This is a genomic window from Pseudomonas lalkuanensis (genome assembly GCF_008807375.1).
Lineage (GTDB): Bacteria > Pseudomonadota > Gammaproteobacteria > Pseudomonadales > Pseudomonadaceae > Metapseudomonas > Metapseudomonas lalkuanensis.
The window spans coordinates 1,048,724-1,105,186 of the sequence record NZ_CP043311.1 but is presented as its reverse complement, the minus strand read 5'-3'; the positions used below and the strand labels follow the sequence as shown (position 1 = coordinate 1,105,186).

Here is a 56,463-nt window from a genome sequence, read left to right as displayed (position 1 = left end):
CGGCATCCTGCCATTGCTTCCACAGCGGCGTTGATCCTGCCGCTGAGCGACCTCCTGGACCTCGCGACGGTTGACCAGATCGGCCAGACTGATGCCGCTGAGGAATTCGTGGATCTGCAGGCTCAGATCGCACCAGAGGTGGTGAGTGAGGCAGGTATCGCCGGAATGGCAATCGCCGAGGCCCTGGCAACGGGTGGCATCCACCGACTCGTTGACCGCATCGATAACCTGGGCGACGTGAATGCCATGCATGTCACGGGAAAGCTGGTAGCCACCGCCCGGGCCGCGCACGCTGCTGACCAGATTGCCACGGCGGAGCTTGGCGAAAAGCTGCTCGAGGTAAGACAGGGAAATGCCCTGCCGCTCGGAAATATCTGCCAGAGACACCGGCCCGTGCTGCGCATGTAGCGCCAAGTCGAGCATGGCGGTGACGGCGTATCGGCCTTTGGTGGTCAGTCGCATGGTGGGTACCACGGGATCGCTGGAATGCAGCGAGTATGCAATTCCCGACTATTTAAGTCAACTATAAGCCTGATTAAAACAGTCGGGATTACATCTTGCAGGGGCGAGCATGATAGCAGAGGCACATCCCGTTAGCATCCTAATAATCCGCCCCCACCCTCCGGACCAGGGTCGGATCGACGGGCCTCAGGCAACCGGCTTGCGCTCGTCATCCTTGACCCCGGCGAAGTCCTCGTCGCGCAGCTCCGGGAGGGCCTTGGCGCAGTAATCGCTGCCGAGCGCAGTGAGCGCTTTGCACATGCCGTCCAGGCGCTCGTCCACCGCCTGCACATGATCCAGCAACTGACCGATCGCACGCGCCACCGGGTCCGGCATGTCCTGCCCCAGACCGTAGGCATCGAAGCCGAAACGCTCGGCGATGGCCTGGCGCTTGGCCTCCTGCTCGGGATCGGCCTTGACGATGATCCGCCCCGGAATACCCACTGCGGTAGCGCCTGCCGGCACCTCCTTGGTCACCACGGCATTGGAGCCGATCTTGGCGCCGGCGCCGACGATGAAGGGACCGAGCACCTTGGCGCCCGCCCCCACCACCACACCGTCCTCCAGCGTCGGATGGCGCTTGCCCTGGTTCCAGCTGGTGCCGCCCAGGGTCACGCCCTGGTAGAGGGTGACGTCATTGCCGATCTCGGCCGTTTCGCCAATGACGATGCCCATGCCGTGGTCGATGAAGAAGCGGCGACCGATCTTCGCACCCGGATGGATCTCGATGCCGGTCAACCAGCGACTGAAGTTGGAAACCAGCCGTGCGAGCCACTTCCAGCCCGCGATCCAGAGAGCATGGGCCACGCGATGCAACCAGATGGCATGCAGGCCCGGGTAACAAGTGAGCACCTCGAAGGCATTGCGCGCAGCCGGATCACGGTGGAATACGCTCTGAATGTCTTCTCGAATGCTGTCGAACATCACGTGTCACTCCGCTTGCTTGTTTCGCCCCGCACGGCCTTCTGCGTCTCGGTGAGGATGCCGCGCAGGATGTTCATTTCCAGCTTGCTGATGCTGGCTCGCCCATAGAGACGACGCAGCCGGGACATCAGGTGCCGGGGCTTCTCCGGGTCGAGGAAGCCAATCTCCACCAGAGTGCTCTCCAGGTGCTCGTAGTAACGCTCCAGCTCATCGACGGTCACCGGCTGGGCGTTGAGCATGGCGGTGGTTTCCACCTTCTCCACCTTGCTCGGCAGCCCCTCCACTTCCAGCCAGGCCATGCGCGCCTCATACACCAGCACCTGGACCGCAGCAGCCAGGTTCAGCGAGGAGAATTCCGGATTGGAGGGGATATGCACGTGGTACTGGCAGCGCTGCAGTTCTTCATTGGTCAGGCCTGCATATTCGCGGCCGAACACCAGGGCGACTTCCCCCGCACGAGCCTGCTCCACCGCAGTCCTGCCGCACTCGCGCGGATCGAGGAGTGGCCAGGGAATGCGGCGATCACGCGCACTGGTGCCAACCACCAGGCTGCAACCCACCAGCGCCTCTTCCAGGGTGGCGACCACCTGGGCAGCGTCAAGAATATCGTCGGCGCCGGAAGCACGGGCGCGCGCTTCAGGACTGGGGAAGTCCACCGGATCCACCAGCACCAGCTTCGACAGGCCCATGTTCTTCATGGCGCGGGCGGCACCACCGATATTGCCGGGATGGCTGGTATTGACCAGCACCACGCGAATGTTCTGCAGCAACGCTCTAGTCTCTCAGCGGAAGCTCTAAGGGAGCGGAATATTACCGGACGCCCCGACGCAACGCCACGAATCACGCAGCCTCCCCTGCCTGCCTCGAGCTTTTTCTGATACCATGTGCGGCTTTCTTCTTTAACGACCCAGGTGAACTCCCCATGCAGCCTATGCTGAATATCGCCCTGCGCGCCGCTCGCAGCGCCGGTGAACTGATTTTCCGCTCTATCGAGCGCCTGGACGTTATCTCCGTCAACGAGAAGGACGCCAAGGACTACGTCACCGAGGTCGATCGCGCCGCTGAGCTGTCCATCGTGCAGGCCCTGCGCAAGGCGTACCCGAACCACGGCATCCTCGGCGAGGAAGGCGGCCTGCTGGAAGGCAAGGGAGAAGGCGCCGACTACCTGTGGATCATCGATCCACTGGATGGCACCACCAACTTCATCCGTGGCGTTCCGCACTTCGCCGTCAGCATCGCCTGCAAATACAAGGGTCGCCTGGAACACGCCGTAGTTCTGGATCCGGTTCGCCAGGAAGAGTTCACCGCCAGCCGCGGCCGTGGCGCCGCCCTCAACGGCCGCCGCCTGCGCGTCAGCCCGCGCAAGAGCCTGGAAGGCGCACTGCTCGGCACCGGCTTCCCCTTCCGCGACAATCAGCTCGACAACCTCGACAGCTATCTGGGCATGTTCCGCAGCCTGGTCGGCCAGACCGCCGGCATCCGCCGCGCCGGCTCCGCCAGCCTGGACCTGGCCTATGTCGCGGCCGGCCGTTTCGACGCCTTCTGGGAATTCGGCCTGTCCGAGTGGGACATGGCGGCCGGCGCGCTGCTGGTACAGGAAGCAGGCGGCCTGGTGAGCGACTTCACCGGTGGTCATGACTTCCTCGAGAAGGGCCACGTGGTAGCGGGCAACACCAAGTGCTTCAAGGCCGTGCTGACTGCCATCCAGCCGCACCTGCCGCCGTCGCTGAAGCGCTGATCGCGCTTCACGCGACCACAAAAAACCCGGCCTTGGCCGGGTTTTTCGTTTTCTGGACGCTGCTTATTCCTGCACGCCTGCAACGCCACCTTGAGGCTGGACAGCGCCTTGCTGACCAAGAATCAGCTGACCATCCTTGCCGACCGGGATCTGCCGGCCCGGATCATGATCCATGCGCACCTGGCCGACCTTGCCGTCGAACTGGTACTTCACGTCATAGCCCACCAGCTTCTCGCTGGTATCGGTTACCGTCTTGCAGCGGGTTTCAGTGGTGGTGTAGGTGTCGCTCTCCTGCATGTGCTCCTGCACCTTGTTGCCGGCATATCCACCGCCTACGGCACCTGCGACGGTGGCAATCTTCTTGCCGGAACCACCACCAACCTGGTTACCCAGCAGACCACCCGCCACCGCACCCAGCACGGTGCCGGCGATCTGATGTTGATCCTTGACCGGACGCTGGCGGGTCACCGCCACGTCATTGCAGACCTCGCGCGGGGTCTTCACGGTTTCATTGATCGGCTGGACAGCGAGCACTTCCGCATACTCCGGGCCGTTATTACCTACCAGACTGTAGGTAGCCACGGCGCCGCCGGCAGTTACACCAACCGCACCCAGAACAGCACCGACGAGCATCGACTTGTTCACTTGAACCTCCTGACTCTTCCATCGCGGGCTTGCATGCCCTACTCCCTGCCTTGGATAGACGAAAAAATCCCGAGTTCCCAAACCTATGGGAATATTCCGACAAATGGGACGTCAGTCTCATGCACCAGAAACGACGAGGCCCGGCATTGCCGGGCCTCGTACATGGCGCTCGAACACCTCAGGGACGATCGTCGACCTCGGCGGTATTCGCCGGCGGAATCAGGTCCTCGGAGGTCAGCTTCAGCCAGATCAGCACCGGGGCGCTGATGTAGATGGAGGAGTAGGTACCCACCACCACACCGACCAGAAGCGACAGGGCGAAGCCATGCAGGCTGTCGCCACCGAACACCAGCAGGGCGAACAGCGCCAGAGCGGTCGACATCGAAGTCGCAATGGTCCGCAGCAGGGTCTGGGTGCAGGACACGTCGATGTTCTCGATCAGGTCCGCACGACGCAGCACGCGGAAGTTCTCGCGGATACGGTCGAAGATGATGATGGTGTCGTTCAGCGAGTAGCCGATCATCGCCAGGACCGCTGCCAGGACGGTGAGGTCGAAGGGAATCTGGAAGAACGCCAGGATACCCAGAGTCACAACCACGTCGTGGACCAGCGAGGCCACGGCACCGACACCGAACTTCCACTGGAAGCGGAAGGCCAGGTACAGCAGGATGCCGCCCAGGGCCAGCAGCATGGCCAGGCCACCCTGGTCACGCAGCTCCTCGCCCACCTGCGGGCCGACGAACTCAACGCGCTTGAGCTCGAACTTGCTCTCTGCGTCGACCTTGCGCAGGGCGTCGGCAACCTTGTTGCCCAGTTGCGGGTCTTCGCCAGCCAGACGCACCAGCACATCGGTGGAGGCGCCGAAGCTCTGCACCACGGCGTCCGGATAGCCCGCCTGACCCAGCTCCTGCTTGATCAGTTCGAGGTTCGCCGGCTTCTCGTAGGACAGCTCGATCAGGGTACCGCCGGTAAAGTCCAGGCCGAAGTTCAGACCCTTGGCGAACAGGCTGCCGATACCGATCAGGCTGATGATCACGGTAATGGCGAACGCAACGTTGCGTATCGCCATGAAACGGATGGTTGACTTGATCATGACAGGCCTCAAATCCACAGTTTCTTGAAGTTGCGGCCACCGAAGATCAGGTTGACCATGCCGCGGGTGAACATGATGGCGGTGAACATCGAGGTGATGATCCCGAGCGACATGGTCACGGCAAAGCCCTTGATCGGACCGGTACCGAGGGCGAACAGGATGCCGCCCACCAGCAGGGTGGTGAGGTTACTGTCGACGATCGCGGTGTAGGCGCGGTCGAAGCCTTCGTGAATCGCACGCTGAACCGACAGGCCATTGGCCAGCTCCTCGCGAATCCGCGAGTAGATGAGCACGTTGGCGTCCACCGCCATGCCCAGGGTCAGCACGATACCGGCGATCCCCGGCAGGGTCAGGGTGGCACCGATCACCGACATCAGCCCCACCAGCAGCACCAGGTTGAACGCCAGGGCGATGGTGGCAAGGAAGCCGAAGAAGCGGTAAATGGCCATGATGAACAGCGAAACGAAGACCATCGCCCACTCGGTGGATTCGATGCCCTTGATGATGTTCTCGGCGCCAAGGCTCGGGCCGATGGTGCGTTCTTCGGCGAAGTACATCGGCGCAGCCAGACCACCGGCACGCAGCAGCAGGGCCAGTTCCGAAGATTCACCCTGGCCGTTCAGGCCGGTGATGCGGAATTGGCTACCCAGCGGCGACTGGATGGTCGCCAGACTGATGATCTTCTTTTCCTCCTTGAAGCTCTGCACCGCCACTTCCTTCTGGACGCCGTCGACATCCTGGGTCACGTAGCGGGTAACCGGGCGCTGCTCGATGAAGATCACCGCCATGCTGCGACCCACGTTGTTGCGGGTGGCACGGCTCATCAGCTCGCCGCCGTGGCCGTCGAGGCGGATATTCACCTGCGGACGACCGTTTTCGTCGTAGCTCGCCTGGGCGTCGGTCACCTGGTCACCCGTGATGATCAGGCTGCGCTCCAGCGGCACGGCGGGACGGCCCGGCTCACGGAATTCGAAGGATTCGGTCGACGCCTTGCTGGCGGTCGGTTCAGCGGCCAGGCGGAACTCCAGGTTGGCGGTCTTGCCGAGGATACGCTTGGCTTCAGCGGTGTCCTGCACGCCCGGCAGCTCGACCACGATGCGGTTGGCGCCCTGGCGCTGCACCAGCGGCTCGGCGACACCCAGTTCGTTGACGCGGTTGCGGACGGTAGTCAGGTTCTGCTTGATCGAGTATTCGCGAATCTCGGCCAGCTTGGCCTGGGTGAGGGCCAGCTGCAGGACCTGCTGATCACCACGCGCGGAGGTGGTGATATCGAAATCATTGAAGCTCTTGCGGATCAGCGACTGGGCCTTGTCCAGGGACTCCTGGTCGGTGAAGCCGAGCTGGAAGCCATTCTCCTGGGCCGGCAGGCTGCGGTAGCGGACACGTTCCTTGCGCAGCAGGGTGCGGACTTCGCCTTCATAGATCTTCAGGCGCGCATCGACAGCCTTCTCCATGTCCACTTCCAGCAGGAAGTGCACACCACCGGAGAGGTCGAGACCCAGCTTCATCGGCGAGGCGCCGAGCTTGCGCAGCCAGTCCGGAGTGGTCGGAGCCAGGTTCAGCGCGACGACGTAGTCATCGCCCAGGGCCTTGCGCACCACGTCCTTGGCCGGGAGCTGGTCGGCCAGCTTGGTCAGACGTAGCAGGCCGCCGGTCTGGCCGATGCTGGAGGATTTCAGTTCGATGCCGGCCTGCTTCAGGGCTTCGTTCGCCTTGTCGAGGTCGGCTTGCTGGATCTTCAGCGCGGTGCTGGCGCCGCTGATCTGGATCGCCGGATCGTCCGGATAGAGATTGGGTGCGGAATAGACCAGGCCGATCGCCAGCACCGCCAGGATCAGCAGATATTTCCACAGTGGGTACTTGTTGAGCATGACTCCGCCCGTTATGACGCGGGGCGCCTGTTGGCGCCCCGTCGGTGTTGATCCATGGATCCTTAGATGGCTTTCAGGGTGCCCTTCGGCAGGGTCGCCGCGATAGCCGCCTTCTGGAACTTCAGCTCTACGTTGTCGGACACTTCGACGACCACGAAGTCATCGGCGACCTTGGTGACCTTGCCAGCGATGCCGCCGGAGGTGACCACTTCGTCGCCCTTCTGCAGGCTGCCGAGGAGGTTCTTGTGCTCCTTGGCACGTTTGGCCTGGGGACGCCAGATCATCAGGTAGAAGATGACCAGGAAACCGATCAGAAAAACCCACTCGAAGCCGGTACCGGCGGGGCCGGCAGCAGCCGGCGCTGCAGCGTCGGCATAGGCGGCGGGAATCAGAAAGCTCATTTAGCACTCCTGTTGCGGAAATATGAAAAATCGACTCTGGAAAAATGCGGCTTTATCAGTCCAGGGGCGGAGTCGGTAGTCCGCGCTTGGCATAGAAGGCATCGACAAAGGCGGCCAATTTACCCTGTTGAATTGCCTCGCGCAAACCAGCCATCAGGCGCTGGTAATGCCGCAAGTTGTGGATTGTATTCAACATGCTGCCGAGCATTTCGCCGCATTTGTCCAGATGATGCAGATAGGCGCGTGAGAAGTGTTTGCAGGTGTAACAATCGCAAGTGGGGTCCAGCGGGGACTCGTCATGCTTGTGCACCGAATTGCGGATTTTCAGCACGCCGGTGTCGATGAACAGGTGGCCATTTCGCGCGTTACGGGTCGGCATCACGCAGTCGAACATATCCACACCGCGACGTACGCCTTCCACCAGGTCTTCCGGCTTGCCGACGCCCATCAGGTAGCGCGGCTTGTCCGCCGGCATCTGGCCGGGCAGGTAGTCCAGCACGCGAATCATCTCTTCCTTCGGCTCGCCCACGGAGAGGCCGCCGATCGCCAGACCGTCGAAGCCGATCTCGCCGAGACCTTCCAGGGAGCGCGTGCGCAGCTCCTCGTGCATGCCGCCCTGGACGATGCCAAAGAGCGCGGCGGTGCTTTCACCGTGGGCCACCTTGGATCGCTTGGCCCAACGCAGCGACAGCTCCATGGAGCGCTTGGCGGTATCGAAGTCCGCCGGATAGGGCGTGCACTCGTCGAAGATCATCACGATGTCGGAGCCCAGGTCACGCTGGACCTGCATGGACTCTTCAGGACCCATGAACACCTTGGCGCCGTCTACCGGAGAGGCGAAGGTCACGCCCTCCTCCTTGATCTTGCGCATGGCGCCCAGACTGAACACCTGGAAGCCGCCGGAGTCGGTGAGGATCGGACCTTGCCACTGCATGAAGTCATGCAGGTCACCGTGCCGCTTGATCACCTCCATGCCCGGCCGCAGCCAGAGATGGAAGGTGTTGCCGAGAATGATCTGCGCGCCGATGCCTTCGATATCGCGCGGCAGCATTCCCTTCACGGTGCCGTAGGTTCCCACTGGCATGAAGGCGGGCGTCTCGACCACACCCCGGGGGAAGGTCAGGCGGCCGCGACGGGCCTTGCCGTCGGTGGCCAGCAACTCGAAGTTCATCCGGCAGGTGCGCGTCATGCTTGGTCCTCGGGTCCGCGCGGGGCGGGATTGCGGGTGATGAACATGGCATCACCGTAACTGAAGAATCGGTAGCCCTGCTCCACTGCGGCGGCGTATGCAGCCATGGTCTCCGGATAACCGGCGAAGGCCGACACCAGCATCAGCAACGTGGATTCGGGCAGGTGGAAATTGGTGACCAGGGCATCGACCACATGGAAGGGCCGGCCCGGGTACAGGAAGATGTCGGTGTCGCCGCTGAAGGCCTTGAGCCGGCCATCCCGTGCGGCGCTTTCCAGGGAGCGCACGCTGGTGGTGCCGACGGCGATGACCCGACCGCCGCGAGCACGGCAGGCGGCCACGGCATCCACCACGTCCTGGCCCACTTCGAGCCATTCGCAGTGCATGTGGTGGTCCTCGATGCGCTCTACCCGCACCGGCTGAAACGTGCCGGCGCCGACATGCAGGGTAACGAAAGCACTCTCCACACCCTTGGCAGAGACGGCGTCCAGCAGGGCCTGGTCGAAGTGCAGCCCGGCGGTCGGCGCTGCAACAGCGCCCGCGTGGCGGGCATAGACGGTCTGGTAACGCTCGCGGTCGGCGTCCTCATCAGGCCTGTCTATATAAGGGGGCAACGGCATGTGGCCGACGCGCTCCAGCAGCGGCAGTACTTCCTCGGCGAACTTCAGCTCGAACAGAGCGTCATGCCGGGCAATCATCTCGGCTTCGCCGCCGCCGTCGATCAACAGGGTCGAGCCCGGCTTGGGCGACTTGCTGGAACGCACGTGGGCCAACACGCGATGGCTGTCCAGCACCCGCTCGACGAGTATCTCCAGCTTGCCGCCCGAGGCCTTCTGACCAAACAGGCGCGCGGGAATCACCCGGGTGTTGTTGAACACCATCAGGTCGCCCGGGCGCAGGTACTCCAGCAGGTCGGCGAAATGGCGATGGCTCAGTGCGCCGGTTTGGCCATCCAGCACGAGGAGACGGCTGGCGCGGCGCTCGGCCAGGGGATGACGGGCGATAAGAGCTTCAGGAAGCTCGAAGTGGAAGTCGGCTACGCGCATGGTGGGTGGGGGGTCGTATCGCAGGGGCGCAGATAGTACAGGAAATGCCCATTCCTGACCACGAAGACGGATTGACCGGCCCAGAGCGCCTCCCTATACTGCGCCGCCATCGTGCCTCGGTGGCGGAATGGTAGACGCGGCGGATTCAAAATCCGTTTCTGGCGACAGAGTGAGAGTTCGAGTCTCTCCCGGGGCACCACGATATCTCCAAGCCTGCAAAGGCTTCCTCCCGCGCTTCCCCGCTCGTTTGCAAGGCAATCTACCGCCGGTAAAGATTGGCCTAACGGGGATTGGCAATTCCTCAAAAACTACGTAGAGTTGGGCAACTGTGTTTGCATGGGTCGCTGTTGAATCGTGACCTGATGCGGTAGATCACCAGATCCGCTACATCCCGCTCGACTTCTCTTACCTCTTTGCAACCAGTTTCCAGCCCTTCTGCCGCGTCAGTGAACAGCAGGCTGTCATCAACTTCAGTTTCAAGGAAAAAGATATGTCGAATCGTCAAACCGGCACCGTCAAGTGGTTCAACGACGAGAAAGGTTTTGGTTTCATCACCCCGGAAAGCGGCCCGGATCTGTTCGTTCACTTCCGCGCTATCGAAGGCTCCGGCTTCCGTAGCCTGAAAGAAGGCCAGAAGGTCACCTTCGAAGCCGTACAAGGCCAGAAAGGCATGCAGGCTGACAAGGTTCAGGTAGTTAACTAATTACCTGAGCGTCGCCGAAAGCCCCTGATGGAAACATCAGGGGTTTTTTTATGCCCGCAGATCGACGAAAGCCCCGGCACCGAGGCAAGCACTGGATTCACACGTGATACTTCGTTGAAGCTCGCCTGTGCGTGATGGGCCCCGTGGGGCGAACAAATCGAGCAATGCTCATTAACAGCTCCCCACCCGTTCGGCTGTTAGAATGGCGTGCCGTCCACATGCCAAGAGCCCGCAATGCCGAAATATCAGCTGCGCCCCCAGGGCGATTTCCCTGCCGCCGGGCTGGTTCGCCGCTTCGCCGCGATCTTCTACGACTTCCTTCTCTGCGTTGCCCTGCTGATGGTGGTTACCCTGATCTACCAACAGGTAGTGCTGCGCCTGATCTACGGCGGCGAGCGCCTGCGCCAGCTGGCCGACCAGGGCGCCCTCTCGGGCGATCCGCTGCTCTCCACACTGCTGGTCTTCGCGCTGTTCGGCTTCTTCGCCAAGTTCTGGACCCACAACGGGCAGACCCTCGGCATGCAAGTCTGGGGCATCCGCGTACAGAACAAGGACGGCTCGGCCATCAGCCTGTGGCAGGCGCTGCTGCGTTTCGTGATCGCCATCGGTTCCTGGCTGGTGCTGGGCCTTGGCTTCTTCTGGAGCCTCTGGGACAAACAGAAGCGCACCTGGCACGACATCTATTCCGAAACCCAGGTGGTCCGCATACCCAAGGACGCACACAAGAAATGACCCACGAAAAAGCCGGCGAAAGCCGGCTTTTTCTTGCGTCGATTACGACTCAGCCCGCGCGCCTCAGCAACCAGATGCCAGCCAGGGCACAGACGCCCGCCGGCACCAGCACCGCGAACAGCGGCGAGAAGCCGAACACCAGGCTCGAGGGTCCGAGCAGGTCCTGGCTGATGCGCACCACGAAGCCGATCACCACGCCGGTGAATACCCGCTGACCAAGGGTCACCGAGCGCAGCGGGCCGAAGATGAACGAGATCGCCATCAGCACCAGGGCTGCGGTGACCAGGGGCTGCAGAACCTTGGTCCAGAACGCCAGCCAGTAACGACCGTTGTTCAGCCCCTGTTCCGCCAGATAGTGGGTGTAGCGCCAGAGGCCGGTGATCGACAGCGCCTCGGGCTCCATGACCACGGTGCCGAGCAATTCCGGCTTGAGCTCGACATCCCAGCGCTCGGTAACGCTGTTGACCACCTCGGTGTGATCGCCACGGAAATGGGTCGTGGTCACATCCTCCAGTTGCCAGAAGTCGCCCTGATACAGCGCGCGCCTGGCGAAGCTGGCCGACTGCATGTGACGCTCACCGTCGAAGTGGTAGCGGGTCACGCCATAGAGCACGCCATTGGGCTGCACGGCGTTGATGTGGACGAACTCCTCGCCCTGGCGATGCCAGAGACCGCGCTTGGAGCTCTGCGCGTCCCCGCCACCTTGGGCGAGAGAGCGATTGGCCTGAGCCAGGTTCTCACTCCAGGGGGCGACATACTCGCCAATCAGCACACCCACCAGCATCAGCACCAGCATGGGTTTCATCACCGCCCAGACGATGCGACCGATGGAGACGCCGGCGGCACGCATCACCGTCAGCTCGCTGCTGCTGGCGAGGGTACCGAGGCCGATCAGGCTGCCGATCAGTGCCGCCATGGGCAGCATGTCGTAGATACGGCGCGGCAGGGTGAGGAAGACGTACCAGGCAGCGGCCAGCACGTCGTAGTCGCCGCCCACATCGCCCAGTTCGTCGATGAAGGCGAACAACGCGGCGAGGCTGACGATGATCCCCAGCACCGCGAGGATGCCGAAGAACACGCTGGTGCCGATGTAACGATCCAACCTAACCATGGGCCACCTCACGGGCATCACGACGAGCCGCCCACTTCAGGCGCAGAGGCTCCCAGTACAACAACAACAGGCCGACGGAGAAGAACAGGCCGTGCACCCACCACAGGCCGACCGACATGGGGATACGCCCCTTGTCCAGCTGGCCACGCGCGGCGATCAGCAGGGCCAGGTAGGCCATATAAAGCAGGATCGCCGGCAGCAACTTGAGGAAGCGGCCCTGGCGCGGATTGACCTTGGACAGCGGCACCGCCAGCAGGGTGACCACGAACACCAGCAACGGAATGGACAAACGCCACTGCAGCTCGGCCTGGTAGCGCGGGTCGTTGCTGCCGATCAGCTCGGACGTGGGCACCGCCTCGCGCTCGCCGATCTCGGAACTGATCTCCGGCTTGGGCAGCAGCACGCCGTAGGTTTCGTACTGGATGATGCGGTAGTCCGCCTTGCCGGGATTGCCGTCGTAGCGGTAACCGTTCTTGAGGATCAGGTAGCGGCTGCCATCCGGCTGGATCTCCTGGTGGCCTTTCTCCGCCACCAGCACGCCAATCCCACGGTCCTTGCCGTCCTGCCGCGAAATGCGTTTTTCCGAGATGAACACGCCACCCAGCTCGCCACGATCACCGGACAGGGTTTCGGTGTAGGTCACCCGGCCACCGCCCTTGAGGGCCTGGAAGCGTCCGGGAACCAGGGTATCCAGCTCGGTCAGGGCGTCCTGCTCATTGAGGATGCGCGCCACCTGGGATACGCCCTGGGGCGCCAGGCCCAGGCTCAGCCAGGCCACGAGCAGCGCGACCAGCAGGGCCGGTGCCAGGCTGTAGGCCATCAGGCGCTGCTGGCTCATGCCCGTGGCGCTCAGGACGGTCATTTCGCTTTCGAGGTAGAGCCGGCCATAGGCCAGCAGGAAACCGAGGAACAACCCGAGGGGAAGGATCAGTTGGAGGAAGCCGGGAATCCGGAACCCCATGATCAGGAACAGCACGCCGGGGTCCAGGGCTCCCTGTGCGGCCTGCGCCAGATACTTGATGAAACGGCCGCTCATGATGATCACCAGCAGCACGGCACTGACCGCGCTCAGGGTGACCAGAACCTCGCGGGAGAGATAACGGAAGACAATCAAACCAGACACTCCAGGGTTGTCAGGCTCAGGCGGCTACGCTCAAACTAGCCGCTTTATGGCCAGCCCGCCGTTCTGACGGGCCACTGAAAAAATAGCCGGCATTATCCGTCAATCCCGGCTCTTTGTCTTGGGGACACATGTCATGGAATTCCTTGTCAAAAGCGCCCGTCTGGAAACTCTGAAAACCGCCACGCTGGTCGTCGCCGTCGGAGAAGGACGCAAGCTCGGCGCAGCCGCCCAGGCCGTGGACGCTGCGGCTGGCGGTGCCATCAGCACCCTGCTCAAGCGCGGCGACCTGGCCGGCAAGGTAGGCCAGACCCTGCTCCTGCACAGCCTCCCCAACCTCAAAGCCGAGCGCGTGCTGCTGGTGGGCAGCGGCAAGGAGCGCGAGCTCTCTGACCGCCAGTTCCGCAAAATGATCGCCGCCGCGAACGGCGTGCTGAAGGGCCTTGGCGGCAGCGACGCCACCCTGGCCCTGTCCGAGCTTGCGGTGAAGGGCCGCGACGCCTATGGCAAGGCCCGCCTGATGGTGGAAACCCTGGCCGACGGCGCCTACGTCTTTGACCGTTTCAAGAGCCAGAAGGCCGAGCCCAAGGCCCTCAAGAAAGTCACCCTGCTGGTGGAGAAGGCCGACCAGGCCGACGTCGAGCGTGGCAGCCTGCACGCCCAGGCCATCGCCAACGGCATGGCCTTCACCCGCGACCTGGGCAACCTGCCGCCGAACCTCTGCCATCCCAGTTTCATCGCCGAAGAAGCCAAGGCCCTGGCCAAGGCGCACAAGAACCTCAAGGTCGAAGTGCTGGACGAGAAGAAACTCAAGGAACTGGGTGCCGGCGCCTTCCTCGCCGTGGCCCAGGGCAGCGAGCAGCCGCCGCGAATGATCGTGCTCAACTACCAGGGCGGCAAGAAGGACGAGAAACCTTTCGCCCTGGTCGGCAAGGGCATCACCTTCGACACCGGCGGCATCAGCATCAAGCCGGCTGCCGGCATGGACGAGATGAAGTACGACATGTGCGGCGCCGCCAGCGTGCTCGGTACCTTCCGCGCCGTGCTCGAACTGCAGCTGCCGATCAACCTGGTGGGCCTGCTGGCCTGCGCCGAGAACATGCCCAGCGGCGGCGCCACCCGTCCGGGCGACATCGTCACCACCATGAGCGGCCAGACCGTCGAGATCCTCAACACCGACGCCGAAGGCCGCCTGGTGCTGTGCGACACCCTGACCTATGCCGAGCGCTTCAAGCCCCAGGCAGTGATCGACATTGCCACCCTCACCGGCGCCTGCATCGTCGCCCTGGGCAGCAACACCTCGGGCCTGATGGGCAACAACGACGCACTGGTGAAGCAGATCCTCAAGGCCGGCGAATACGCCGACGACCGCGCCTGGCAGCTGCCGCTGTTCGACGAGTATCAGGAGCAGCTGGACAGCCCCTTCGCCGACATCGCCAACATCGGCGGTCCGAAGGCCGGCACCATCACCGCCGGATGCTTCCTGTCGCGCTTCGCCAAGAAGTTCCACTGGGCGCACCTGGACATCGCCGGCACCGCCTGGGTCAGCGGTGGCAAGGATAAAGGCGCCACTGGCCGTCCGGTGCCGCTGCTCACCCAGTACCTGCTGGACCGCATCAAGTGAGGATAGAGTTCTATGTACTCTCGTCGGCCAACCCGGTGGACCGCCTGCGCGCGGCCTGCCAGTTGGCCGCCAAGGGCTGGAGGCATGGGCTGCCGGTCCTGCTGCGCTGTACCGATGCCGCCCAGCGCGATGAGCTGGACGCGCTGCTCTGGCGCTTTCGCGCCGAAAGTTTCATCCCCCACAGCCTCATCGACGACGACGCCGACGCCCCGGTGGTGCTGGCCCTGGACGAAGCGCCGGCCACCCGGCAAGGCCTGCTGATCAACCTCGCCTCGACCATTTCCCCCCACGTCGACCGTTTCAGCCGGGTCATCGAGATCGTCAACCAGGAACCCGCCCTGCTTGCCGCCTGCCGGGAGAATTTCCGCAGCTACCGGCAGCGGGGCTATGATCCGAAACGAGTCGAACTCTAGCCGTAGCCGTACCATGGATACCCCCAAGCTCCCCCCCAAGCCGGCACACTTGCTGGACGACCTCGAATCCATTCGAGCCTTGCTCGGTGACGAGCCCAATGGCGCAGAACCTCCCCTGCTCACCGAGACCCTGGATGCCGATGGCATTCCACTCCTGTCCGAGATAGTCGAGCCCGTGCCCGTGCCTCCGGCCGCCGAGACGCCGCCAGCCCCGCCGCGGCCCCTGTTCCAGGCAGCCCCGGTCGCTCCGGCCCCGGCCCCGACTCCGACTCCGCCGGTCGAGGGTGCTCCCGCACCTGCGCTGGCGCCCACCCAACCCATTGCGGATGCCATCCGCCAGCGCATGACGCCTGCCGCCAACCCCGAGCTGGTACGACTGGACAACGAGTTGCGCGCCGCCGCACAGCTGATCCTGCAGGATGTGATCGACGATTTCGTCCCGCAGATCGAAGCCGAGCTCAAGCGTCGCCTCGAAGCCCGGCTGACCCGCCTGCTGCCACCCCGCCGGCAGTAATCCACCGCGCCCGGTGCCACCGGGCGCGCCCGCAACGCGCGCCAATTCTTTCGACGCCTCGTTGCCGCTATACTCTCCCGTTTTCCCGTTCAGACGCCTCTAGGGTCCCCGCCGAACCATGGACAAGACCTACCAGCCCCACGCCATCGAAACTTCCTGGTACCAGACCTGGGAGAAGAACAACTACTTCGCCCCGCAAGGTTCCGGCGAGCCCTACACCATCATGATCCCGCCGCCGAACGTGACCGGCAGCCTGCACATGGGTCATGGCTTCAACAACGCCATCATGGATGCCCTGATCCGCTTCCGCCGCATGCAGGGTCGCAACACCCTGTGGCAGCCGGGCACCGACCATGCCGGCATCGCCACCCAGATGGTGGTGGAGCGCCAGCTGGCCGCCCAGGGCGTCAGCCGCCATGACCTCGGCCGCGAGAAGTTCCTCGAGAAGGTCTGGGAGTGGAAGGAACAGTCCGGCGGCACCATCACCCGTCAGATCCGCCGCCTCGGCTCCTCCGTGGACTGGACGCGCGAGCGCTTCACCATGGACGACGGCCTGTCAGACGCGGTGAAGGAAGCCTTCGTGCGCCTGCATGAAGATGGCCTGATCTACCGTGGCAAGCGCCTGGTCAACTGGGACACCAAGTTCCACACCGCCATCTCCGACCTCGAAGTGGAAAACCACGACGAGAAAGGCAGCCTGTGGAACCTGCGCTATCCGCTGGCCGACGGCCAAAAGACCGCCGACGGCAAGAACTACCTGATCGTCGCCACCACTCGTCCGGAAACCATGCTGGGTGACAGCGCCGTTGCCGTGCACCCGGAAGACGAGCGCTACAAGAACCTAATCGGCACCTTCGTCGAGCTGCCCCTGGTGGGCCGCCGCATCCCGATCGTCGCAGACGAGTACTGCGACCCCGAATTCGGCACCGGTTGCGTGAAGATCACCCCGGCCCACGACTTCAACGACTATGAAGTCGGCAAGCGCCACAACCTGCCGCTGATCAACATCTTCGACAAGAACGCCGCCGTGCTGGCCCATGCCCAGGTGTTCAACCTCGACGGCAACGTCAATCACGACGTGGACGGCAGCCTGCCGGCCCAGTTCGCCGGCCTCGACCGTTTCGAGGCGCGCAAGCAGATCGTCGCCGCCTTCGAGCAGCTCGGCCTGCTGGAAAAGATCGAGGACCACGCGCTGAAAGTGCCCAAGGGCGATCGCTCCGGCACCGTCATCGAGCCCTGGCTGACCGACCAGTGGTACGTCTCCACCAAGCCGCTGGCCGAACCTGCCATCGCCGCCGTGGAAGACGGCCGCATCCAGTTCGTGCCCAAGCAGTACGAAAACATGTACTTCTCCTGGATGCGCGACATCCAGGACTGGTGCATCAGCCGCCAGCTGTGGTGGGGCCACCGCATCCCGGCCTGGTACGACGAGGAAGGCAATGTCTACGTCGGCCGCAATGAAGCCGAGGTCCGTGCCAAGCACAACCTGGGCGACCTCCCACTGACCCAGGACGAAGACGTGCTCGACACCTGGTTCAGCTCGGGCCTGTGGACCTTCTCCACCCTGGGCTGGCCGGAACAGACCGAGTTCCTCAAGACCTTCCACCCCACCGATGTGCTGGTCACCGGCTTCGACATCATCTTCTTCTGGGTCGCCCGCATGATCATGCTGACCATGCACCTGGTGAAGAACGAGGACGGCAGCGCACAGGTTCCGTTCAAGACCGTCTACGTCCATGGCCTGGTGCGCGACTCCCAGGGCCACAAGATGTCCAAGTCCAAGGGCAACGTCCTGGACCCGCTGGATATCGTCGACGGCATCGACCTGGACACCCTGCTGGAAAAACGCACCAGCGGCATGATGCAGCCCAAGCTCGCCGAGAAGATCGCCAAGCAGACCAAGGCCGAGTTCCCCGAAGGCATCAACAGCTACGGCACCGACGCCCTGCGCTTCACCTTCCTCTCGCTGGCCTCCACCGGCCGTGACGTGAAGTTCGACATGGGCCGCGTCGAGGGCTACCGCAACTTCTGCAACAAGCTGTGGAACGCCGCCAACTTCGTCATCGAGAACACTGATGGCCAGGACACTGGCGTCAACGACGAGCCGGTCGAACTGTCCTCCGTGGACCGCTGGATCATCTCCGCCCTGCAGCGCACCGAAGCCGAAGTCACCCGTCATCTGGACGGCTTCCGCTTCGACCTGGCCGCCCAGACCCTCTACGAGTTCGTCTGGGACCAGTACTGCGCCTGGTACCTGGAACTGGTCAAGCCGGTGCTGTGGGACGAGAACGCCCCCATCGAGCGCCAGCGCGGCACCCGCCGTACCCTGATCCGCGTGCTGGAAGTGGCCCTGCGCCTTGCGCATCCGTTCATGCCCTTCATCACCGAAGAAATCTGGCAGCGCATCAAGGGCCAGGCCGGCAAGAACGGCGCCACCCTGATGCTGCAACCCTGGCCGGTTGCCGTGGAAGAGCGCATCGATGCCGCTGCCGAAGGCGACATCGAATGGGTCAAGGCGTTCATGCTCGGCGTGCGGCAGATCCGTGGCGAGATGAACATCTCCATGGCCAAGCGCATCGACATCATCCTCGCCAATGCCAACGACGAAGACCGTCGCCGGCTGGCCGACAACGAACCGCTGCTGAAGAAGCTGGCCAAGCTGGAGACCATTCGCGTCCTTGCTGCTGGCGAAGAAGCACCGATGTCCGCCACCGCCCTGGTGGGTGACATGCAGGTGCTGGTGCCCATGGCCGGCCTGATCGACAAGGACGCCGAACTGGCCCGCCTGGACAAGGAAATCCAGCGCCTGGACGGTGAAGTGAAACGTGTCGGCGGCAAACTGGGCAACGAAGGCTTCGTCGCCAAGGCGCCCGCCGAGGTGATCGAGAAGGAACGCGCCAAGCTGGCCGAGGCCGAACAGGCCCTGGCCAACCTGACCGAACAGCGCTCGCGAATCGCCAGCCTGTAACCCCCGACGAGGCCCGCTATTGCGGGCCTTGTTCTTTCTGCCGAAGGACAGTCCATGGAAACCAGCAAGACCAAGACCAGCTTCTACCGCCGCCTCTACGTGGCCTGGCTGATCGACAGCGGCGCCGCTACCAGCGTCCCGGCCATCATGGAGGCCACCGGCATGCCTCGCCGTACGGCGCAGGACACGCTGCTGGCCCTGGGCGAGCTGGATATCGACTGCCATTTCGAGCAGCAGTCCGGCGAGCGCAACAACGCCGGGCACTACGTGATCCGCGACTGGGGTGCCATCGACAAGCACTGGATCGCCGCTAACCTGCATCAGATCAAGGCGGTCCTGAACTACCCCTGACAGACTGCCGCCCCCGCAAGGAACCTGGGAGTCGCGTTTGAACCTCGATCTGCTGATGGTGCTTGGCCTGCTCGTGGTCGCCATCACCCTGTTCATCCTCAACAAGCCACGCATGGACGTGGTCGCCCTGCTGGTCATAGTCGCCCTGCCGCTGACCGGCATCCTCGATATCCAGCACACCCTGGCCGGCTTCAGCGATCCCAGCGTGGTATTGATCGCCGCCCTCTTCGTCATCGGCGACGGCCTGGTCCGCACCGGCATCGCCTATCGCCTCGGTGACTGGCTGGTGGCACGCGCCGGCAGCAGCGAAACGCGCCTGCTGGTACTGCTGATGCTGGCCGCCGCCGGCCTCGGCTCGGTGATGAGTTCCACCGGCGTGGTGGCCATCTTCATTCCCGTCGCCCTCGGCGTCGCCGCGCGCCTGAAGATCGCCCCTGCGCGACTGATGATGCCGCTGGCCTTTGCCGGCCTGATCAGCGGCATGCTCACCCTGGTCGCCACCGCCCCCAACCTGGTGGTGCACAGCGAGCTGCGCCGCGCCGGCCTGGACGGCTTCGGCTTCTTCAGCCTGACCCCGGTGGGCCTGGCAGTGCTGGCCCTGGGCATCGTCTACATGCTGCTGACCCGGCACTGGCTCACACCCCGGGGCAGCGACGAAGCTGCCGCCGTGCCGCGCCTGACCCTGTCCGACCTGGCCACGGCCTACGCGCTCAACGAACGGGAACGGCGCCTCAAGGTGCGCGCAGACTCGCCGCTGGCGCGCCAGGCCCTCAACGAACTGGAGCTGCGCAAGCAGTACGGCATCAACGTGATTGCCGTCGAGCGCCAGCGTCGTTTCCGCACGCTCCTGCTGATGGCTACCGGCGACACCCTGCTGGAACCCGGCGACGTACTGCTGGTGGACCTCGCCAGCCCCACCATCGGCCTGCTCGGCGCCTACCAGGAGCTGGGCCTGGAACCCCTGCCGCTGCCCTCCTCCTACTACAGCCTGCACGCCCACCAGCTGGGGTTGGCCGAAGTGGCGCTGCCACCGGAATCGAAGCTGCCGGGCAAGACCATCCAGGAGCTGGGCTTCCGCTCCCGCCACAAGCTCAATGTGGTTGGCCTGCGCCGCCACGGAGACGCGCTGGACGGCGTACTGGTGGACGAAAAACTGAAGGCCTCCGACATGCTGCTGGTAGCCGGCGAATGGAAGGCCATCCACCAGTTGCAGGGCCAGAGCCGCGACTTCCTCGTGCTGAGCCTGCCCGCCGAGGTGGACGAAGTGGCTCCCACCGCGCGCAAGGCGCCCTACGCGCTGCTCAGCCTGGCGGTGATGATCTTCCTGATGGTCAGCGGCCTGGTGCCCAACGTGATGGCCGCGCTGATCGGTTGCCTGCTGATGGGTGCCTTCCGCTGCATCGACCTGGACAGCGCCTACCGCGCCATTCACTGGCCGACCCTGATCCTCATCGTCGGCATGCTGCCCTTCGCCCAGGCCCTGCAACAGACCGGAGGCATCGACCTGGCGGTGAAGGGGCTGGTGGCGGTGCTGGGCAACGCCGGCCCCTACGCCATGCTCGCCTGCCTGTTCATCGTCACGGCGTTGATCGGCCTGTTCATCTCCAATACCGCCACCGCCGTGCTCATGGCCCCGGTGGCCATCGCCACAGCCCAGCAACTGGGAATGTCGCCCTATCCCTTCGCCATGATCGTAGCCCTGGCAGCCTCGGCAGCCTTCATGACGCCCATTTCGTCCCCCGTGAACACCCTGGTGCTGGGCCCCGGCCAGTACCGCTTCGGGGACTTCGTGAAGGTAGGTGTTCCATTTACCGTCCTGGTGATGATCGTCAGTGTGTTCCTGGTACCGCTGGTGTTCCCGCTCTGAGCTTCAATGAAAGGGACGACGCCGGAGCCTGCTCATGCACAAGTACCACCGCCTGCTGCTGGTAGCCCTGTGCCTTGGCCTGCTGCTGGCGGCTTTCCAGTTCAGCGGGCTGCGAGAGCACCTGAGCCTCCAGTATCTCCGTGACATCCTGCTGGCCCACAAGGGCTGGGGCCTTGTGCTTTTCGCGCTGCTATTCGCCCTCGGCAACCTGATCCAGATCCCCGGCTGGATCTTCCTCGCCGCCGCCGTGCTGGCACTGGGGCGCTTCTGGGGCGGTCTTGCCACCTACCTGGCGGCGACCTTCTCCTGTTGTTCAACTTTCGTGCTGATGCGGCTGCTGGGTGGCAGTGTCCTGCGCGAACTGGACAGCCGGCTGGCACAGCGCATCCTCGCGCACCTCGACGAGCGCCCGGTGGCGGTCATCACACTGTTGCGAGTGCTGTTCCAGACGCTGCCCGCGCTCAATTACGCCCTCAGCCTCAGTGGCGTGCGCTTTCGTCATTACCTGACGGGAACCCTGCTCGGCCTCCCACTGCCCATTGCGGTCTACTGCCTGTTCTTCGATTACCTGGGCCAAGCCCTTCACCTTTCCTGACGCGAGCTCCCCGCCTGTGGGAAAATTCCGCGTTTCCCCCTGCCGACACCGCCACCATGCCGCAACCACCGAAGCGCCCCCATCCCGCCACCGCCAAGCCGCCCGCCGCCAAGGGCCAGTTGCACCCGCGCAACCGCCACCAGGGCCGCTATGACTTCCCCAAGCTGATCCAGGGCAGCCCGGAGCTGGCGCGCTTCGTCATCACCAACCCCTACGGCAAGGAGAGCATCGACTTCGCCGACCCGGAGGCCGTCAAGGTATTCAACCGGGCGCTGCTGCGGCAGTTCTACGGCATCCGCCACTGGGATATCCCCGCCGGCTACCTCTGCCCCCCCATTCCCGGTCGCGCCGACTATCTGCACGGCCTGGCCGACCTGCTGGCCGACGGCAATGGCGGGCAGGTTCCCCGTGGCAAAGGCATCCAGGCGCTGGATATCGGCGTCGGCGCCAACTGCATCTACCCGCTGATCGGCCACAGTGAATACGGCTGGCACTTCACCGGCGCCGACATCGACGGCACCGCCCTGGGCTCGGCCCGCGCCATCGTCCAGTCCAACCAGCTGGACAGCGCCATCGACCTGCGCCAGCAGGCCCAGCCGAAGAACATCTTCAAGGGCCTGATCGCACCGGGTGAGCGCTTCGACCTGACCCTGTGCAACCCGCCCTTCCACAGCTCGCTGGAGGAAGCCACCCGTGGCAGCCAGCGCAAGTGGAAGAACCTCGGCAAACTCGACCCCAAGCGCAAGCTGCCGGTGCTCAACTTCGGCGGCCAGGGCGCTGAGCTCTGGTGCGAGGGCGGCGAAGCCGGCTTCCTGCAACGGATGGTCGACGAGAGCGTGCAGTTCAAGGAACAGGTGCTGTGGTTCAGCAGTCTGGTATCCAAAGGCGGCAACCTGCCCGGTATGGAAGCCCGCCTGCGGCGCAGCGACGCCGTGGAAATCCGCACACGGGAGATGGCCCAGGGCCAGAAGCAGAGCCGCTTCGTCGCCTGGACCTTCCTCGATGCCGCACGGCGCGAAGCCTGGCGCAAGGAACGCTGGGGCTGATCACCCTCACCCCTGCCCTCTCCCGCAAGCCGGAGAGGGGGCTGTCCGTGTCACCTGTCCTGTGGGAGCGATTTCAATCGCGAATGCATTCGCTCCCACAGCGATCGCCCGATCTACGCCCCGACCGCGAAGCAGGCATCCAGCCGGCTGTACCCCATGCCCACGCCCTTGTGCACCTTGAGCTGCACCGGGATGCGCTCTTTCAGGGCTTCCACGTGGCTGATCACGCCGATCATCTTGCCGCTGGCGTTCAGTGCATCCAGGGCGTCGAGCGCGACTTCCAGGGTCTCGCCATCCAGGGTGCCGAAGCCCTCATCGAGGAACAGCGAATCGATGCTAGTCTTGTGGCTGACCAGGTCGGATAGCGCCAGTGCCAGCGCCAGGCTGACCAGGAAGCTCTCGCCGCCGGACAGGGTCTTGCAGTCCCGGACGACGTCGGCCTGCCAGGTATCCACCACCTCCAGCTCCAGATCGCCGCCGTGGCGCCGAGCCAGTTGATAACGGCCATGAAGACGTTGCAACTGCAGGTTGGCCAGGTGAACCAGATGGTCCAGGGTCAGGCCCTGGGCAAACTTGCGGTACTTGGCGCCGTCGGCCGAGCCCACCAGGCCATTGAAGCGTTGCCAGAGGTCGTACTCGGTTTCCTGCCGGGCAATCTCGGCGAACAGTGCCTGCTGGCCCTGCCGGCGCTGCTCATCGCCGGAAAGCTGGGCACGAATTTCACCCTGGCGCTGGCTCAGCCCGCGCATCCTTTCGGTCAGGGCCTGCCATTCAGCTTCCAGCCGCTCGCGGTCCAGTGCACGCTGAGGCGAAGCCTGCAGGCTCTCTGCCAGGGCCCGGGCATCAGCCAGCAAGGCGTCGGCATCCCCCAGCTCGCGGTTCAGACGCTGATGCAACGCCAGCAGGGCGTCGCGCTCGGTATCGTCCAGCAATGCGGCCAGGAAGGCCGCCTCGTCGGCAAAGGGGCTGTTTGCCAGGCCCTGACGCCAGGCATCCAGTTGCAGGTGCAGCTGATGCCGGGTTTCCCGGACCCGCTGGTCCTGGCTGCGCTCGGTGCCCTTGAGCTGGTTGAGCCGTTGTTGCGCCGCCTCCAGTTCCGCGTTCACGGTCGCAAGCGCCGCCTGGGGATCGCTCACGGGCGCCAGGGGCGCCTGTTCGGTGTGGCCGGACGCCTGCCAGCGCCCCAGCCACAGGCGGGCCTGTTCGCGGGCGATTTCCAGTGCGTGCTGCTGGTCACGCAGCTGACCGTCCAGTTGCTGGCTCGCCGCCTGGTCCTTCTGCCATTGCAGCCATTCGGCCTCGCGCTCGGCCAGCCAGGCATCCCCGGCCTCCGGCAGGCTGTAGCCAAGGGGTGCCAGGCCTGCGGCCAGCTGTTCGCGAGCCTCGCGCTGCCGGGCGTCCAGCTGTTCCAGGCGCTGGAGGGTGACCTGCTCCTGCTGGCGCAATCCCTGCTGTTCCTTTTCCAGCAGTGCAAGCTGGCTGGTGCAGTCATGCAGCGTTCTTTCGCGCTGCTGGCGCAGGTCTCGGGCCGACGCCAGGGCGGATTTGAGCGCGTCCAGTTGCGACAGCCGCCCCTGCAGCGCCTGCAGCCGCTCGGCGTGGCCCAGCAGCTCGGCCTGCAAGGCGGCCAGGTCAGGTACCTGCAGCTCCAGCGCCTGGCACAGCTCGCGCCAGCGCTCCACGAACTCGCGCTGTTCCACCTCGCCCCCTTGCAGCACCTCGTTGAGCTGCGCGACCTGTGCATCCAGGGCGGCCAGCCGGCTGCTCAGGGTTTCGCCCTGCTGACGAACCTCGTCCTGGACGGCTTTGCAGTCCTGCAGGCCCTGCTGGGTGGCGGAGAGGTTGAGGGCCTGGTATTCGGCGATGGCCGGGTGTTCGTGGGAGCCGCACAGCGGACAGGCTTCGCCGGGCTGCAGGGCCGTGCGATAGGCCTCCAGCTGCTGGATGCGCTGCTCCTGTTCGAGGAGTTTTTCCTTGTCGGCGATCTGCTGCTTGAGCTCGGCGAATCGACGACGCAGGCCTTCGCGCTGTTCGCTCAAGGCCTTCTGCTCGTCCTGCACGGGCCGCAGTTGCTCGCGGGCTCGCGCCTGTCGCTCGGCCAGTTGCCGGCGCTGCTGGGAGAGTTGCTCCAGGCGCTCCAGTTGGCGGCCGCGCTCCAGCAGTTGCTGCCACTGGCTGCGCAGCGCGGCATCGTCCTGCCCGCCCAGCAGCGCATCGAGCCGGCCCTGTGCTTCGGCCTCCGCCTGCTGGGCCTGTTCCTGTTCGCTCCGAGCGCCTTCCAATGCGGTACGGGCCAGCTCGAGGCAAGCCGTCAGTTCGCTGGCCTGGCGCGTCTGTCCCGCCTGGACGCTGCGTAGTTCGGCCAGCTCCGCCTCGCGTCGGGCCAATGCACTGAATTCGGCCTTCCAGGCCCCCAGGTGCTCGCCCAGCCGTGCTCGCTGGGGTTGTTCGGCCAGACGCCTCTCCAGGGCCTCTCGCTCGATCTGGAGGCTTCCAAGGGCATTCTGCCGGGCCTGCACCCACTGTCCCCCCAGCTGTGCACCTTGCCAGAGCTGGTCGAGGATGCGCTCTGCCAGGCCCTGCAGGTCGTGACGAGTGACCCGCAGCTCGCTTTCATCCTGATTCAGCTGCTGCTGGGCCCGCTGCCAGTCGCGGTGCAGCGGCAGCAGCTTGCTGGCCGGCTCGCTGGCGGCCAGGCGCGCCAGCTGCGGCTGCGCCTGCTCCAGCGCGGCGCGGGCAGCGACGCCCTGCTGCTCGGCGGCCTGCTGGCGGGCCAGCGCCTTGTCCAGCTCGTCGCGCCACTGGCGCTGGCGTTGCAGGTCAGCCTGGTGGACCTGTAACCGTTGCTCTTCGCCGGCGAGGGTTTCGGACTCCTGCTGCAAGGCCGCACGAGCCTCTTCGTTGAGCAGCTCCACGCCTTCGGCACGGGCGCGCAGCTGATCCAGACCGACCTTAACTTCACGGGTCCGCTCGAACACCCGCTGGGAAATACGCCCGTAGATTTCGGTGCCGGTCAGTTCTTCGAGCAATTCCGCGCGCTGGTTCGCGCTGGCTTCGAGGAAGGCGGCGAAACCGCCCTGGGCCAGCAGCATCGATTTGGTGAAGCGCTCGAAGTCGAGACCGGTCAGGCTTTCGGTCAGCTTGAGCTTGTCGTTGATCTTGTCGGTGAGGATCTCGCCATCCAGCACCCGCGCCAGCTCCACCCTGGGTGGCTGCAGGCCGCCATCGGCCTTGTCGCGGGCCCGCCGCTGGCTCCAGAAGGCGCGATAGGCCACGCCCTTCACTTCGAACTCCACTTCAGCCAGGCAGTCGGCGGTGTGCCGGGTCATCAGTTCGTTGATGCTGGCCGAGACCGTACCCATGCGCGGGGTGCGGTGGTAAAGCGCCAGGCAGATGGCATCCAGCAGGGTGGTCTTGCCGGCACCGGTGGGGCCGGTGATGGCGAACAGGCCATTGCCGGCGAAGGGCTCGCCGGTGAAATCGATCCTCCACTCGCCCTTCAGCGAGTTGAGATTCTTAAGGCGCAGGCTGAGGATTTTCATGCCTGTTCCTCCCGCAGCCCGGCCAGCACTTCACGGTGCAACCCCAGCAGGTTGCCGCGCAGGGCCTCGTCCAGTTCCTCGCTCTCCAGCCGCTTGTCGAAGACTTCCTCCGGGTTCAGCTCATCGAGGGTCTCCCGCCCTTCGCGCACAAGGCCCGGCAGGGCATTGCCGCGCTCACGACGGATGCGCAGCACCTCCACTGGCAGACCTTCGCAAAGGGACGCCAGGCGCGCCTGCAGGTCACTGAGGTAATCGTCGGCACTGACCAGCACTTCCAGCCACACCGGGCGCTCCGGCGTCCCCTCGCGGGCCACCTCGGTCAATTGCGCGGGCAGGTCCGCCAGGGTGCCGCGCAGGGAGTGCAGGGACTGGAAACGCGGCACCGGCAGCGCCTCCACCTTGTGCAGGCCGATACTGTCCAGCTCCACCAGCAGCACCTCCTTCTGCTGCCGCGCCTCGTCGAACGACAGCGGAATGGGCGAGCCGCAGTAGCGGATGTGTTCCAGGCCACCGACCTTCTGCGGCCTGTGGATATGTCCGAGGGCGATGTAGTCGGCCGCCGGGAAGGCACTGGTGGGGAAGGCCTCCAGGGCACCGACGTAGATCTCCCGCACCGACTCGCTGGCACTGGCGCCCACGGTGGTCAGATGGCCGGTGGCGACGATGGGCAGACCGCCGCCCAGTTCGGCGCGGCGCTGCTCGGCCAGGGCGAAGAGCCGCTGGTAGTGATCCTGGATAGCCTGCTGCAGGGATAGCTGCTTGTCCGCCGCACTCTGCCCAGCCTGGCTTTGCAGCACGTCGCGCGGGCGGATGAAAGGAATGGCGCAAAGGACCGCTCCCGGCGCACCGGAGCGGCGTTTCAGCACCAGCACCTGCTCGTCGAGCTCGGCGCCCACTGCCGGCACCACGCGGGTGTCCAGCTGCGCCAGCAGGGTGCGGCTTTCGCCGAGCATGGCCACCGAATCATGATTGCCACCGAGCACCACCAGGCTGGCGCCGGCATCGCGCAGTTCGACGATGAACTGGTTGTACTGCTCGCGGGCGTAGCTGGGCGGCGCGCCGGTATCGAAGACGTCGCCGGCGATCAGCACCGCGTCCACCTGGCGCTCGCGCACCTGTTCGATCAGCCAGCGGCAGAAGGCCTGGTGCTCGGCCTGGCGGGTCTTGCCCATGAAGTGCTGGCCCAGGTGCCAGTCGGAGGTGTGGAGGATGCGCATCGTGGATCACTGTGGCGGAACGGAAATGCCGGCAACCCTGTCATTTCCTTGGCAGCCTGGCAACCGCCGAGCCGCTATCCTTCCCAGCATCCGCTGCAGACAAGGACTGACATGCAACGCATCTTCCGCGACCTCAAGATCATGATCCTGGCCAACCTCTGGTTGATCCCGGTGATGGCGGCGCTGGTGGGCGCCCTCTTCTACTTCGTCGCCCCACCGCCGCCCATGCATGTGCGGCTGGCCACCGGCAGTCCATCGGGGGGTTACAACGCCTTCGGCGAGAGACTCAAGGAAGAACTGGCCAAGCAAGGATTCGAGCTGGAACTGGTGCGCAGCAGCGGCTCGCTGGACAACCTGGCCAAGCTGCAGAGCGGCGAGGTGGAGATCGCCCTGGTGCAGAGCGGCCAGGAGCTCACCCTGAGCGCGAAAGAGCGCGAGCACCTGCACGGCCTCGGCGTGATGTACCAGGAGCCGCTCTGGCTGTTCAAACGCAAGGAACTGGAGATCGACAGCATGGCGGACCTGCTGCAATTGCGCGTGGCCATCGGCGCCGCGAACAGCGGCACCCGCTCGGTCAGCGACGCGATCCTCGCCGCCAACCAGATCAGCCCTGGGCGCTACCCGCAACAGTGGCAGGCCATCAGCGGCAGCCCGGCGGCCAACGCCCTGCTGGCTGGCGAACTGGACGCCGGCTTCTTCCTCGGCCCGGCGGAAAGCAACGTGGTGCAACGGCTGGCGGCCAGCCCCGAACTGGACCTGGTGAGCCTGCGCCGCAGCGCTGCCTACCGTGCGCGCCTGCCCTACCTGACCAAGCTGGAGGTGGGCGAAGGTGTGCTGAACCTCGCCAGCAACAGCCCCTCGCGGGACATCCGCACCCTGGCGCCGGTGGCCACCCTAGTGGCGAACGACGAGTTCCACCCCTCGCTCACCCCGCTGATCCTCGAAGCGGCACGCGAGGTAATGAAGAACGGCACCTTGCTCGACCCGCCCGGCACCTACCCCAGCGCAAAGCCGCAGACGCTCTCCAACCTTGGCGAAGCGGATTACTACTACGAGAAGGGCCTGCCGATACTGCAGCGCTACCTGCCCTTCCGCATCGCCTCCCTGGCCGACCGCTACATCATCCTGCTGATCCCGCTGATCGTGATCATGATCCCGCTGTCCAAGGCCATCGGCCCGATCTACCGCTGGCGCATCCGCGCGCGCATCTACCGCTGGTACAAGTACCTGCGCGAGATCGACCGCAAGCTGGACTCCAGCACGCCGCCGGAACAGCTCGCCGCGCAGATAGACGAACTGGAGGTGCTGGAGCGACGCCTGGCCAAGGTGGAAGTGCCGCTGTCCTACTCCAACGAGTTGTACGACCTGCATGTGCACCTGCGCTACGTGATCGAACGCCTGCACGCGCTGCAGAGACGGCAGGCAGCGGAAGAACAGGTCGGGTAAACTGGCGAACTTTTTCCACCCGGCGCGTCATTGCGCCGGATGTGCCCCTGAGAGCGAAGATCCATGCCCATCCGCCACTGCATCGTTCACTTCATCGACAAGAAGCCCGACGGCAGCGCCGCCGTGCTGCATGCCCGGGATAGCGCACTGGCCGAGTCCCAGGCCATGGAAAACCTGCTGGCCGACCTCAATGAGAGCTACAACGCCAAGCAGGGCAAGGCCTGGGGATTCTTCCACGATGAATCCGGCGCCTACCCCTTCAGCGGCTGGCTGAAGGAATACCAGGACGGTGCCCGCGACTTCACCGCCTTCAGCCGCCAGGCCGTGGAACACCTGCAGAAGCTGATGGAGGAATCCAACCTCTCCACCGGCGGCCACGTGCTCTTCGCCCACTACCAGCAAGGCATGACCGATTACCTGGCCATCGCGCTGCTCCATCACAGCGAAGGCGTGGCGGTGACCGACTCCCTGGAAGTGGCGCCGGCCAAGCACCTGGACCTGGGCCAGCTGCACCTGGCGGCCCGCATCAACATGTCCGAGTGGCAGAACAACCAGCAGTCGAAGCAGTACATCTCGTTCATCAAGGGCAAGAACGGCAAGAAGGTGTCGGACTACTTCCGCGACTTCATCGGCTGCCAGGAAGGCGTCGACCCGCCGAGCGAGACCCGTACCCTGCTCAAGGCCTTCAGCGACTTCGTGGAAAGCGAGGACCTGGCCGAGGAACAGGCCCGCGAGAAGACCAAGACCCTGGTGGACTACGCCACCACCCAGGCCAAGATGGGCGAGCCGATCACCCTCGACGAGCTGTCCGGCCTGATCGACGAAGACCGCCCGCGGGCCTTCTACGAGCACATCCGCAACAAGGACTACGGCCTGTCCCCGGAGATTCCGCCGGACAAGCGCACCCTCAGCCAGTTCCAGCGTTTCACCGGCCGCGCCGAAGGCCTGTCGATCAGCTTCGAAGCGCACCTGCTGGGCTCGAAGATCGAGTACGACGAGGGCCGCGACATGCTGATCATTCGCCAGGTGCCGACCCAGCTGAAGGATCAGCTGAAGCGCCGCAAGGACTGACTCTCTGCGGACCACCGCTGAAAGAAGCCCGGCGATTGCCGGGCTTTTTCCTTTCTGTGGGAGCGAACTCATTCGCGAAACAATTCGCTCCCACAAGAGCAGCGATCAGAGCGCCTCCATGCGGAACCCCAGCCGCGGGAAGTGCACATGCACCACGCCGGCACGTTCGTCTTCGCGACGCAGGATGATTTCCTCGCGGCCGGCGAACAGCAGCTCACCTTCAACCGGGTCCACACCATAGTCGGTGGCCGCCACCAGCACCTTCTGGCCGGGAACGAAACCATTGGGGTCACTGAAGTCCTCGCTGGGCAGTGGCGCCGGAGTGGTGCTGCGGGCGATTTCAATCGCCTCCGTGGCGGACAGCGGACTGCTCGCGCCCTCGCCGAACCCCAGCACGCGGCCAAACCAGGCCGCCACTTCCGGGTAGTCATCCACCAGCGGCGCGGTAACCGGCGTGGCTTTGAGGAACCACAGGCAGTGGGCCAGGGAGAAATCGGCCACCGACGGTTCGCCGAAGAGGAAATCGCCTTCGCTACGTTCCAGTTGTTGCTGCAGTCGTCCCATCAGCACCGGCCAGTTGCTGCGGGCCTGCTCCAGCGGCACGCGGGTGGCGCTGCCGCCGGAGAACAGCTTGGCGCGATCGGCAAGGAACGCCTGCTGCACAGCCGGCGGTAACTGGCCCATGCGCACGGCGATGGAGTCGGGCTGGAACACCAGGCTCACGGCGTGCTGGAAGATCACCGAGTCCGCCCACAGCGCGAAGCTGGCGACGTTGAACTCCTGGCCTTCCGGAAACAGCGCAGGGCCTGCCTTTTCCTGTTCCAGTCGACGGGCGATCAGCGCGGTGTCGCAGTAGATGTCGGCCCCCACCTGCAGCACCGGGGTCTTGCGATAACCGCCGGTCAGCGCCATCAGGTCGGGCTTGGGCATGATCCGTGGGATCTCTACCGAGCGCCACGATAGCTGCTTGTAACCGAGCATCAGCCGCGCCTTCTTGGCGAAGGGCGAGGGTTCGTAGTGATGCAGGATGAGTTCGGACATTGCAGGGCTCCGCTGCGATTGTGATAAGGCCGGAGCTTATCCGGCCACTTCTTCGAGGCCTATCGTTTCGGCGCGCGTCCAGCCCGCTATCAGCGACTCTTTGACCGCCTTCTTCATGCGCTTGATAGCGATTTCGCGGCGCAAGGCCTCGCTCTTGTCGGTACAGGCTTCGACGAACACCAGGGCACGAGCCGGGCTGGAATGGAAGAACCGCGCCCCCTTGCCGCTCTGGTGCTGGGCAAAACGCCGCTGCGGGTCATCGCTGATGCCGCAATAGAGGGCACCGTTCTCGGCACGCACCAGGTAGACGAACCAGGGTTTGGCGGCAGGGGCGGATTCGGTTTGCTCGGGCATTGCGGGGTCCTGACTGAAAGCCGCCGCATTAGGCATTGCCTCACCTCGTCAAGACAAGTCCTTCAACGCCCCGGCACGGTACGCCGCCAGGCCGCGCGCAGCCTGCTTGCGAATGGCGTTCTGCACCGGCGGCGCCCAGCCCAGCAGCAGCCCCTTGGCGCCCAGTGCCTGGCGAGCCCAGCGCCAGAGATCGAAGCTGTCGTGGTGCTCGATGATCTGGCCACTGGAGAAGAGGAAACGCGCCTGGATACGGTTTTCCACCATACGTCCGGTCTGGCTGAACAGGTAGGTGGCGACCCAGTTGGCGCGGCCGGTTAGGTCATCGGCCTCCACGCCGTCGAAGGTCAGGCTGAACTGCTGGGCGCGACTGGCGAGCATGCGCCACATGTCGCCGGCTTCCTGCCCATTGAGGTCGGTGAACACCGGATCGCTGAAGTGCACGTCCGCGCTGTAGCAAGCGGCCATGGTTTCGGCGTCGAGGCGCTGGAAAGCCTGATAGAAACGGGTGATGAGCTCAGCGTTGGGGTGAGCCATGGGCAACTCCGGCAAGGACTGTATGGCTAGCAGTATTGACCCGAATGGTTCAGGTGGCGATTGGCGACATCGCCAACTTTGTGTCAATAATCGCCAAACCGATTGCCGAGTCCGCACATGATCCGCGTCGCCCTTTTCGTCTGCCCCCAGACCGTATGCTCCAGCCTGGCCACGGCCGATGATGCGTTCCGCCTGGCCAACCAGCTGGCCGGCGAGCCTCTGTTCCAGGTCCAGCGCTTCAGTTGCGACGGTCGGCCTGTGGATATCGGCATGGCCGAGGTGCGCGTGGATGGCGACCTGGCACTGGCGGAAACAGCCGACCTTGTCGTGCTGACCGCCACCGGTCCTGCGGTGGAAAAGACCCTGGCCGCCAATCAGTCACTACTGCCCTGGCTCGCCGCGCGACCGGACTCTCAGCAACTCGCCAGCCTTTGCAGCAGCGCGTTCCTGCTGGCCGCCTCTGGCCGGCTCGATGGTCGCCGCGCCACTACCCACTGGGCGCTGGCACCAGCCTTCCGCAAACGTTATCCACAGGTGCGGCTGGAGCCGGACGCCCTGCTCACCGAAGACGGCAACCTCTTCTGCTCGGGCGGTGCCCAGGCAGGTCTGGATCTGTGCCTGTACCTGATCGGCTGGCACGGCGGCGACTGGCTCGCGCAACGGGTGGCCGGGGCCATGGTGTTCGAGATGCAGCGCGGGCGCCAATCGCGCTTCGCCCCCTTGCTGCCAAGCACTGGCAACGATGATCCACAAATCGGTCCCGTGCTGGTCTGGCTGCAACGCAACCTGGCCGAGCCACTCGATCTGGAGGCCCTGGCGGCCCGGGCGCACTGTTCGAGCCGAACCCTGTTGCGACGCTTCAAGGTGGCGACCGGCCTGACCCCGAACGCCTATCTGCAACGCCTGCGCATCAGCGCGGCACAAACCGCCCTGCGCAATCCGGCACGCTCCCTGGAACAGGTAGCGGCTCAGGTGGGTTATGCCGACCGGGCGACCTTCGCCAAGTTGTTCAAGCAGTTGTGCGGGGAGACGCCGGGGGCGTTCAGGCGCAGGTTGCGCCAGCCCTAGGCGCGCGCAGCCCCTCATTCATGGGCTGCAGGAGCGAATTCATTCGCGAAGGACTGCACAGCGGTCCGTGGGTCCGTATCGCGAATGAATTCGATCCCACAAAAAACGAACTGTCAGACCGACTCTTCCTTCAGTTCCTTGAGGTGCTTGTAGACCGTGGCGCGGCCCATGTTGAGGACGTTGGCCACGTAGTTCGCCGCGCTCTTGCCCTTGAAGGCGCCTTCGGCATGCAGTGCCAGGACCAGTTCGCGCTTGTGCTCGCGGGTCAGCAGGTTGAGGCCGAGCTGGCGCTGGCGCAGCCAGTTGTGCAGGAAGGTATTGATGCGTTCCTGCCAGTCGTCGCGGAACAGGGCGTCGGGCTGGGGAATGAGCTTGCTGGAGGAGAGGAACAGGTCGAGGGCAGCCTTGGCCGCCTCGAACATGGAGATGTTCAGGTTGATGCAGAGCACGGCAACGGGCCCGCCCTGGGCGTCGCGTAGCACGGTGCTCACGGAGCGGATCTTCTGGCCGTCCCAGTTGAGCTTCTCGTAGGGGCCTATGTTCCGCTCGCCCACGTCCTCGCCGAGCATGTCTTCCAGGGCGGCATCGTCACCGACGCAACGCTTGGAGATGTTGTTGGCGATGTAGTCGATCTTCTGTGTGCGCAGGTCGTGCAGCACCACCTCGGCGTGGGGGAAGAACAGCGTGGCGATGGCGTCGGCGACGGCCCGGTAGTTGTCCAGGGCGAAGTCTTGGCGCGGGATCATGGAACGGCTCCTGGAGCGGGAAGATCGGCGCCGGGCGCAGGGCCCGGCGCAGCGAGTGTGGCGCAAAGCGCCTGCGTCGTCACCCCAGCCGCGCAGGGGACAACATCGCCTCGGTCAGGCCGAAGCGCGCCAGGTGCTCCGGCAGCGGCTGGCGCAGGACCAGGCAGGCGCTGGCCTCGCCCATGGCGGCGGACGTCTGGATGCCGTAACCGCCCTGCCCCGCCACCCAGTAGAAGCCCTGGCTGTGCAGGTCGTAGCCGGACACCAGGTCGCCATCGGGGAAGAACGAGCGCAGGCCGGCCCAGACTCGCGTTGGACGGCGGATGCTCATGGTGGTGTGCTCCTCGATCTGGTAGATGCCGAGGGCGATGTCCAGTTCTTCCGGCTGCACGTCGTGGGCTTCCACCGGGTCGGCGTTGGCCGGCGAACCCAGCAACACGCCGGCGTCCGGCTTGAAGTAGAAGGACTCGTCCAGGCTCACCAGTGCCGGCCACTTGTGTGCATCCACGCCTTCGGGCGGCGAGAAGATGAAGGCGGCGCGGCGCTTGGGTTGCAGGCCCAGGGGCTGGACGCCGGCCAGTCGCGCGAACTGGTCGCACCAAGCGCCGGCGGCGTTGATGAGCGTCGGTGCCTGGAAACTGCCCTGGGCGGTTTCCACCAGCCAGTGTTCACCCTCGCGGCGGGCAGCGGTCACTTCGCAGCCGAGGCGCACCTCGCCGCCATTGCGGCGGATGCCGCGCAGGTAGCCCTGGTGCAGCGCGTCGGTATCGATATCGGCGGCGCTGGGATCGAGCATGGCGCCCTGCACCAGGTCGCGGCGCAGTACAGGAACCAGCGCGCAGGCCTGGTCCGGGGTGAGCATCTGCATGTCGGGCACATTTTCCAGCGCGCTGTCGAACTGGCGCTGCAGTTCTTCGGCGTCGCCGGTGAAGTCCACCACCATCTCGCCACGCGGCGTGAGCAACGGGTGCTCGCTGAAACCTTCCGGTGGCGCATCGAAGAATGCCCGGCTGGCGGCGGTCAGGGCACGCACCTGGGGCGTGCCGTAGGCCACCGTGTAGAGGGCGGCGGAGCGGCCGGTGGAGTGGTAGCCGGCGTGTTCCTCGCGTTCCAGCACCAGCACGCGGCCGTGGCGGGACAGCCAGAATCCGGTGGAAGCGCCGCCTATTCCGGCACCGATGATGATGAAGTCAGCCTGGTTCATGGCGTCTGCCTCACTGTGCTTGGCGCTGAAGATGATAGAGGGCATTGGCCAGGGCCATGTCTTCGAGGCCCAGGCCAATGGAGCGGAAGAACACCGGGCGGCTGTAATCCGGACGCGCGGCCTTGCCGCTCAGCAGCTCCGGTAGGTCGCCACGGATGGCCTCGCGATTCCAGCCGTGGCGCTCGGCGGCCAGCAGCATCTCGCCTGCGGAGCCAGGGGTGGTGGCGCGGTAGTCGCAGTAGACATCCATTTCACCCAGGGCTTGCGGCGGCACCTCGTGGGCGCGCGGGGCATTGGTGCTGATGGAAGTGACCAGGGCTGGCCTGCCCAGGCTGCGCGGGTCCAGCACGGGACCGGCGGAAGAGGTGCAGAGCATCACCACATCGGCCTCGGCCACGGCATCTTCCAGGCTGGCGCTGATTTCCACGCGCGGGTCCTGGGCGCGCAGTTGCACCTGGACTTCCGCATCCGCCGCCAGGGCTGGCGAGAAGACGGCGATGCGCTGCCAGTCGCGCAGTTCCTTCACGTAGTGCAGGTGGGCACGGGCCACCGGACCGCTGCCGATCACCGCCAGGCGGCTGGCCCGCGCAGGTGCCAGGGCCTCCACCGCCACAGCCGTGGTCGCGGCGGTGCGCGCGGTAGTCAGCTCGCCGGCATCGCAGAGCAGCAAGGGCTGGCCGCTGTCCATGGACATCAGCAGTGTCCAGGCGGTCACCAGGGCGCCGTCGGGCTTCTTGATATAGGGCGAGGTCTTGACCCCGTAGACCCCATCCTTGACCAGCACGCCCAGGTAGTTGATGAAGTCGCCGGCAGCATTGGGGAATTCCACCAGTTGCTGCGCCGGTTGCACGGCTTCACCGGCAGCCAGGTCGAGGAACATCTGGCGCATGGCCTGGTGCACGTCGACCTGCTGGAGCAGGCGGCGGGCTTCGGCTTGCGCGAGAACGAGGGGCGAAGTGCTGGACATGGGGACGCTCCCGGGGCTGGATGTAAACATTTTGTCCATCTTGGACTTTTAAGTTTATGCCAGCAAGGGGACAGCGAGCCTGATGTACGGGAATGGCGCCTGGGTATAAAGGTATCGGACGTAGGAGCGACTTCAATCGCGAACGAATTCGCTCCCACACCTGGGGCCGGCTTGCTACCAGCCGACGCCGAATCCGACGGTATAACGGGTTTCGTCGACATCGCCCTCGGCGCCGCTGACCTGGTCCTTCTCCGCCTTGACGTTGAGCGAGGCCCAGTCGGTGACCTTGTAGCGCAGGCCCATTTCGGCATCCAGGGCGTAGTCGGCGGTGTTGTCCAGCGGTCGGCCGATCTCGCCGGTGGTGAAGAACTCCACGGTCTTGCCCACCAGATAGCGGTTGTAGTCCCACTTGGTACTGAGGGAATAGAAGTTCTCCTTCTCGCCATTGGAGAAGTCGTAGTCGGTGCGGTTGACCAGGCCGGCGAGGGAGAAGGCGCCCAGTTCGTCATCCCAGAACTGGTAACCGGGGCCGGTACCCAGGGTGCGCTGGCGCTCGAGGTCTTCGATCTTGTCGCGCTTGTACTCGCCCCGGCCCTGCCAGAAGAATTTGTCGGTGATGAAGCGATCGAGCGCGTACTCGGCTTCCCAGTTGTCCGTGGTCTTCACCTCGTCGGTGAATTCACGGTTGTACTCGCCACTGGCGTTGTGCCGCCAGCGACCATGACGGGCCTTGGTATTGAAGTCGACGTCGTAGTCGTCGGTGTCCTTGTCGGCACGCTTGTAATCCAGCGACAGGTCGACATTGCCGGTCCAGGTGAGGTCCTCGACCAGGGGCTTGGGCTTCATGATCTGTTCAATGCTGGCCAGCTCCACTTCCTTCGGCGCTTCGCCATTGGCCAGGATGACCTTGCCATCCTCGGCGCGATGCAGCGACTTGGCGCGCTCGCCGTCGAAGTCGCCCTGCTTGATCAGCAGTTCGCGGTCACTTTCCAGGGTGGCGATCTTCTTCCAGTCCAGCGGAATGGTTCCGCCGTAGTCGGTCTCCAGCACCAGCTTGCCACCATCGAAAACGCGGATGGTGCCGGTGAGTCGATCGCCATTCTTCAACCAGACGGTGTCAGCGAAAGTGGCGGAGGAAGCGGCGGCGAGCGCCATGCACAACAGGGATCGGGACAGCATAAAACGGCTTCTTTGCTCGGGTTCTCGAAAAAAAGCCGGGCATTATCCTTATGACCGACAGCAGAGCAAGGACTGACCGGCCTGCGTCCGCTGAGTTCCGAAAAATCGATGGGCGTGGCCTGGCGTGACGCTACCAGCCGACGCCGACGCCAATCAGGTAATGCCTGTCCGAATCGCTCTGGCCCAGGCCCCGTACCTGGTCCAGTTCATAGAGCAGCGAGAGCCGCGCCCAGTCGTTGAGGCGGTAGCGAAGGCCGAATTCGCTGTCGAGTACGTAGTCGATCTCTTCGATCCGCGGCACTTGCAGCTGAGCCTTGGAGTAGAGCTCGAAGCGGGTACCCCAGATCAGCCGCTTGAAGTCCCACTCGAAGGAATAGGCGTTGAAGTCGAGGTCTCCGGCGTCGCTTTCCAGCTGGAAGCGGCTGAGCTGGGCGATCAGGTCGAAGCGGCCCAGCTCGTCGTCCCAGAAGCGATAGCCCGGACCGACGCCATAGGAACGCTGGCGCTCGAAAAACTGGAACTCATCGTTCTCCTGGTCGTAGCTGCCGCGCACGAACCAGTGCTTGGTGAGGAAGCGGTCGAGGTCGTACTCCAGCTCCCAGTTGTCCTCGGTGCGCTCGCCGTTCTTGGTCTCATTTTCGAACTGGCCGCTCAGCACGTGGCGCCAGCGGCCATGTTCGACGCGGGTATCGCCCTTGAGTTTCCACTCGTCCGTCTTGTCCTCGTTTCGCTCCAGATCCAGCTTGACGTCGAGGTTGCCCTCCCACACGCGATCCTCGATGAAGGGCCGGGGCGGCACCATCTGGCGAATGCTCGCCAGCGGCACCGTCTCGCTCGTCCCGTTCTCCAGCCGCACCATGCCCTTGCCCGCCGCTGCGAGGCTGCGGCTATGCTGGCTGTCGAGGCCGTCGCGCTTGATCAGCAGCGGTTTCTCGGAGCGCAGGGTGTCGATATCCTTCCAGTCGATCAGCACCTGGCCGGCGTATCTGGTCTTCAATGCCAGCTTGCCGCCATCCAGCAGGATGATCTCGCCGGTCAGGCGGTCGCCGTTGTTCAACCACAGGGTGTCGGCCCAGAGCGGCGAGCAGGCCAGGCACACGAGCAAAGCACTTAGGCTACGGAGCAGCATGGTCGGAAAGAAGAAGGAGGAAGAGGCGCCAGAGCATGCATGGGGGGACTTGCCGACAGCAAGCGTGGACGTGCGTCGCGAGGCCCTCTACCTGACGCTGGCGCAGGTGCCGGAAGGCACGGTGGTGACCTATGGCCAGTTGGCCGAGCTCGCGGGCCTTGGCCGCGCCGCGCGCTGGGTCGGACGCACGCTGAGTCACCTGCCGACGGGCACCCAGTTGCCCTGGCATCGGGTGCTGGGCGCCGGCGGGCGCTTCAGCCTGGCACTGGGAACGCCATCAGGCGATGAGCAGCGAGCACGTTTGCGCGCCGAAGGGGTCAGTATCCAGAACGATCGGGTGAACATGCGTCGGCACGGCTGGCATCCCATGCCACCCAAGGGTTAGAGTGCGCCCTGCCCTGTTGTCAGCCCCCTTCCCGGACGCCGCGAGCAGCCCAATGCCCAGCACCACGCTTTTCGGACCGCACCTCTAATGCCCCATCGTTCCTGGCGCGCAGCCATCGCCGCCTATGCCTCGCCGGCCACTCTTTCGCTATTGCTGCTGGGTTTCGCCGCCGGCCTGCCCTACATGCTGGTGTTCTCCACCCTTTCCGTCTGGCTCCGCGAGGCCGGGGTATCCCGCGAGACCATCGGCTTCGCCAGCCTGATCGGCCTGGCTTACGCCTTCAAATGGATCTGGTCGCCGCTACTCGACCAGTGGCGCCTGCCGCTGCTGGGCCGTCTTGGCCGCCGGCGTTCCTGGCTGGTGCTCTCCCAGGCGCTGGTGGGGCTCGGGCTGGTGGGCATGGCCCTGTGCGACCCGCAGACGAACCTCACCTGGCTGATCGCCCTGGCAGTGGTGGTGGCCTTCGCTTCGGCCACCCAGGACATCGCGATCGACGCCTACCGCCTGGAGATTGCAGAGGACAGCCGCCAGGCAGCCCTGGCCGCCAGCTACATGACCGGCTACCGGATCTCCGCGCTGCTCGCCACCGCCGGTGCGCTTTACTTCGCCGAATGGTTCGGTTCCACCGCCAAGGTCTACGAATATGGCGCCTGGGCCGGTACCTACCTGCTCTTCGCGCTGCTGATGCTGCCGGGCCTGATTACCAGCCTGTGGATGCGCGAACCGCTGGTGGACCTGCCGGCACAGGGCAACAACTCGCGCTTCAAGCTCAAGCACCAGCTCTCTTCGGTACTGATCCTGCTGGTGATGCTGATCTCCCTGCCAGCGATGATCACCGGCATGCTCGATCGCGCCTGGCCACGTGCCGCGCTCTACGCCATCTTCCTGATCACCTGCCTGTCGCCCTGGGGCATGCGCCAGATCCTGCCGGTGCGCGAACTGCTCAGCCAGCAGCGCCGCCAACTGCTGGTGGCCGCGCGTGGCAAGGTCATGCCCAACTTCGACTTCGTCCACCAGGCGGTGTCGATCATCGTCCTGATCGTGATCCTGGTGACCATCGCCGCCGCGGTGAAGGCCTTCTCCTCCGGCGCCTGGCCACGCGGCACGATGTTCCTGCTGATCACCCTGGCCTGCTTCTCCGCCGCCGGACGCCTGCTGATGGCGCCGGTGCTGACGCCGATCAGCGAGTTCGTCCAGCGGTATCGCTGGCAGGCGCTGCTGCTGCTCGGCCTGATCGCCACCTACCGGATGTCGGACACCGTGATGGGCGTGATGGCCAACGTCTTCTACATCGACCAGGGCTTCACCAAGGAGCAAATCGCCAGCGTCAGCAAGCTGTTCGGCCTGGTGATGACCCTGCTCGGCGCGGCAGCCGGCGGTGTGCTGATCGTGCGCTTCGGCATCCTGCCGATCCTCTTCATCGGCGGTGTGAGCTCAGCGGCCACCAACCTGATGTTCGTGGCCCTGAGCGACATGGGCCCGCACCTGAACATGCTGATCCTGACCATCTCCTGCGACAACTTCAGCGCAGGGTTGGCCACCTCGGCCTTCGTCGCCTATCTCTCCAGCCTGACCAACCTGAAGTTCTCCGCCACCCAGTACGCCCTGCTCAGCTCCATCATGCTGCTGTTGCCGCGCCTGATCGGCGGCTACTCGGGGGTGATGGTGGAAAGCGTCGGCTACCACAACTTCTTCATGCTCACCGCGTTGCTGGGTATCCCCACCCTGGTGCTGATCGCCATCCAGTGGGGGCGCGACCGCCAGCAGCCGAAGGAGAATGGCTCCTCAGATGCCCCCGCGGCACCCGGTTCTACCGAGCAGCCCTGATTTATCCACAGGCATGAAAAAGGCCGGCATATGCCGGCCTTTCTCATGGGGTGGGTCTTCAGGCGCTCTGCACCAGCTTCACCACGCGATGGGGAAACGGGATGCTGATCCCCGCTTCGTCCATTTTCTCCTTGGCACGCTCGATGAAGTCGAAATTCACCGCCCAGTAGTCGGCGGTTTCGACCCAGACGCGCAGGGAAATGTTGATGGCGCTCTCGCCCAGTCCGGTGACGAAAACCACCGGCTCGGGGTTCTTCAGTACGCGGGGGTCACGAGCGATCTCCAGCAGTACCTGGCGGGCGCGTTTGATGTCGCAGTCGTAATCGATGCCGATGTTGATATCGACACGGCGGGTCTTCTCCCGCGAGTAGTTGGTGATGTTGCCGTTGGACAGGCTGCCGTTGGGCACGATCACTACCTTGTTGTCAGCGGTCTTCAGCGTGGTGTGGAAAATGTGGATGGCGTCCACCGTCCCGGCCACGCCCTGTCCCTCGATCCAGTCACCGACCTTGAACGGGCGGAACAGCAGGATCAGCACACCGCCGGCGAAGTTGGCGAGGCTACCTTGCAGCGCCAGGCCGATGGCCAGGCCCGCAGCACCGATGGCGGCGACAAAAGAGGTGGTCGAGATCCCGACCATCGAAGCCACGCTGACCAGCAGCAGCACCTTCAGGACGATATTGGCCAGGCTGCCGACGAAACCCTGCAGGGTGCGGTCGACTCGGCGGTGCTGCATCAGGGCGCCGACCTTGCCGGTCAGCATGTTGATCAGCCACCAGCCCAGCAGCAGGGTGATCAGGGCCAGGGTCAGCTTGCCGCTGTACTCCAGCACAATGGGCATCCAGGATTCGGATACCTTCACCAGTTGGTCGACGTTCATCTCCATGAGTGCTCTCCCGCGCTATTTCAGCAATACGAAACCAGGCCGCCATGGACAAGCCATGGCGGCGAAGGTTCAAAAGGTTCCAGTTCTGCGACGCTGATCGGTCGCGAAGGTTCCGCTCAGTCGCGGAAGTTGTTGAACTGCAGGGGCATGCCGAACTCCTTGGCACGCAGGGCAGCAATGGCTTCCTGGAGGTCGTCGCGCTTCTTGCCGGTCACGCGTACCTGCTCGCCCTGGATGGCGGCCTGGACCTTGAGCTTGCTTTCCTTGATGTGGGCGACGATCTTTTTCGCCAGTTCCTTGTCGATACCTTCGCGCAGCACGGCTTCCTGCTTCACGACCTTGCCGGACGCATAGGAGTCCTTGATCTCCAGGCACTGGACATCGATCTTGCGCTTGACCAGGGCCATCCTGAGTATTTCCAGCATCTGCTCCAGCTGGAAATCGGCGTCGGCGGTCAGGGTGACGGTCAGTTCCTTGAACTCGAAGCTGCCCTTGCCGCGCAGGTCGTAGCGACGATCGAGCTCCTTCATGGCGTTGTCGACAGCGTTGGTGACTTCGTGCTTGTCCAGTTCGGACACCACGTCGAACGAGGGCATGGGATTCCTCCAGATAGACGGCGCGATCTGCATCACGGATATCAACGCGCCTGGCTTGACGGTAAAAAATGCGCACCCATTATAACCGAGCGACAAGCCACATTCCGGGGCCGTCCCTAGCAGTCCGAAACCGGCAGAACGGTAGGGCGACAAGGCAACCCGGAGGAGGCTTGATATCATAGCGCCATACCGCGCCATTCCACCCTCCTTGCGAGCCTGCCAAATGCCCAACCCTTATCTCAGTATCCTGGTGGTGGACGATGCCAAATTCTCCAGCGCCATGATCGGCCGTGCCCTGAGCCAGGCCGGTTACCAGGATCTGCGATTCGCCAGCAGCGCCAGCGAAGCCCTCAAGCTGCTGGAAGACAAGCCTGCCAACGTCATCCTCGCCGACTGGCTGATGCCCGAGATCGACGGCCTGGAACTGACCGCGCGGGTCCGCCAGCTGGATGAGATGACCGACCACTACAGCTACATCATCCTGCTCACCGGCAAGGAAGGTGAGAACGTCCTGGGCGAGGCTTTCGACCGCGGCGTGGACGACTTCATCAGCAAGGCGGCCATGAGCGAACAGCTGGTTCCTCGCGTCTATGCCGCCGACCGCCTGTGCAACACCCTGCAGCGCCTGTTGCAGGAAAACCGCCTGCTTACCCAGAACATCGCCAGCCTGGAGCAGCGCAACCTGGTGGATTCCCTGACTGGCCTCGGCAACCCGCGCTACCTGCGGCAGAAGCTGGCCGACAGCTTGCGCCAGGTGGAGTCCCGCGGTGGTGCCCTGTGCTACCTGCTGATCGGCCTGCTGGATGCGCCGCAACTGCGCCAGCAGTACGGAGACACCTTCTACAACGAGTTGCTGCACGGGGTCGCGCGACGCCTGCAGCAATTGGTTCGCCCACTGGATGTGCTGACCCGCGTGGATGACAGCCAGTTCGGCCTGATCACGCTGCTCGACGACCTCCACGAATGCTCGCCGAGCAGCTTCCGCCGCCTGCACGAAGGGCTGAACCTGAAAGCCTTCAAGACCAGCGAAGGTTTCATCACCCTCAAAGCCGGCATCGCCCTCGTGGGCCTGGACACCAAGGCCCTGCCTCTGGACGTCGAGGAGCTGCTGGACAAAGCCAGCGCCATGCTGCCCGAGGCCTACGCCAGCGGCCGCGTCACCGCGCTGCGCCTGCCGCAACCATGACCTGGCACATCCTCGGCGCCGGTAGCCTGGGTAGTCTCTGGGCCGCTCGCCTGGCGCGCGCGGAGCTGCCGGTACGGCTGATCCTGCGTGATCGCGCCCGCCTCAAGGCTTACGAGGCGGCCGGTGGCCTGACTCTGGTGGAACAAGGCCAGGCCCGCCAGTACACCATCCCGGCCGTGCTGCCCAGCACTGCCGGCCCCATAGGCCGGCTGCTGTTGGCTTGCAAGGCATACGATGCGGAGGCTGCGGTCCAGCCCCTGCTGCCCTACCTGGCCCCCGGGGCCGAACTGATTCTGCTGCAGAACGGCCTGGGCAGCCAGGACGCCGTGTCCCTGCGCTTGCCACACACGCGCTGCGTGCTCGCCTCCAGTACCGAAGGGGCCTTTCGCGAAGCGGACTTCCGCGTGGTCTTCGCCGGCCATGGCTTCACCTGGCTCGGCGACCCGCTGCAGCCTGCCCCGCCTGACTGGCTCTCCGACCTGGAGCGGGCCGGCATTCCCCATGGCTGGACGCCGGATATCCTTTCCCGCCTGTGGCGCAAGCTGGCGCTGAACTGCGCCATCAACCCCCTCACCGTGCTGCACGACTGTCGCAATGGCGGCCTGGCCAATCACCCGGCCGAGGTCAGCGTGCTCTGCGCGGAGCTGGTCGAACTGCTCCAGCATTGCGGCCAGCCTGATGCCGCCGAAGGACTGCATGAAGAAGTGCTGCGGGTGATCCAGGCCACTGCGGCGAACTACTCGTCCATGTATCAGGACGTTGCCAACGGCCGCCGCACCGAGATCAGCTATCTGCTCGGCCACGCCTGCGCCACCGCCACGCGCCATCGGCTCAAGCTGCCGCATCTGGAAAGCCTGCATACCCGCCTCAGGGCCCATCTGGAACAACGCGGATTGCCCGTCACCTGACCCCGCGCTAACCTGCCTTTCTGCCCAGCCGCGGATATCTGCCCCCTTGACCAGCCTGCGTCAGCGCCTCGAAAACCTCTCGGTCGGCCGCAAACTGCTCGCCGCCCTGCTGGTCCTGCTCGCTACCGTCCTGCTCATCGCCAACCTGGCCTTCATCAGCGCCGCCTACTGGATCTCCCAGGAAAGCGTGGCCCCCCAAGGCCTGGAAACCCTTGGCCGGCTCTTCGCCACCTCGGCCGTCGGTCCCGAGGCGCTGTCTTCGGAAGAAAAGGCCAAGGAGATGCTGCAGCGCCTGAACGGCTACACGCCGCTGCGCGCCGCCGCGCTGTACGACACCGATGGCCGGCTGCTGGCCCAGTTGCAGCGTGGCGAACAACTCGACCTGCCGCTGAAGGCCAGCGACATTTCCAGTTGGCGCCTGCGGGAGTTCCGCACCAGCCACCTCGCCGAGCTGCCTATCCCCGGCAAGCCCGCCGGCCACCTGCTGCTGGTGGCCTCCAGCGAGCTGCCCAGTGTGTTCTATACCGGCACCCTGACCGCGAGCCTGGCGATTCTCGCCTGCAGCGTGCTGCTCTGGCTGCTGGTGGCACGGCAGATCCGGCGCATGGTCACTCGTCCCATCCGCCGCCTGGAGGAACTCTCGCGCCAGGTGACCCGGGAAGAGAATTATTCGCTGCGCGCCCCCCGTGGCAACCGCGATGAAATCGGCAACCTCGCCGACGCCTTCAACACCATGCTCAGCCGCATCGAGGCCCGCGAGCAGCAACTCAAGCGCGCCCGTGACGATGCCCAGGCCGCCTTCGACCAGGCCCACGAACTGGCCGAGGAAACCCGCCACTCCAACCGCAAGCTGGAGTTGGAAGTGCAGGTACGCAGCAAGATCGAGAAGAAGCTCACCGGCTTCCAGAACTACCTCAACAGCATCATCGACTCCATGCCCTCGGCGCTCATCGCCCTGGACGAACAGCTCTACGTCACCCAGTGGAACCAGGAAGCCAGCGCGCTCTCCGGCACGCCCATGGACGACGCGCTGAACCAGCCGGTATTCCTGGCTTTCCCTTCGCTCAAGCCGTTCCTCCCGCAGATCCGCCTGACCGCCGAGAAGCACAAGGTGGAGAAGGTGGAGCGGGTGAGCTGGCTGGTGGGCGAGAACGTCCACCACTATGCCCTGACCTTCTACCCGTTGATGGGCGGCACTGGGCGCGGCGTGGTGATCCGCATCGACGACATCACCCAGCGCCTGTCCATGGAAGAGCTGATGGTGCAGTCGGAGAAGATGCTCTCGGTGGGCGGCCTGGCCGCCGGCATGGCTCACGAGATCAACAACCCCCTGGGCGCCATCCTGCACAACGTGCAGAACATCCGGCGGCGCATCTCCCCGGACCTGGATCGCAACCAGGAGCAAGCTGCCATCAACGGCATCAGCCTGGAATCGGTCAGCCGCTACCTGGAAGCCCGCGAGGTGCCCAAGCTGCTGGACGATATCCACCAGGCCGGGGCCCGCGCGGCCAAGATCGTGAGCCACATGCTCGCCTTCAGCCGGCGCAGCAACCGCCAGTTGGCGCCCTGCCAATTGCCGGTGCTGATCGACCAGGCGCTGGAGATCGCCAGTAATGACTTCGACCTGACCGAAGGTTTCGACTTCAAGGGCCTGCAGATCGTCCGCGAATTCGACGCCGAGCTGGGCCCGGTGCCCGGTACCGCCAACGAGCTGGAGCAGGTGCTGCTCAACCTCCTGAAGAACGCGGCCCAGGCCATCCACCAGCGCGAGGACGACGAGGAGGGCCGCATCACGCTGCGCACCCGCCTGAATCCGCCCTGGGCGGAAATTCAGGTGGAAGACACGGGCGTAGGCATTCCCGAGAACGTGCGCAAGCGCATCTTCGAGCCCTTCTTCACGACCAAGGAAGTGGGCCAGGGCACGGGCCTGGGGTTGTCGGTCTCCTATTTCATCATCACCAACAATCACAAGGGCCAGATGGAAGTGCAGTCCAAGCCCGGCCAGGGCACCTGCTTCACCCTGCGCCTGCCGCTGACTTCCAGCGCCACGGAAGCAGGAGCCTGACATGGGTAACCGCCTTTCCAGGATCTACACCCGAACCGGCGACAAGGGCGAGACCGGCCTGTCCAGCGGCCGGCGCGTCCCCAAGGACCACCCGCGCATCGAGGCGATAGGCGAGGTGGACACCCTGAACAGCCAACTCGGCCTACTGCTGGCGGAGCTGGCCGAAAGCGCGCAGAGCTGCCCGGGACTGAATGAGGTGATCGGCACGCTGACGCCTTGCCAGCACCGCCTGTTCGACCTTGGCGGCGAACTGGCGATGCCGGAGTACCAGGTGCTGGACATGCAGGAGATCGGTCGACTGGAAGTCGCCATCGACCTGTGGAACGAAGAGCTAGGGCCGCTGAAGAACTTCATCCTCCCCGGCGGCTCCCGCCTCGTGGCCCAGGCCCACATCTGCCGCAGCTTCGCCCGCAGCGCCGAGCGCCGCACCCAGGCCCTGAACGGCGAAGAGCCCTTGCGCGAGGAACTGCTGGCCTACCTCAACCGCCTCTCCGACCTGCTCTTCGTCGCCGCACGCCTGATTGCGCGGCGACAAGGGGTGGATGAGGTGTTGTGGCAGGCTGCGAAGAAGGAGTGATCGCCTGACGCTAGCTCTGCAGGGGCGATACCAATGGCTATCTCTGCGTTAGCTGTTGCTGATCGAAATGGAACGCTCTAGCACAGAACCTCCAGGACTCCGCGCCAGCCTGACCCCCGCCCCTCTCCCAGAGGGCGAGGGGTGACTCGCGCCGGCGAGGCACAAGTCATCCTGAAGCCCACACGGGCCTGAACCTGAGCGCCTGAGGTGGGGCAGCGACTGCGCCCCTTCAGGAGGCCGAGCGGAATCGTTGCAGAGGGGACGAGCGGCATGGATGCCGCGAGAGGCGTGTGGGGCCATGGATGGCCCCTCTCGCCGTGCCCCCGGCGCAACGATAGAGCGAGGGGAGTTTGGCGAAGCCAAACCCGGATGCAGGGGCAAGCGTTTTGGTTCCTTTTGGGCGTTTGCAAAAGGAACTCGCCTGGGAAGGCGAAACCAGAAACATCCGCAAAACCCGGTAAGCAACCGGGCTCAGCACCTTCCAGGAACGCTCAACGCATTCATAGCCATACCAATCGCACTGCAAGCCAAAGGCCTGCGCCGTCGATCATTCGGGCCAGAACGCCCGGATCCCCGCCACCCCCTGGGCACCGACCGTCCAGGCCTGCGCCAGGTCATCGGGGCCAACGCCGCCCAGCAGGTAGACCGGCTGGTTGAAGCCGCGAAGCAGCGCCTCGGCGTGCTCCCACCCCAGGGGCCGGGCGTCGGGATGGGTCTGGGTGGCCTGCACCGGCGAGAGGGTGACGAAATCCACTTCCATGGCCGCTGCCAGCTGCAGTTCCTCGATGCTGTGGCACGACGCCGCCAGCCAGCGCTCGCGCGGGAAGGGACGGCCGTTGGGGGCGTACTTGCGCAGTTGCTCGGCGGTCAGGTGCCAACCGGCCGCGGGGAAGTCGCCCAGCCATTCAAGCGGGCCCTTGAGCATCAGTTGCGCCTTGCCGGCGCAGAGGCCCTGCACGTCGACCGCAAGGTCGCGGTACTGCGCGTCGAACATGCGCGGCGCACGCAATTGAACCAGGCGCACCCCCTTGCCCAGGGCGGCCTTGAGGCCGGCCAGCAGCGCCTGGGGTTCGATGTCGTCAGGCGTGATCAGATAACGGTCGGGCAACCGGGCAGCGGCCACAATCGGCTTGTTGGCCGCCGGAAAATCGTAATCCCCCAGTTCACGCGGCGAGGCCCAGGCCAGCGGCTGCCCCTCGGCGCCATGAGGTTCTCCGCTGAAGGCGCTGACTTCCCAGACATCCAGCAGCACATGCTTGTCCGGGTAGTCGTGGTGTACCTGGATCAACGGACGGGCAGCGCTGACGCGAATACCCAGCTCCTCCTCCAGTTCGCGTGAAAGCGCGACCTGCACGGCCTCGCCCTCCTCCACCTTGCCCCCGGGAAACTCCCAGAGGCCGCCCTGGTGCTTGTCGTCCGGACGCTTGGCGATCAGCACCCGGCCGTCGGCGCCGCGGATCACTGCAGCCGCCACATGCACTCGCTTCATTCAATGATCTCCGTTTCCTGCAAGGCGGCCTGGTACCAGCGCTGGAAGGCAGGCCACCGGTAAATGGTGTCGACGTAGGCGGCGGCGTCCGCCGGCAGCTCCACGGCATAGCTGCGCAGGCGGCTGGCCACCGGCGCGTAGAAGGCGTCGACGATGCTGGCATGGCCGAACAGGAAGGGGCCGTCCTGGCCGAAGCGAGCACGACACTCGGCCCAGATGGCACAGATGCGGCGAATGTCTTCCGCAACCTCGTCCGGGACCTCGGCGAGCGCCTGGTTACGCTTCATGTCCATCGGCATATGGCTACGCAGCGGCACGAAGCCACTGTGCATTTCGGCGCATACCGAACGGGCCATGGCTCGGGCCGCCTGGCCAAAGGGCCAGAGGTGCGCCTCGGGGAAGCGCTCGGCCAGGTATTCGGCGATGGCCAGGGAGTCCCAGACGGTGCCGTCTTCGGACTGCAAGACCGGCACCTTGGCGGTGGGCGAGTAGCCCAGCAGGCGCGTGTGACTATCGGCCTGGTAGAGCGGAATGCGGACCTCGTCGTAGGGGGAGCCGGTCAACTCCATGGCCAGCCACGCGCGCAACGACCAGGACGAGTAGTTCTTATTGCCAATTACCAGTGTCAGGGACATGCCTTGCTCCTTGTTTCCAGTTCCCCAGGGTGTCGCTGGATCATGGAAGCTGCCTGCGCCCATGGCAAATTCCCGATTTTCATCGGGGGATGAAAATCGGGAATGCCGCTGCACTACAGAACCCGTTCACGATCTTGCCAACTAGAGAAAAACAAGGCGGGAATGGCTGAGGGCTCGGAGTTTACGAGCTGTAAATGAGCAAGCCCGAAGCCATTCCCAACACAGTTAATCCAACGCGCAGCTGATCGTAGGCAGGTTCTCAGGTGCGGTACTCAGCATTGATCTTCACGTATTCGTGGGACAGATCGGTGGTCCAGATGGTTTCGCTGCAGTCACCACGACCCAGTTCGATGCGGATGGTGATCTCTTCGCGAGCCATCACCGCAGCGCCCTGCGCTTCGGTGTAGGTAGAGGCACGGCCACCCTGGCTGGCAATGCAGACTTCGCCGAGGAACACGTCGATCTTACTCACGTCCAGATCCGGCACGCCGGCATAGCCCACGGCGGCCAGGATGCGGCCCCAGTTGGGATCGGAAGCGAACAGAGCGGTCTTGATCAGAGGCGAGTGGGCTACGGCGTAGGCAACATCCAGGCATTCCTGGTGGTTGCCACCGCCATTGACCTGCACCGTGACGAACTTGGTAGCGCCTTCGCCGTCACGCACGATGGCCTGGGCGATCTCCATGAAGACGTCGAACAGGGCCTGCTTGAGCTTGGCGAACAGCTCACCGCTGGCAGCGGTGATTTCCGGCAGGGCGGCCTGACCGGTGGCAATCAGCATGCAGCAGTCGTTGGTGGAGGTATCACCGTCGATGGTGATGCGGTTGAAGGACTTGTTCGCCGCATCGCGCACCAGGGCATGCAGCACATCACCGGCAACCTTTGCGTCAGTGGCGATGTAGCCAAGCATGGTGGCCATGTTCGGACGGATCATGCCGGCGCCCTTGCTGATACCGGTGATGGTGACGGTCACGCCGTCGTGCTCGAACTGGCGACAGGCACCCTTGGGCTGAGTGTCCGTGGTCATGATGCCTTCGGCCGCCTGGGCCCAGTTATCCACCTTGAGGTCAGCCAGTGCCGCCGGCAGCGCGGCCTCGATCTTCTCGACCGGCAGCGGCTCGCCGATCACGCCGGTGGAGAACGGCAGCACGGCCTCTTCACCCACGCCAGCCAGTTCCGCCAACTTGGCGCAGGAACGGCGCGCGCGAACCAGGCCATCCGGACCGGTACCGGCGTTGGCATTGCCGGTATTGGTCAGCAGGTAGCGTACTTCGCCCTGCAGGCGCTCGCGGGTGATCAGCACCGGGGCAGCGCAGAAGGCATTGGTGGTGGTGACGCCGGCGATGGTGGAGCCTTCGGCGCAGCGCATCACGACCACGTCCTTGCGCCCGGGGCGCTTGATGCCGGCAGAGGCGATGCCGAGTTCGAAACCGGGAACCGGGTGCAGGGTAGGCAGAGGGCCAAGACCAACAGCCATGGGAAGCGCTCCTTTGTCAGCAGGCGACCGGCTGCGGGCGGTGCAGACGGCCAGGGGTATCAGGAAAAACGCCGCGAGCGGCAGGGCCGGTCGCGGCGTTGGAATTACAGCAGAGCCTTAGTTGATTTGACCGTGGCAGTGCTTGTATTTCTTGCCGGAGCCACAAGGGCAAGGCTCGTTGCGGCCAACCTTGGGCTCGGTGCGTACCGGCGCGGCCGCGGTGGCGACAGCCACATCGCCCTGCTCTTCGCCCACTTCCGGCTCATCGAGGCTAGGTGCGGCAGCATGCTCGAACTGCATGCGACGGGCCATTTCCTCGGCCTCGCGGCGCAGACGGGCTTCTTCCTCGACCGGATCTTCGCGGCGGACCTGAACGTGGGACAGGACGCGGATGGTGTCGCGCTTGATGGAGTCGAGCAGCTCCTGGAACAGGGTGAAGGACTCGCGCTTGTACTCCTGCTTCGGGTTCTTCTGGGCGTAGCCGCGCAGGTGAATACCGTGACGCAGGTGATCCATGGTGGACAGGTGATCCTTCCACAGGTCGTCCAGCACGCGAAGCAGCATCTGCTTCTCGAAAGCACGCAGGGCTTCGGCGCCGGCGAGGTCTTCCTTCTCGTTGTAGGCGGCGAGCAGCTGAGCGAGGATCTTCTCGCGCAGGGTTTCTTCGTAGAGCTTGTCGTCTTCGTCGAGCCACTGCTGCACCGGCAGCTTCAGGCCGAAATCGCTGTACAGGGCAGCTTCCAGACCGCTGACGTCCCACTGCTCGGGCATCGACTGCGGCGGGATATGGGCGTCGATGGTGCTGTTCAGCACTTCTTCGCGGAACTCGCTGATGGTGTCGCCGATATGCTCCGCAGCCAGCAGGCTGTTGCGCATGTGGTAGATCACCTTGCGCTGTTCGTTGGCCACGTCGTCGTATTCGAGGAGCTGCTTGCGGATGTCGAAGTTGCGACCCTCGACCTTGCGCTGCGCCTTCTCGATGGCGTTGGTCACCATGCGGTGCTCGATGGCCTCGCCGGACTGCATGCCCAGGGCCTTCATGAAGTTCTTCACCCGGTCGGAGGCGAAGATACGCATCAGGTTGTCTTCCAGCGACAGGTAGAAGCGGCTGGAACCCGGGTCACCCTGGCGACCGGCACGGCCACGCAGCTGATTGTCGATACGGCGGGATTCGTGACGCTCGGAAGCGACCACGTGCAGGCCGCCAGACTCGATCACTTGCTGGTGACGCTTCTGCCACTCGGCCTTGATCTGCGCGACCTGCTCGTCGGTCGGGGCTTCCAGGGCAGCCACTTCGGCTTCCCAGTTGCCGCCGAGGAGAATGTCGGTACCACGACCGGCCATGTTGGTGGCGATGGTCACGGCGCCCGGACGACCGGCCTGGGCGATGATCTCGGCTTCCTTCTCGTGGTACTTGGCGTTGAGCACCTTGTGCTCGATGCCCGCCTTGACCAGCAGTTGCGAAACGTATTCAGAACTCTCGATCGAGGCGGTGCCCACCAGCACCGGACGGCCATTGGCCTGGCATTCCTTGATGTCGGTGATGATGGCGTCGAACTTCTCTTCCTGTGTCAGGTAGACCAGGTCGTTGAAATCCTTACGGGCAATCGGGCGGTGAGTCGGGATGACCACCACATCCAGGCCGTAGATCTGGCGGAATTCGAAGGCCTCGGTATCGGCGGTACCGGTCATGCCGGACAGCTTCTTGTAGAGGCGGAAGTAGTTCTGGAAGGTGGTCGAAGCCAGGGTCTGGCTCTCCGCCTGGATCGGCAGGTTTTCCTTGGCTTCGATGGCCTGGTGCAGGCCTTCGGACAAGCGGCGACCGGGCATGGTGCGGCCGGTGTGCTCGTCGATCAGCAGGACCTGGTCGTTCTGCACGATGTATTCGATGTTGCGATGGAACAGGGTGTGAGCGCGCAGCGCAGCGTAGACGTGGGTCAGCAGGCTGAGGTTATGCGCCGAATAGAGGCTCTCGCCCTCGGCCAGCAGGCCGGTCTGGGTGAGCATTTCCTCGATGTACTGGTGGCCCATCTCGTTGAGTTCGACCTGACGGGTCTTCTCGTCGACCGAGTAATGGCCTTCCTGGGTGACCTGGCCTTCCACCTCTTCGATGTGCTGTTTCAGGCGCGGGATCAGCTTGTTGATCTGGATGTAGAGCTTGGAGCTGTCTTCGGCCTGGCCGGAGATGATCAGCGGGGTACGCGCCTCGTCGATGAGGATGGAGTCCACTTCGTCGATCACGGAGAAGTTCAGTTCGCGCTGGAACTTGTCGTCCAGACTGAAGGCCATGTTGTCGCGCAGGTAGTCGAAACCGAACTCGTTGTTGGTGCCGTAGGTGATGTCGGCGGCGTAGGCTGCGCGCTTTTCTTCCGGCGGCTGGAAGGGGGTGACGATGCCGACGGACAGGCCGAGGAATTCATACAGCGGACGCATCCAGTTGGCGTCGCGGCGGGCCAGGTAGTCGTTCACGGTCACCACGTGCACGCCCTTGCCGGACAGCGCGTTCAGGTAGACCGCCAGGGTACCCACCAGGGTCTTGCCCTCACCGGTACGCATCTCGGCGATCTTGCCCTCGTGCAAGGTCATGCCACCGATGAGCTGGACGTCGAAGTGGCGCATGCCCATGACGCGCTTGCCGGCCTCACGGGCCACGGCGAAGGCCTCCGGCAACAGCTGGTCGAGGGTCTCGCCCTTGGCCAGGCGCGCCTTGAACTCTTCGGTCTTGGCACGCAGCTGGTCATCGGACAGGGCCACCATCTGCTCTTCGAACGCGTTGATGGCCTGTACCGCCTTGGCCATGCGCTTCACTTCGCGTTCGTTCTTGCTTCCAAAGAGTTTCTTCAACAAGGGCGCAAACATATAGAGAGGATCTTCCACACATTGGGATGGAGGGCGGCCTGGAGTCGCCCGCGCAGCCATCATGGCTACTTGCGAAGGGGGCATTCTACCCGGATTCCTTGTCGAGGAAAGCGGGAGCACTTCCCGGTCGCCGTAGGACGGCGTCCACACTCCCCGGTCACGGCCAATCGCTAGATGCCCCGGGGGAACCGACAGCCTGAGCGATCGAATTGCGGACTCAGGCCGAGGCGAGGAACTGTGTCTGTTAATATGGGCGCAACAGCTCTCATTCAAGCACTCATCATGGCGTTTCGTCCCCTGCCCGCCCGTTCCCCTGCCGCGCTGTTGCGTGAGGAAAAGCCGTTGCGGGCGCTATTCAACGAAGCCCAGCGCATCGACCAGCTGCAACAACTGCTCGCCAGCCAACTGCAGCCCGCCGCTCGTGAACACTGCCATGTCGCCTCCTGGCGCGAAGGCCGACTGCTGCTGATCGTCACCGACGGTCATTGGGCGACCCGACTGCGCTACCAGCAGGCCCGCCTGCTGCGCCAGTTGAAGGGATTCGAGGCCTTCGCCGGCCTGGAGCGCATCGTTTTCAAGGTCCAGCCGAGTTTCACCCCGAGCAGCGCACCGATGACCGAAGGCCGCCTGTCGACCACCGCTGCAGAAAGCCTGCAGGCCACGGCGGAAACCGTCAGCGATCCGCGCTTGAGGGAGGCGCTGGAACGCCTGGCGCGCCACGGCAAATCACAGGACTGAGCAGATCGAAAACCTGAAGATAAAAAAAGGCCACCCGAAGGTGGCCTTTGAAGTCAGGAAAGAGGGTATTGCTTAAACGGCTGCTACCGGTCGCATATAGGAGATAGGTGCAGTCCTGGCATCCTCGAAGGTCACCACTTCCCAGGCGTCCTTCTGCTCGATGAGCTGGCGCAGCAAACGGTTGTTCAGCGCGTGGCCCGACTTGAAGCCACGGAATTCGCCGATCAGGCTGTTGCCGAGCAGGTAGAGGTCACCGATCGCATCGAGAATCTTGTGCTTGACGAACTCGTCCTCGTAACGCAGGCCGTCTTCGTTGAGCACCTGGTTCTCGTCAACCACGATGGCGTTCTCCACGCTGCCGCCGAGTGCCAGGTTCTGGGAACGCAGGAACTCGATGTCGCGCATGAAGCCGAAGGTCCGCGCACGGCTGACCTCCTTGACGAACGAGGTGCTGGAGAAATCCACGCTCGCACTCTGGGTACGATTGCGGAATACCGGGTGATCGAAATCGATCTCGAAGCTCACCTTGAAACCGTCGAAGGGGACGAAGGTGGCGCGCTTGTCGCCCTCCTCCACAGTCACTTCGCGCAGGATACGGATGAACTTCTTCGGCGCTTCCTGCTCCTGCAGGCCGGCGGATTGAATCAGGAAGACGAAGGGACCGGCGCTGCCGTCCATGATCGGCACTTCCGACGCGGAGAGTTCGACGTAGGCGTTGTCGATGCCCAGGCCTGCCATGGCCGAAAGCAGGTGCTCCACGGTGTCCACCTTGACCTCACCGTTGATCAGTGTGGTCGACATGGTGGTCTCACCGACATTCTCGGCGCGTGCAGGAATATCCACGACGGGATCGAGGTCGGTACGGCGGAACACTATGCCGGTATCCACCGGTGCGGGCTTGAGGGTCAGGTAGACCTTTTCCCCGGAATGCAGCCCCACGCCAGTGGCACGGATAATGTTCTTGAGAGTGCGTTGTCTGATCATGGCATTGGCCGCTTGTGCGCAAGTTGCGAACTGTTTTCAACAATGGGCGGCGATAATAGCAGAACCGCCCTTTGCTGAACACCAATCACCCTAATGCTCCTGATACAAATCATCAATCAGCCTGGCGACGCAGGAATGCCGGGATATCCAGGTAATCCAGGTCATCCTGAGTGTTGAGCTTGGCCGCGGTGGCCGCGCCGGCGTGAGCCTGATTGCGCATCACGGTCGGGCGATCCAGGTCGCGGTAGTTGACCGACGGCTGCTCCGGACGAGCGGCAACGGTGGCGGTGGCCACAGTGGCTGCCTGAACGGTGTTGTCGACCACCTTGACCGGCTTCTCGATGCGCGCGCCCAGGCCAGTGGCCACTACGGTCACGTGCAGTTCATCGCGCATATCCGGGTCGATCACGGTACCCACCTTGACGGTGGCGTGTTCGGAAGCGAACTGCTCGATGATGTTGCCCACATCGGAGTACTCGCCCAGGGAGAGGTCCGGACCTGCGGTGATGTTCACCAGGATGCCGCGAGCGCCCTGCAGGTTGACGTCGTCCAGCAGCGGGTTGCGGATGGCAGCCTCGGTGGCTTCGCGAGCGCGATTCGGACCGCTGGCGCAGCCGGTACCCATCATCGCCATGCCCATTTCACCCATTACGGTCTTAACGTCGGCGAAGTCGACGTTGATCATGCCGGGACGCTTGATGATGTCGGAGATGCCGCGCACCGCGCCGGCGAGCACATCGTCGGCCTTGGCGAAGGCGGCCAGGAGGCTGGCGTCCTTGCCGAGTATGGTCAGCAGCTTCTCGTTGGGGATGGTGATCAGCGAGTCGACGCTTTCTGCCAGGGAGCGGATGCCCTCGTCGGCGATCTGCATGCGCTTGCGGCCTTCGAAGGGGAACGGACGGGTCACCACCGCAACGGTGAGGATGCCCATTTCCTTGGCCACTTCAGCGATGATCGGTGCAGCACCGGTACCGGTGCCGCCGCCCATGCCAGTGGTGATGAAGACCATGTCGGCGCCCTGCAGCACTTCGGCGATGCGCTCACGGTCCTCGATGGCGGCCTGACGGCCGACTTCGGGATTCGCGCCGGCACCCAGGCCCTTGGTCACGCCCGGGCCGAGCTGCAGCACGGTGCGCGCGCCGATGTTCTTCAGCGCCTGGGCATCGGTGTTGGCGCAGATGAACTCGACGCCCTCGATGTTGCTCTTGGCCATGTGGTTCACGGCGTTGCCGCCGCCACCACCGACACCGATTACCTTGATGACCGCTGTTTGCGGAACATTATCTACGAGTTCGAACATTTTCCCCTCTCCTTCCTTTTTTAGTTTTTCGCCTACTGCGTACCGCGGTTAAAAATTGCCCTGAACCCAGCGTTTGAGCCGTTCCAGTACAGGAGCCTTGGCTTCTTCGGCGTAGCCGTAGTTGCCAGTGGAGACAGGCATGCCGTCGGACTGCTTCTGCAATCCGTACATCAGCAGGCCTACGCCCGTGGAATAGATGGGGTTGCGCACGACATCGGCGAGCCCCTTCACGCTATGCGGTACGCCCAGGCGCACCGGCATGTGGAAAATCTCTTCGGCCAGTTCCACCGCACCTTCCATCTTGGCGGTACCGCCAGTGAGGACGATGCCCGCCGGAATCAGGTCTTCGTAGCCGCTGCGGCGCAGTTCGGCCTGGATCAGGGTGAAGAGCTCGTCGTAGCGCGGCTCGACCACTTCAGCCAGGGCCTGGCGCGACAGTTCGCGCGGCGGACGGTCGCCCACGCTGGGCACCTTGATGGTTTCACCAGCGCCGGCCAGCTTGGCCAGGGCGCAGGCGTAGCGGATCTTGATCTCTTCGGCGTACTGGGTCGGCGTACGCAGGGCCATGGCGATGTCGTTGGTCACCTGGTCGCCGGCGATC

The 56,463-nt window shown here is 64.4% G+C and carries 51 protein-coding genes and 1 tRNA gene (2 of these 52 only partly in view); 22 read left to right on the top strand and 30 right to left on the bottom strand.

Going from position 1 to position 56,463, the window contains the following annotated elements; all coding sequences use genetic code 11:
- The 3 genes from iscR to trmJ all read right to left on the bottom strand — a co-directional run.
- On the bottom strand, positions 1-462 hold the 5' portion of the coding sequence (gene iscR, locus FXN65_RS05290) for a Fe-S cluster assembly transcriptional regulator IscR (protein ID WP_016491067.1). It extends 36 nt beyond the left edge of the window; only the first 462 of its 498 coding nucleotides appear in the window; it begins with the start codon at positions 460-462; its stop codon lies off the left edge, out of view.
- A gap of 186 nt (positions 463-648) precedes the next feature.
- Positions 649-1,425, bottom strand: coding sequence for a serine O-acetyltransferase (gene cysE, locus FXN65_RS05285; RefSeq protein WP_151132041.1), 777 nt, complete (start codon positions 1,423-1,425; stop codon positions 649-651).
- A complete protein-coding gene (gene trmJ, locus FXN65_RS05280; RefSeq protein ID WP_151132040.1) occupies positions 1,425-2,195 on the bottom strand; it encodes a tRNA (cytosine(32)/uridine(32)-2'-O)-methyltransferase TrmJ in 771 nt (256 codons plus the stop codon). Before trmJ ends, cysE begins: the two co-directional genes overlap by 1 nt.
- Positions 2,196-2,347: 152 nt before the next feature.
- On the opposite strand from trmJ, the gene suhB reads away from it, so the two are divergent.
- Positions 2,348-3,163: a type III secretion system regulator SuhB gene (gene suhB, locus FXN65_RS05275; RefSeq protein WP_151132039.1), complete on the top strand. Its 816-nt coding sequence runs from the start codon at positions 2,348-2,350 to the stop codon at positions 3,161-3,163.
- 63 nt (positions 3,164-3,226) lie between these two features.
- On the opposite strand, the gene FXN65_RS05270 is transcribed toward suhB, so the two are convergent.
- From FXN65_RS05270 to queA, 6 genes are all read right to left on the bottom strand, one after another.
- A complete protein-coding gene (locus tag FXN65_RS05270; RefSeq protein ID WP_151132038.1) occupies positions 3,227-3,808 on the bottom strand; it encodes a glycine zipper 2TM domain-containing protein in 582 nt (193 codons plus the stop codon).
- 178 nt (positions 3,809-3,986) lie between these two features.
- Positions 3,987-4,901 carry a protein translocase subunit SecF gene (gene secF / locus FXN65_RS05265; protein WP_151132037.1) on the bottom strand — a complete coding sequence of 305 codons (915 nt, stop codon included), beginning with the start codon at positions 4,899-4,901 and terminating at the stop codon, positions 3,987-3,989.
- A gap of 8 nt (positions 4,902-4,909) precedes the next feature.
- The gene (secD, locus tag FXN65_RS05260; RefSeq protein WP_151132036.1) at positions 4,910-6,772 is read right to left on the bottom strand and encodes a protein translocase subunit SecD; all 1,863 of its coding nucleotides are present in this window, start codon (positions 6,770-6,772) and stop codon (positions 4,910-4,912) included.
- 62 nt (positions 6,773-6,834) lie between these two features.
- Entirely contained in the window at positions 6,835-7,173 is a 339-nt protein-coding gene (gene yajC / locus FXN65_RS05255; RefSeq protein WP_151132035.1) for a preprotein translocase subunit YajC, read from the bottom strand.
- A gap of 55 nt (positions 7,174-7,228) precedes the next feature.
- Entirely contained in the window at positions 7,229-8,344 is a 1,116-nt protein-coding gene (gene tgt / locus FXN65_RS05250) for a tRNA guanosine(34) transglycosylase Tgt (protein WP_178119420.1), read from the bottom strand.
- Positions 8,345-8,358: 14 nt separating this feature from the next.
- Positions 8,359-9,408 carry a tRNA preQ1(34) S-adenosylmethionine ribosyltransferase-isomerase QueA gene (gene queA / locus FXN65_RS05245; RefSeq protein ID WP_151132033.1) on the bottom strand — a complete coding sequence of 350 codons (1,050 nt, stop codon included), beginning with the start codon at positions 9,406-9,408 and terminating at the stop codon, positions 8,359-8,361.
- 113 nt (positions 9,409-9,521) lie between these two features.
- On the opposite strand from queA, the gene FXN65_RS05240 reads away from it, so the two are divergent.
- The 3 genes from FXN65_RS05240 to FXN65_RS05230 all read left to right on the top strand — a co-directional run bounded on the left by FXN65_RS05240 (position 9,522) and on the right by FXN65_RS05230 (position 10,843).
- Positions 9,522-9,607, top strand: a tRNA-Leu gene (locus FXN65_RS05240).
- Between the two features lie 291 nt (positions 9,608-9,898).
- Positions 9,899-10,111 (top strand): cold-shock protein, encoded by a 213-nt coding sequence (locus tag FXN65_RS05235; RefSeq protein ID WP_016491057.1) that lies wholly within the window; start codon positions 9,899-9,901, stop codon positions 10,109-10,111.
- 234 nt (positions 10,112-10,345) lie between these two features.
- Entirely contained in the window at positions 10,346-10,843 is a 498-nt protein-coding gene (locus FXN65_RS05230; protein ID WP_151132032.1) for an RDD family protein, read from the top strand.
- Between the two features lie 49 nt (positions 10,844-10,892).
- On the opposite strand, the gene lptG is transcribed toward FXN65_RS05230, so the two are convergent.
- Together lptG and lptF are read right to left on the bottom strand one after the other, a co-directional pair.
- Complete coding sequence (gene lptG / locus FXN65_RS05225; protein WP_151132031.1) at positions 10,893-11,954, bottom strand: LPS export ABC transporter permease LptG; 1,062 nt, start codon at positions 11,952-11,954, stop codon at positions 10,893-10,895.
- Positions 11,947-13,068, bottom strand: a complete 1,122-nt coding sequence (gene lptF / locus FXN65_RS05220; RefSeq protein WP_151132030.1) for an LPS export ABC transporter permease LptF — start codon at positions 13,066-13,068, stop codon at positions 11,947-11,949. The genes lptG and lptF overlap by 8 nt, the downstream gene beginning before the upstream one ends.
- A gap of 142 nt (positions 13,069-13,210) precedes the next feature.
- Here lptF and FXN65_RS05215 point away from each other — a divergent pair, with 142 nt between their 5' ends.
- The 8 genes from FXN65_RS05215 to rlmF all read left to right on the top strand — a co-directional run bounded on the left by FXN65_RS05215 (position 13,211) and on the right by rlmF (position 22,452).
- Positions 13,211-14,698: a leucyl aminopeptidase gene (locus FXN65_RS05215; protein WP_151132029.1), complete on the top strand. Its 1,488-nt coding sequence runs from the start codon at positions 13,211-13,213 to the stop codon at positions 14,696-14,698.
- Positions 14,695-15,111 (top strand): DNA polymerase III subunit chi, encoded by a 417-nt coding sequence (locus FXN65_RS05210; protein WP_151132028.1) that lies wholly within the window; start codon positions 14,695-14,697, stop codon positions 15,109-15,111. The genes FXN65_RS05215 and FXN65_RS05210 overlap by 4 nt, the downstream gene beginning before the upstream one ends.
- Positions 15,112-15,124: 13 nt before the next feature.
- Entirely contained in the window at positions 15,125-15,625 is a 501-nt protein-coding gene (locus FXN65_RS05205; RefSeq protein WP_151132027.1) for a DNA polymerase III subunit chi, read from the top strand.
- Positions 15,626-15,743: 118 nt separating this feature from the next.
- The gene (locus FXN65_RS05200) at positions 15,744-18,593 is read left to right on the top strand and encodes a valine--tRNA ligase (RefSeq protein WP_151132026.1); all 2,850 of its coding nucleotides are present in this window, start codon (positions 15,744-15,746) and stop codon (positions 18,591-18,593) included.
- 54 nt (positions 18,594-18,647) lie between these two features.
- Complete coding sequence (locus FXN65_RS05195; protein ID WP_151132025.1) at positions 18,648-18,944, top strand: winged helix-turn-helix domain-containing protein; 297 nt, start codon at positions 18,648-18,650, stop codon at positions 18,942-18,944.
- Positions 18,945-18,981: 37 nt separating this feature from the next.
- Positions 18,982-20,811, top strand: coding sequence for an SLC13 family permease (locus FXN65_RS05190; RefSeq protein ID WP_151132024.1), 1,830 nt, complete (start codon positions 18,982-18,984; stop codon positions 20,809-20,811).
- A 34-nt stretch (positions 20,812-20,845) separates the two neighbouring features.
- The gene (locus FXN65_RS05185) at positions 20,846-21,406 is read left to right on the top strand and encodes a VTT domain-containing protein (RefSeq protein WP_151132023.1); all 561 of its coding nucleotides are present in this window, start codon (positions 20,846-20,848) and stop codon (positions 21,404-21,406) included.
- A 56-nt stretch (positions 21,407-21,462) separates the two neighbouring features.
- A complete protein-coding gene (gene rlmF, locus FXN65_RS05180; RefSeq protein WP_151132022.1) occupies positions 21,463-22,452 on the top strand; it encodes a 23S rRNA (adenine(1618)-N(6))-methyltransferase RlmF in 990 nt (329 codons plus the stop codon).
- Between the two features lie 113 nt (positions 22,453-22,565).
- Here the strand turns inward: rlmF and FXN65_RS05175 are convergent, their stop codons facing one another.
- Positions 22,566-25,994, bottom strand: coding sequence for an AAA family ATPase (locus tag FXN65_RS05175; protein ID WP_151132021.1), 3,429 nt, complete (start codon positions 25,992-25,994; stop codon positions 22,566-22,568).
- Entirely contained in the window at positions 25,991-27,211 is a 1,221-nt protein-coding gene (sbcD, locus tag FXN65_RS05170; RefSeq protein WP_151132020.1) for an exonuclease subunit SbcD, read from the bottom strand. The genes FXN65_RS05175 and sbcD overlap by 4 nt, the downstream gene beginning before the upstream one ends.
- Before the next feature lie 111 nt (positions 27,212-27,322).
- Here sbcD and FXN65_RS05165 point away from each other — a divergent pair, with 111 nt between their 5' ends.
- Positions 27,323-28,657, top strand: coding sequence for a TAXI family TRAP transporter solute-binding subunit (locus tag FXN65_RS05165; RefSeq protein WP_151132019.1), 1,335 nt, complete (start codon positions 27,323-27,325; stop codon positions 28,655-28,657).
- A 63-nt stretch (positions 28,658-28,720) separates the two neighbouring features.
- Positions 28,721-29,728 carry a nucleoid-associated protein YejK gene (yejK, locus tag FXN65_RS05160; protein WP_151132018.1) on the top strand — a complete coding sequence of 336 codons (1,008 nt, stop codon included), beginning with the start codon at positions 28,721-28,723 and terminating at the stop codon, positions 29,726-29,728.
- Positions 29,729-29,833: 105 nt separating this feature from the next.
- Here yejK and FXN65_RS05155 read toward each other — a convergent pair whose 3' ends face one another.
- The 3 genes from FXN65_RS05155 to FXN65_RS05145 are packed head-to-tail and all read right to left on the bottom strand — an operon-like array spanning position 29,834 to position 31,657.
- Positions 29,834-30,769, bottom strand: a complete 936-nt coding sequence (locus FXN65_RS05155) for a glutathione S-transferase family protein (RefSeq protein WP_151132017.1) — start codon at positions 30,767-30,769, stop codon at positions 29,834-29,836.
- A gap of 36 nt (positions 30,770-30,805) precedes the next feature.
- On the bottom strand, positions 30,806-31,123 hold the full coding sequence (locus FXN65_RS05150) for a GIY-YIG nuclease family protein (RefSeq protein ID WP_151132016.1): 318 nt from the start codon (positions 31,121-31,123) through the stop codon (positions 30,806-30,808).
- A gap of 48 nt (positions 31,124-31,171) precedes the next feature.
- Positions 31,172-31,657: a nuclear transport factor 2 family protein gene (locus FXN65_RS05145; RefSeq protein ID WP_151132015.1), complete on the bottom strand. Its 486-nt coding sequence runs from the start codon at positions 31,655-31,657 to the stop codon at positions 31,172-31,174.
- A gap of 117 nt (positions 31,658-31,774) precedes the next feature.
- Here FXN65_RS05145 and FXN65_RS05140 point away from each other — a divergent pair, with 117 nt between their 5' ends.
- Positions 31,775-32,725: a GlxA family transcriptional regulator gene (locus tag FXN65_RS05140; RefSeq protein ID WP_151132014.1), complete on the top strand. Its 951-nt coding sequence runs from the start codon at positions 31,775-31,777 to the stop codon at positions 32,723-32,725.
- Between the two features lie 113 nt (positions 32,726-32,838).
- Here FXN65_RS05140 and FXN65_RS05135 read toward each other — a convergent pair whose 3' ends face one another.
- The 5 genes from FXN65_RS05135 to FXN65_RS05115 all read right to left on the bottom strand — a co-directional run bounded on the left by FXN65_RS05135 (position 32,839) and on the right by FXN65_RS05115 (position 37,950).
- Positions 32,839-33,471 (bottom strand): helix-turn-helix transcriptional regulator, encoded by a 633-nt coding sequence (locus FXN65_RS05135; RefSeq protein ID WP_151132013.1) that lies wholly within the window; start codon positions 33,469-33,471, stop codon positions 32,839-32,841.
- 79 nt (positions 33,472-33,550) lie between these two features.
- Positions 33,551-34,675 carry an NAD(P)/FAD-dependent oxidoreductase gene (locus FXN65_RS05130; RefSeq protein WP_151138665.1) on the bottom strand — a complete coding sequence of 375 codons (1,125 nt, stop codon included), beginning with the start codon at positions 34,673-34,675 and terminating at the stop codon, positions 33,551-33,553.
- Positions 34,676-34,685: 10 nt separating this feature from the next.
- A complete protein-coding gene (locus FXN65_RS05125) occupies positions 34,686-35,642 on the bottom strand; it encodes an ornithine cyclodeaminase family protein (protein ID WP_151132012.1) in 957 nt (318 codons plus the stop codon).
- Between the two features lie 174 nt (positions 35,643-35,816).
- Positions 35,817-36,821, bottom strand: coding sequence for a DUF481 domain-containing protein (locus FXN65_RS05120; protein WP_151132011.1), 1,005 nt, complete (start codon positions 36,819-36,821; stop codon positions 35,817-35,819).
- A gap of 130 nt (positions 36,822-36,951) precedes the next feature.
- A complete protein-coding gene (locus FXN65_RS05115) occupies positions 36,952-37,950 on the bottom strand; it encodes a DUF481 domain-containing protein (protein WP_151132010.1) in 999 nt (332 codons plus the stop codon).
- Between FXN65_RS05115 and FXN65_RS05110 the strand changes: the two genes are divergently transcribed.
- Positions 37,949-38,335, top strand: coding sequence for an MGMT family protein (locus FXN65_RS05110; RefSeq protein ID WP_151132009.1), 387 nt, complete (start codon positions 37,949-37,951; stop codon positions 38,333-38,335). The two genes, FXN65_RS05115 and FXN65_RS05110, sit on opposite strands and share 2 nt — an antisense overlap.
- Positions 38,336-38,422: 87 nt before the next feature.
- Positions 38,423-40,162 carry an AmpG family muropeptide MFS transporter gene (locus FXN65_RS05105; protein WP_151132008.1) on the top strand — a complete coding sequence of 580 codons (1,740 nt, stop codon included), beginning with the start codon at positions 38,423-38,425 and terminating at the stop codon, positions 40,160-40,162.
- Between the two features lie 58 nt (positions 40,163-40,220).
- On the opposite strand, the gene FXN65_RS05100 is transcribed toward FXN65_RS05105, so the two are convergent.
- Entirely contained in the window at positions 40,221-41,048 is an 828-nt protein-coding gene (locus FXN65_RS05100) for a mechanosensitive ion channel family protein (RefSeq protein WP_151132007.1), read from the bottom strand.
- Between the two features lie 116 nt (positions 41,049-41,164).
- Positions 41,165-41,644 (bottom strand): YajQ family cyclic di-GMP-binding protein, encoded by a 480-nt coding sequence (locus FXN65_RS05095; RefSeq protein WP_151132006.1) that lies wholly within the window; start codon positions 41,642-41,644, stop codon positions 41,165-41,167.
- A 223-nt stretch (positions 41,645-41,867) separates the two neighbouring features.
- Between FXN65_RS05095 and FXN65_RS05090 the strand changes: the two genes are divergently transcribed.
- Genes FXN65_RS05090 through FXN65_RS05075 form a run of 4 tightly spaced genes read left to right on the top strand, consistent with a single transcriptional unit; the run spans position 41,868 to position 46,380 of the window.
- Positions 41,868-42,830, top strand: coding sequence for a GGDEF domain-containing response regulator (locus FXN65_RS05090; RefSeq protein WP_151132005.1), 963 nt, complete (start codon positions 41,868-41,870; stop codon positions 42,828-42,830).
- Positions 42,827-43,738 carry a putative 2-dehydropantoate 2-reductase gene (locus tag FXN65_RS05085; RefSeq protein ID WP_151132004.1) on the top strand — a complete coding sequence of 304 codons (912 nt, stop codon included), beginning with the start codon at positions 42,827-42,829 and terminating at the stop codon, positions 43,736-43,738. Before FXN65_RS05090 ends, FXN65_RS05085 begins: the two co-directional genes overlap by 4 nt.
- Positions 43,739-43,784: 46 nt before the next feature.
- Entirely contained in the window at positions 43,785-45,803 is a 2,019-nt protein-coding gene (locus tag FXN65_RS05080; protein WP_151132003.1) for a sensor histidine kinase, read from the top strand.
- Position 45,804: 1 nt separating this feature from the next.
- Complete coding sequence (locus FXN65_RS05075) at positions 45,805-46,380, top strand: cob(I)yrinic acid a,c-diamide adenosyltransferase (protein WP_151132002.1); 576 nt, start codon at positions 45,805-45,807, stop codon at positions 46,378-46,380.
- Between the two features lie 547 nt (positions 46,381-46,927).
- Here the strand turns inward: FXN65_RS05075 and FXN65_RS05070 are convergent.
- From FXN65_RS05070 to secA, 4 genes are all read right to left on the bottom strand, one after another.
- On the bottom strand, positions 46,928-47,869 hold the full coding sequence (locus tag FXN65_RS05070; RefSeq protein WP_151132001.1) for a Nudix family hydrolase: 942 nt from the start codon (positions 47,867-47,869) through the stop codon (positions 46,928-46,930).
- Positions 47,866-48,504 (bottom strand): glutathione S-transferase family protein, encoded by a 639-nt coding sequence (locus tag FXN65_RS05065; protein ID WP_151132000.1) that lies wholly within the window; start codon positions 48,502-48,504, stop codon positions 47,866-47,868. Before FXN65_RS05065 ends, FXN65_RS05070 begins: the two co-directional genes overlap by 4 nt.
- A 259-nt stretch (positions 48,505-48,763) precedes the next feature.
- Positions 48,764-49,981 carry a bifunctional glutamate N-acetyltransferase/amino-acid acetyltransferase ArgJ gene (gene argJ / locus FXN65_RS05060; protein WP_151131999.1) on the bottom strand — a complete coding sequence of 406 codons (1,218 nt, stop codon included), beginning with the start codon at positions 49,979-49,981 and terminating at the stop codon, positions 48,764-48,766.
- A gap of 117 nt (positions 49,982-50,098) precedes the next feature.
- Positions 50,099-52,840: a preprotein translocase subunit SecA gene (gene secA, locus FXN65_RS05055; RefSeq protein WP_151131998.1), complete on the bottom strand. Its 2,742-nt coding sequence runs from the start codon at positions 52,838-52,840 to the stop codon at positions 50,099-50,101.
- A 282-nt stretch (positions 52,841-53,122) separates the two neighbouring features.
- Between secA and FXN65_RS05050 the strand changes: the two genes are divergently transcribed.
- Positions 53,123-53,578: a DUF721 domain-containing protein gene (locus tag FXN65_RS05050; protein WP_151131997.1), complete on the top strand. Its 456-nt coding sequence runs from the start codon at positions 53,123-53,125 to the stop codon at positions 53,576-53,578.
- 72 nt (positions 53,579-53,650) lie between these two features.
- Here the strand turns inward: FXN65_RS05050 and lpxC are convergent, their stop codons facing one another.
- The 3 genes from lpxC to ftsA form a co-directional block, all read right to left on the bottom strand.
- A complete protein-coding gene (gene lpxC, locus FXN65_RS05045; RefSeq protein ID WP_077526468.1) occupies positions 53,651-54,562 on the bottom strand; it encodes a UDP-3-O-acyl-N-acetylglucosamine deacetylase in 912 nt (303 codons plus the stop codon).
- 112 nt (positions 54,563-54,674) lie between these two features.
- Positions 54,675-55,862 (bottom strand): cell division protein FtsZ, encoded by a 1,188-nt coding sequence (gene ftsZ / locus FXN65_RS05040; protein WP_151131996.1) that lies wholly within the window; start codon positions 55,860-55,862, stop codon positions 54,675-54,677.
- Between the two features lie 48 nt (positions 55,863-55,910).
- Positions 55,911-56,463, bottom strand: the 3' portion of a protein-coding gene (gene ftsA / locus FXN65_RS05035; protein ID WP_151131995.1) for a cell division protein FtsA. The gene runs 698 nt beyond the window's last position; 553 of the gene's 1,251 nt are visible here — the last part of the coding sequence; its start codon lies off the right edge, out of view — the gene reads right to left on this strand; its stop codon occupies positions 55,911-55,913.

Excerpts from the sequence above, each read along its gene's own strand:
- FXN65_RS05195 (WP_151132025.1), top strand. The coding sequence starts at position 18,648 with ATGGAAACCAGCAAGACCAAGACCAGCTTCTACCGCCGCCTCTACGTG.
- FXN65_RS05175 (WP_151132021.1), bottom strand. The coding sequence starts at position 25,994 with ATGAAAATCCTCAGCCTGCGCCTTAAGAATCTCAACTCGCTGAAGGGC.
- FXN65_RS05070 (WP_151132001.1), bottom strand. The coding sequence starts at position 47,869 with ATGAAGCGAGTGCATGTGGCGGCTGCAGTGATCCGCGGCGCCGACGGC.
- rlmF (WP_151132022.1), top strand. The coding sequence starts at position 21,463 with ATGCCGCAACCACCGAAGCGCCCCCATCCCGCCACCGCCAAGCCGCCC.
- FXN65_RS05135 (WP_151132013.1), bottom strand. The coding sequence starts at position 33,471 with ATGATCCCGCGCCAAGACTTCGCCCTGGACAACTACCGGGCCGTCGCC.
- FXN65_RS05065 (WP_151132000.1), bottom strand. The coding sequence starts at position 48,504 with ATGTCCCTGACACTGGTAATTGGCAATAAGAACTACTCGTCCTGGTCG.
- FXN65_RS05090 (WP_151132005.1), top strand. The coding sequence starts at position 41,868 with ATGCCCAACCCTTATCTCAGTATCCTGGTGGTGGACGATGCCAAATTC.
- FXN65_RS05125 (WP_151132012.1), bottom strand. The coding sequence starts at position 35,642 with ATGTCCAGCACTTCGCCCCTCGTTCTCGCGCAAGCCGAAGCCCGCCGC.
- FXN65_RS05145 (WP_151132015.1), bottom strand. The coding sequence starts at position 31,657 with ATGGCTCACCCCAACGCTGAGCTCATCACCCGTTTCTATCAGGCTTTC.
- yejK (WP_151132018.1), top strand. The coding sequence starts at position 28,721 with ATGCCCATCCGCCACTGCATCGTTCACTTCATCGACAAGAAGCCCGAC.
- FXN65_RS05230 (WP_151132032.1), top strand. The coding sequence starts at position 10,346 with ATGCCGAAATATCAGCTGCGCCCCCAGGGCGATTTCCCTGCCGCCGGG.
- FXN65_RS05120 (WP_151132011.1), bottom strand. The coding sequence starts at position 36,821 with ATGCTGTCCCGATCCCTGTTGTGCATGGCGCTCGCCGCCGCTTCCTCC.
- FXN65_RS05235 (WP_016491057.1), top strand. The coding sequence starts at position 9,899 with ATGTCGAATCGTCAAACCGGCACCGTCAAGTGGTTCAACGACGAGAAA.
- secA (WP_151131998.1), bottom strand. The coding sequence starts at position 52,840 with ATGTTTGCGCCCTTGTTGAAGAAACTCTTTGGAAGCAAGAACGAACGC.
- FXN65_RS05200 (WP_151132026.1), top strand. The coding sequence starts at position 15,744 with ATGGACAAGACCTACCAGCCCCACGCCATCGAAACTTCCTGGTACCAG.
- FXN65_RS05110 (WP_151132009.1), top strand. The coding sequence starts at position 37,949 with ATGGTCGGAAAGAAGAAGGAGGAAGAGGCGCCAGAGCATGCATGGGGG.
- FXN65_RS05185 (WP_151132023.1), top strand. The coding sequence starts at position 20,846 with ATGCACAAGTACCACCGCCTGCTGCTGGTAGCCCTGTGCCTTGGCCTG.
- FXN65_RS05085 (WP_151132004.1), top strand. The coding sequence starts at position 42,827 with ATGACCTGGCACATCCTCGGCGCCGGTAGCCTGGGTAGTCTCTGGGCC.
- FXN65_RS05155 (WP_151132017.1), bottom strand. The coding sequence starts at position 30,769 with ATGTCCGAACTCATCCTGCATCACTACGAACCCTCGCCCTTCGCCAAG.
- FXN65_RS05130 (WP_151138665.1), bottom strand. The coding sequence starts at position 34,675 with ATGAACCAGGCTGACTTCATCATCATCGGTGCCGGAATAGGCGGCGCT.
- FXN65_RS05215 (WP_151132029.1), top strand. The coding sequence starts at position 13,211 with ATGGAATTCCTTGTCAAAAGCGCCCGTCTGGAAACTCTGAAAACCGCC.
- FXN65_RS05100 (WP_151132007.1), bottom strand. The coding sequence starts at position 41,048 with ATGGAGATGAACGTCGACCAACTGGTGAAGGTATCCGAATCCTGGATG.
- FXN65_RS05140 (WP_151132014.1), top strand. The coding sequence starts at position 31,775 with ATGATCCGCGTCGCCCTTTTCGTCTGCCCCCAGACCGTATGCTCCAGC.
- ftsZ (WP_151131996.1), bottom strand. The coding sequence starts at position 55,862 with ATGTTCGAACTCGTAGATAATGTTCCGCAAACAGCGGTCATCAAGGTA.
- lptG (WP_151132031.1), bottom strand. The coding sequence starts at position 11,954 with ATGGTTAGGTTGGATCGTTACATCGGCACCAGCGTGTTCTTCGGCATC.
- cysE (WP_151132041.1), bottom strand. The coding sequence starts at position 1,425 with ATGTTCGACAGCATTCGAGAAGACATTCAGAGCGTATTCCACCGTGAT.
- FXN65_RS05075 (WP_151132002.1), top strand. The coding sequence starts at position 45,805 with ATGGGTAACCGCCTTTCCAGGATCTACACCCGAACCGGCGACAAGGGC.
- yajC (WP_151132035.1), bottom strand. The coding sequence starts at position 7,173 with ATGAGCTTTCTGATTCCCGCCGCCTATGCCGACGCTGCAGCGCCGGCT.
- argJ (WP_151131999.1), bottom strand. The coding sequence starts at position 49,981 with ATGGCTGTTGGTCTTGGCCCTCTGCCTACCCTGCACCCGGTTCCCGGT.
- lpxC (WP_077526468.1), bottom strand. The coding sequence starts at position 54,562 with ATGATCAGACAACGCACTCTCAAGAACATTATCCGTGCCACTGGCGTG.
- FXN65_RS05105 (WP_151132008.1), top strand. The coding sequence starts at position 38,423 with ATGCCCCATCGTTCCTGGCGCGCAGCCATCGCCGCCTATGCCTCGCCG.
- tgt (WP_178119420.1), bottom strand. The coding sequence starts at position 8,344 with ATGAACTTCGAGTTGCTGGCCACCGACGGCAAGGCCCGTCGCGGCCGC.
- FXN65_RS05165 (WP_151132019.1), top strand. The coding sequence starts at position 27,323 with ATGCAACGCATCTTCCGCGACCTCAAGATCATGATCCTGGCCAACCTC.
- sbcD (WP_151132020.1), bottom strand. The coding sequence starts at position 27,211 with ATGCGCATCCTCCACACCTCCGACTGGCACCTGGGCCAGCACTTCATG.
- suhB (WP_151132039.1), top strand. The coding sequence starts at position 2,348 with ATGCAGCCTATGCTGAATATCGCCCTGCGCGCCGCTCGCAGCGCCGGT.
- queA (WP_151132033.1), bottom strand. The coding sequence starts at position 9,408 with ATGCGCGTAGCCGACTTCCACTTCGAGCTTCCTGAAGCTCTTATCGCC.
- FXN65_RS05050 (WP_151131997.1), top strand. The coding sequence starts at position 53,123 with ATGGCGTTTCGTCCCCTGCCCGCCCGTTCCCCTGCCGCGCTGTTGCGT.
- FXN65_RS05115 (WP_151132010.1), bottom strand. The coding sequence starts at position 37,950 with ATGCTGCTCCGTAGCCTAAGTGCTTTGCTCGTGTGCCTGGCCTGCTCG.
- FXN65_RS05205 (WP_151132027.1), top strand. The coding sequence starts at position 15,125 with ATGGATACCCCCAAGCTCCCCCCCAAGCCGGCACACTTGCTGGACGAC.
- secF (WP_151132037.1), bottom strand. The coding sequence starts at position 4,901 with ATGATCAAGTCAACCATCCGTTTCATGGCGATACGCAACGTTGCGTTC.
- FXN65_RS05150 (WP_151132016.1), bottom strand. The coding sequence starts at position 31,123 with ATGCCCGAGCAAACCGAATCCGCCCCTGCCGCCAAACCCTGGTTCGTC.
- secD (WP_151132036.1), bottom strand. The coding sequence starts at position 6,772 with ATGCTCAACAAGTACCCACTGTGGAAATATCTGCTGATCCTGGCGGTG.
- FXN65_RS05095 (WP_151132006.1), bottom strand. The coding sequence starts at position 41,644 with ATGCCCTCGTTCGACGTGGTGTCCGAACTGGACAAGCACGAAGTCACC.